The 56,710-nt window shown below is 60.7% G+C and carries 50 protein-coding genes, 1 tRNA gene and 1 pseudogene (1 of these 52 running past the window's edge); 37 read left to right on the forward strand and 15 right to left on the reverse strand.

Annotated elements, in window-relative coordinates:
• The 19 genes from FJD34_RS19770 to FJD34_RS19860 form a co-directional block, all read left to right on the forward strand.
• Positions 1-593, forward strand: partial view of an efflux RND transporter periplasmic adaptor subunit gene (locus tag FJD34_RS19770; RefSeq protein ID WP_090292647.1) — the 3' portion only. Its footprint begins 298 nt before the window's first position; only the last 593 of its 891 coding nucleotides appear in the window; its start codon lies off the left edge, out of view; its stop codon occupies positions 591-593.
• Complete coding sequence (locus FJD34_RS19775) at positions 590-2,032, forward strand: efflux transporter outer membrane subunit (protein ID WP_090292649.1); 1,443 nt, start codon at positions 590-592, stop codon at positions 2,030-2,032. The genes FJD34_RS19770 and FJD34_RS19775 overlap by 4 nt, the downstream gene beginning before the upstream one ends.
• A gap of 81 nt (positions 2,033-2,113) precedes the next feature.
• Positions 2,114-2,755, forward strand: a complete 642-nt coding sequence (locus tag FJD34_RS19780) for a hypothetical protein (RefSeq protein WP_032856495.1) — start codon at positions 2,114-2,116, stop codon at positions 2,753-2,755.
• A 146-nt stretch (positions 2,756-2,901) separates the two neighbouring features.
• Complete coding sequence (locus tag FJD34_RS19785) at positions 2,902-4,398, forward strand: YdgA family protein (protein WP_090292651.1); 1,497 nt, start codon at positions 2,902-2,904, stop codon at positions 4,396-4,398.
• A 298-nt stretch (positions 4,399-4,696) separates the two neighbouring features.
• Complete coding sequence (gene pgaA, locus FJD34_RS19790; RefSeq protein ID WP_090292653.1) at positions 4,697-7,147, forward strand: poly-beta-1,6 N-acetyl-D-glucosamine export porin PgaA; 2,451 nt, start codon at positions 4,697-4,699, stop codon at positions 7,145-7,147.
• A 12-nt stretch (positions 7,148-7,159) separates the two neighbouring features.
• The gene (gene pgaB / locus FJD34_RS19795; protein ID WP_090292655.1) at positions 7,160-9,160 is read left to right on the forward strand and encodes a poly-beta-1,6-N-acetyl-D-glucosamine N-deacetylase PgaB; all 2,001 of its coding nucleotides are present in this window, start codon (positions 7,160-7,162) and stop codon (positions 9,158-9,160) included.
• Between the two features lie 3 nt (positions 9,161-9,163).
• Complete coding sequence (gene pgaC / locus FJD34_RS19800; RefSeq protein ID WP_065943951.1) at positions 9,164-10,510, forward strand: poly-beta-1,6-N-acetyl-D-glucosamine synthase; 1,347 nt, start codon at positions 9,164-9,166, stop codon at positions 10,508-10,510.
• Complete coding sequence (gene pgaD, locus FJD34_RS19805) at positions 10,507-10,974, forward strand: poly-beta-1,6-N-acetyl-D-glucosamine biosynthesis protein PgaD (RefSeq protein WP_032856499.1); 468 nt, start codon at positions 10,507-10,509, stop codon at positions 10,972-10,974. Before pgaC ends, pgaD begins: the two co-directional genes overlap by 4 nt.
• A gap of 352 nt (positions 10,975-11,326) precedes the next feature.
• On the forward strand, positions 11,327-13,915 hold the full coding sequence (locus FJD34_RS19810) for an autotransporter family protein (protein WP_090292657.1): 2,589 nt from the start codon (positions 11,327-11,329) through the stop codon (positions 13,913-13,915).
• Positions 13,916-14,048: 133 nt separating this feature from the next.
• The gene (locus FJD34_RS19815) at positions 14,049-14,627 is read left to right on the forward strand and encodes a hypothetical protein (protein WP_229752216.1); all 579 of its coding nucleotides are present in this window, start codon (positions 14,049-14,051) and stop codon (positions 14,625-14,627) included.
• 2 nt (positions 14,628-14,629) lie between these two features.
• On the forward strand, positions 14,630-15,217 hold the full coding sequence (locus FJD34_RS19820; RefSeq protein ID WP_032856502.1) for a hypothetical protein: 588 nt from the start codon (positions 14,630-14,632) through the stop codon (positions 15,215-15,217).
• A gap of 115 nt (positions 15,218-15,332) precedes the next feature.
• On the forward strand, positions 15,333-15,578 hold the full coding sequence (locus tag FJD34_RS19825; protein WP_050593281.1) for a hypothetical protein: 246 nt from the start codon (positions 15,333-15,335) through the stop codon (positions 15,576-15,578).
• Between the two features lie 178 nt (positions 15,579-15,756).
• A complete protein-coding gene (locus tag FJD34_RS19830) occupies positions 15,757-16,338 on the forward strand; it encodes a hypothetical protein (protein ID WP_032856503.1) in 582 nt (193 codons plus the stop codon).
• 39 nt (positions 16,339-16,377) lie between these two features.
• Complete coding sequence (locus FJD34_RS19835) at positions 16,378-17,058, forward strand: CsgG/HfaB family protein (protein WP_090292659.1); 681 nt, start codon at positions 16,378-16,380, stop codon at positions 17,056-17,058.
• A 29-nt stretch (positions 17,059-17,087) separates the two neighbouring features.
• On the forward strand, positions 17,088-17,450 hold the full coding sequence (locus FJD34_RS19840; RefSeq protein WP_065943954.1) for a DUF4810 domain-containing protein: 363 nt from the start codon (positions 17,088-17,090) through the stop codon (positions 17,448-17,450).
• Positions 17,447-18,097, forward strand: a complete 651-nt coding sequence (locus FJD34_RS19845; RefSeq protein ID WP_032856506.1) for a DUF799 domain-containing protein — start codon at positions 17,447-17,449, stop codon at positions 18,095-18,097. The genes FJD34_RS19840 and FJD34_RS19845 overlap by 4 nt, the downstream gene beginning before the upstream one ends.
• A gap of 130 nt (positions 18,098-18,227) precedes the next feature.
• Positions 18,228-19,859, forward strand: a complete 1,632-nt coding sequence (locus tag FJD34_RS19850; protein WP_090292661.1) for a vWA domain-containing protein — start codon at positions 18,228-18,230, stop codon at positions 19,857-19,859.
• Positions 19,860-19,958: 99 nt separating this feature from the next.
• Positions 19,959-20,531, forward strand: a complete 573-nt coding sequence (locus FJD34_RS19855; RefSeq protein ID WP_032856508.1) for an RNA polymerase sigma factor — start codon at positions 19,959-19,961, stop codon at positions 20,529-20,531.
• Positions 20,528-21,124 carry a hypothetical protein gene (locus FJD34_RS19860; protein WP_090292663.1) on the forward strand — a complete coding sequence of 199 codons (597 nt, stop codon included), beginning with the start codon at positions 20,528-20,530 and terminating at the stop codon, positions 21,122-21,124. Before FJD34_RS19855 ends, FJD34_RS19860 begins: the two co-directional genes overlap by 4 nt.
• A gap of 101 nt (positions 21,125-21,225) precedes the next feature.
• Here FJD34_RS19860 and FJD34_RS19865 read toward each other — a convergent pair whose 3' ends face one another.
• Positions 21,226-22,110 carry a LysR substrate-binding domain-containing protein gene (locus FJD34_RS19865; RefSeq protein WP_090292664.1) on the reverse strand — a complete coding sequence of 295 codons (885 nt, stop codon included), beginning with the start codon at positions 22,108-22,110 and terminating at the stop codon, positions 21,226-21,228.
• Positions 22,111-22,236: 126 nt separating this feature from the next.
• On the opposite strand from FJD34_RS19865, the gene FJD34_RS19870 reads away from it, so the two are divergent.
• Entirely contained in the window at positions 22,237-22,611 is a 375-nt protein-coding gene (locus FJD34_RS19870) for a nuclear transport factor 2 family protein (RefSeq protein WP_032856511.1), read from the forward strand.
• A 284-nt stretch (positions 22,612-22,895) separates the two neighbouring features.
• Here the strand turns inward: FJD34_RS19870 and FJD34_RS19875 are convergent.
• Positions 22,896-22,972, reverse strand: a tRNA-Arg gene (locus FJD34_RS19875).
• A gap of 360 nt (positions 22,973-23,332) precedes the next feature.
• Between FJD34_RS19875 and gabD the strand changes: the two genes are divergently transcribed.
• The 3 genes from gabD to FJD34_RS19890 all read left to right on the forward strand — a co-directional run bounded on the left by gabD (position 23,333) and on the right by FJD34_RS19890 (position 27,616).
• Positions 23,333-24,775, forward strand: coding sequence for an NADP-dependent succinate-semialdehyde dehydrogenase (gene gabD, locus FJD34_RS19880; RefSeq protein ID WP_032856525.1), 1,443 nt, complete (start codon positions 23,333-23,335; stop codon positions 24,773-24,775).
• A 183-nt stretch (positions 24,776-24,958) separates the two neighbouring features.
• Positions 24,959-26,239 carry a 4-aminobutyrate--2-oxoglutarate transaminase gene (gene gabT / locus FJD34_RS19885; protein ID WP_032856526.1) on the forward strand — a complete coding sequence of 427 codons (1,281 nt, stop codon included), beginning with the start codon at positions 24,959-24,961 and terminating at the stop codon, positions 26,237-26,239.
• Between the two features lie 165 nt (positions 26,240-26,404).
• Positions 26,405-27,616, forward strand: coding sequence for an HDOD domain-containing protein (locus FJD34_RS19890; RefSeq protein ID WP_090292666.1), 1,212 nt, complete (start codon positions 26,405-26,407; stop codon positions 27,614-27,616).
• Positions 27,617-27,643: 27 nt separating this feature from the next.
• Here FJD34_RS19890 and FJD34_RS19895 read toward each other — a convergent pair whose 3' ends face one another.
• Both FJD34_RS19895 and desA read right to left on the reverse strand, forming a co-directional pair.
• Entirely contained in the window at positions 27,644-28,651 is a 1,008-nt protein-coding gene (locus FJD34_RS19895; RefSeq protein ID WP_032856528.1) for a GGDEF domain-containing protein, read from the reverse strand.
• A 278-nt stretch (positions 28,652-28,929) separates the two neighbouring features.
• Positions 28,930-30,111, reverse strand: coding sequence for a delta-9 fatty acid desaturase DesA (gene desA, locus FJD34_RS19900; protein WP_032856529.1), 1,182 nt, complete (start codon positions 30,109-30,111; stop codon positions 28,930-28,932).
• Positions 30,112-30,276: 165 nt separating this feature from the next.
• Here desA and dibA point away from each other — a divergent pair, with 165 nt between their 5' ends.
• From dibA to FJD34_RS19945, 8 genes are all read left to right on the forward strand, one after another.
• Positions 30,277-32,187 carry a phosphodiesterase DibA gene (gene dibA / locus FJD34_RS19905; protein WP_032856530.1) on the forward strand — a complete coding sequence of 637 codons (1,911 nt, stop codon included), beginning with the start codon at positions 30,277-30,279 and terminating at the stop codon, positions 32,185-32,187.
• Between the two features lie 285 nt (positions 32,188-32,472).
• On the forward strand, positions 32,473-32,655 hold the full coding sequence (oscA, locus tag FJD34_RS19910) for a sulfur starvation response protein OscA (RefSeq protein ID WP_029299482.1): 183 nt from the start codon (positions 32,473-32,475) through the stop codon (positions 32,653-32,655).
• A 75-nt stretch (positions 32,656-32,730) separates the two neighbouring features.
• Positions 32,731-33,741: a sulfate ABC transporter substrate-binding protein gene (locus FJD34_RS19915; RefSeq protein WP_032856531.1), complete on the forward strand. Its 1,011-nt coding sequence runs from the start codon at positions 32,731-32,733 to the stop codon at positions 33,739-33,741.
• 167 nt (positions 33,742-33,908) lie between these two features.
• Positions 33,909-34,727 (forward strand): sulfate ABC transporter permease subunit CysT, encoded by an 819-nt coding sequence (gene cysT / locus FJD34_RS19925; protein WP_032856532.1) that lies wholly within the window; start codon positions 33,909-33,911, stop codon positions 34,725-34,727.
• A 13-nt stretch (positions 34,728-34,740) separates the two neighbouring features.
• A complete protein-coding gene (cysW, locus tag FJD34_RS19930) occupies positions 34,741-35,613 on the forward strand; it encodes a sulfate ABC transporter permease subunit CysW (RefSeq protein ID WP_029299486.1) in 873 nt (290 codons plus the stop codon).
• A 3-nt stretch (positions 35,614-35,616) separates the two neighbouring features.
• On the forward strand, positions 35,617-36,597 hold the full coding sequence (locus FJD34_RS19935) for a sulfate/molybdate ABC transporter ATP-binding protein (protein ID WP_032856533.1): 981 nt from the start codon (positions 35,617-35,619) through the stop codon (positions 36,595-36,597).
• A 298-nt stretch (positions 36,598-36,895) separates the two neighbouring features.
• Positions 36,896-37,864 (forward strand): hypothetical protein, encoded by a 969-nt coding sequence (locus FJD34_RS19940; RefSeq protein WP_090292668.1) that lies wholly within the window; start codon positions 36,896-36,898, stop codon positions 37,862-37,864.
• Positions 37,865-37,866: 2 nt separating this feature from the next.
• Positions 37,867-38,232 carry a hypothetical protein gene (locus FJD34_RS19945; protein WP_090293244.1) on the forward strand — a complete coding sequence of 122 codons (366 nt, stop codon included), beginning with the start codon at positions 37,867-37,869 and terminating at the stop codon, positions 38,230-38,232.
• Between the two features lie 10 nt (positions 38,233-38,242).
• Here the strand turns inward: FJD34_RS19945 and FJD34_RS19950 are convergent, their stop codons facing one another.
• Positions 38,243-38,767 carry an Mpo1 family 2-hydroxy fatty acid dioxygenase gene (locus FJD34_RS19950; RefSeq protein WP_090292669.1) on the reverse strand — a complete coding sequence of 175 codons (525 nt, stop codon included), beginning with the start codon at positions 38,765-38,767 and terminating at the stop codon, positions 38,243-38,245.
• A gap of 83 nt (positions 38,768-38,850) precedes the next feature.
• On the opposite strand from FJD34_RS19950, the gene FJD34_RS19955 reads away from it, so the two are divergent.
• On the forward strand, positions 38,851-39,537 hold the full coding sequence (locus FJD34_RS19955; protein ID WP_090292671.1) for a Crp/Fnr family transcriptional regulator: 687 nt from the start codon (positions 38,851-38,853) through the stop codon (positions 39,535-39,537).
• 89 nt (positions 39,538-39,626) lie between these two features.
• Here FJD34_RS19955 and FJD34_RS19960 read toward each other — a convergent pair whose 3' ends face one another.
• From FJD34_RS19960 to FJD34_RS19975, 4 genes are all read right to left on the reverse strand, one after another.
• Complete coding sequence (locus FJD34_RS19960; RefSeq protein ID WP_139115755.1) at positions 39,627-39,983, reverse strand: hypothetical protein; 357 nt, start codon at positions 39,981-39,983, stop codon at positions 39,627-39,629.
• A 17-nt stretch (positions 39,984-40,000) separates the two neighbouring features.
• Positions 40,001-41,056 (reverse strand): hypothetical protein, encoded by a 1,056-nt coding sequence (locus FJD34_RS19965; protein ID WP_032856538.1) that lies wholly within the window; start codon positions 41,054-41,056, stop codon positions 40,001-40,003.
• 222 nt (positions 41,057-41,278) lie between these two features.
• The gene (locus tag FJD34_RS19970) at positions 41,279-42,094 is read right to left on the reverse strand and encodes an ABC transporter ATP-binding protein (protein WP_032856539.1); all 816 of its coding nucleotides are present in this window, start codon (positions 42,092-42,094) and stop codon (positions 41,279-41,281) included.
• Positions 42,091-43,689 carry an ABC transporter permease gene (locus tag FJD34_RS19975; protein WP_065944454.1) on the reverse strand — a complete coding sequence of 533 codons (1,599 nt, stop codon included), beginning with the start codon at positions 43,687-43,689 and terminating at the stop codon, positions 42,091-42,093. The genes FJD34_RS19970 and FJD34_RS19975 overlap by 4 nt, the downstream gene beginning before the upstream one ends.
• Before the next feature lie 287 nt (positions 43,690-43,976).
• Here FJD34_RS19975 and FJD34_RS19980 point away from each other — a divergent pair, with 287 nt between their 5' ends.
• The gene (locus tag FJD34_RS19980; RefSeq protein ID WP_090292673.1) at positions 43,977-44,978 is read left to right on the forward strand and encodes an ABC transporter substrate-binding protein; all 1,002 of its coding nucleotides are present in this window, start codon (positions 43,977-43,979) and stop codon (positions 44,976-44,978) included.
• Positions 44,979-45,031: 53 nt separating this feature from the next.
• On the opposite strand, the gene FJD34_RS19985 is transcribed toward FJD34_RS19980, so the two are convergent.
• Entirely contained in the window at positions 45,032-45,952 is a 921-nt protein-coding gene (locus FJD34_RS19985; protein WP_032856542.1) for a LysR family transcriptional regulator, read from the reverse strand.
• A gap of 181 nt (positions 45,953-46,133) precedes the next feature.
• Between FJD34_RS19985 and FJD34_RS19990 the strand changes: the two genes are divergently transcribed.
• Positions 46,134-47,039: a TauD/TfdA dioxygenase family protein gene (locus FJD34_RS19990; protein ID WP_065944456.1), complete on the forward strand. Its 906-nt coding sequence runs from the start codon at positions 46,134-46,136 to the stop codon at positions 47,037-47,039.
• 75 nt (positions 47,040-47,114) lie between these two features.
• Here FJD34_RS19990 and FJD34_RS19995 read toward each other — a convergent pair whose 3' ends face one another.
• On the reverse strand, positions 47,115-48,719 hold the full coding sequence (locus FJD34_RS19995; protein WP_065944457.1) for an alkaline phosphatase family protein: 1,605 nt from the start codon (positions 48,717-48,719) through the stop codon (positions 47,115-47,117).
• A gap of 119 nt (positions 48,720-48,838) precedes the next feature.
• Positions 48,839-49,783 carry a LysR family transcriptional regulator gene (locus FJD34_RS20000; protein WP_032856545.1) on the reverse strand — a complete coding sequence of 315 codons (945 nt, stop codon included), beginning with the start codon at positions 49,781-49,783 and terminating at the stop codon, positions 48,839-48,841.
• 155 nt (positions 49,784-49,938) lie between these two features.
• Between FJD34_RS20000 and FJD34_RS20005 the strand changes: the two genes are divergently transcribed.
• A complete protein-coding gene (locus FJD34_RS20005; RefSeq protein WP_065944458.1) occupies positions 49,939-52,287 on the forward strand; it encodes a TonB-dependent receptor in 2,349 nt (782 codons plus the stop codon).
• A 132-nt stretch (positions 52,288-52,419) separates the two neighbouring features.
• On the opposite strand, the gene FJD34_RS20010 is transcribed toward FJD34_RS20005, so the two are convergent.
• From FJD34_RS20010 to FJD34_RS20020, 3 genes are read right to left on the reverse strand one after another with little or no spacing between them, the layout of a single operon-like run.
• The gene (locus tag FJD34_RS20010; protein ID WP_090292675.1) at positions 52,420-53,592 is read right to left on the reverse strand and encodes a CynX/NimT family MFS transporter; all 1,173 of its coding nucleotides are present in this window, start codon (positions 53,590-53,592) and stop codon (positions 52,420-52,422) included.
• Positions 53,579-54,046 (reverse strand): nucleoside deaminase, encoded by a 468-nt coding sequence (locus FJD34_RS20015; RefSeq protein WP_065944460.1) that lies wholly within the window; start codon positions 54,044-54,046, stop codon positions 53,579-53,581. Before FJD34_RS20015 ends, FJD34_RS20010 begins: the two co-directional genes overlap by 14 nt.
• Complete coding sequence (locus FJD34_RS20020) at positions 54,043-54,639, reverse strand: ankyrin repeat domain-containing protein (RefSeq protein ID WP_223232736.1); 597 nt, start codon at positions 54,637-54,639, stop codon at positions 54,043-54,045. The genes FJD34_RS20015 and FJD34_RS20020 overlap by 4 nt, the downstream gene beginning before the upstream one ends.
• A gap of 172 nt (positions 54,640-54,811) precedes the next feature.
• Here FJD34_RS20020 and FJD34_RS20025 point away from each other — a divergent pair.
• Positions 54,812-55,662 (forward strand): annotated as a pseudogene (locus FJD34_RS20025) (LysR family transcriptional regulator).
• 239 nt (positions 55,663-55,901) lie between these two features.
• Positions 55,902-56,696, forward strand: a complete 795-nt coding sequence (locus tag FJD34_RS20030) for an energy transducer TonB (protein WP_090292676.1) — start codon at positions 55,902-55,904, stop codon at positions 56,694-56,696.
• Positions 56,697-56,710 lie beyond the last annotated feature (14 nt).

Genomic DNA, 56,710 nt, shown 5'->3' on the forward strand with positions numbered 1-56,710 from the left:
CCCTGGCCCAGGCCCAACGCGAAGCCAAGCGCAACCGTGGCCTGGGCAACCTGGTAGCCAGCGAGCAATTGGAAGAAAGCCAGTCCCGCGTGGCTCGCGCCCAGTCGGCCCTGGCCGAAGCGCTGGTGACGGTGGACAGCGCCCAGCTCAACCTCGACCGCTCGGTGATCCGCAGCCCGGTGGACGGCTACGTCAACGACCGCGCGCCCCGGGCCCAGGAATTTGTCACCGCCGGGCGCCCGGTGCTGTCGGTGGTGGACAGTAATTCCTTCCATATCGACGGCTATTTTGAAGAGACCAAGCTGGACGGCATTCATGTCGGCCAGAGCGTGGATATCCGCGTGGTCGGTGATAACGCGCGCTTGCGCGGCCATGTGCAGAGCATCGTCGCCGGGATCGAAGACCGCGACCGCACCAGCGGCGCCAACCTGCTGCCCAACGTCAACCCGGCATTCAGTTGGGTGCGCCTGGCCCAGCGGATCCCGGTGCGCATTGCCTTTGACGATGTGCCGGCAGACTTCCGCATGATTGCCGGGCGCACCGCCACCGTGTCGATCATCGCGGACCAGCCCAAGCCCGGAGACCGGCCATGAAGCGACTGCTGGCGACCGCTGGGCTGGGGTTGTTGCTGTCTGCCTGCCAGGTGGTCGGCCCGGACTATCACCTGCCGGACGAAGCCGCCGTGAACCGTGGCGACCTGCAAGGCCAACTGGCCGGGCAGGGCAGCACTGTAGTCTCGGCCCCGGTGCCCGCCGACTGGTGGAAGTTGTACCAGGACCCGCGCCTGGATGAGCTGGTGCGTCAGGCCATGGCCTCCAACACCGACTTGCGCGTGGCGGCGGCCAACCTGCAACGGGCGCGTTTCCAGGTACAGGAAGCGCAATCGGCGGGCGGTTGGAGCGGCGGGGTCAAGCTCGGCGCCCAGCGTTTGCAGGAGTCCGGCGAAGCCTTTTTGCTGGCGGACAAGGTACCGGTGGCCAATGTCGGTGATATCGGCATCACCACCTCTTATCAGTTCGACCTGTTTGGCACCTTGCAGCGCGGCATCGAAGGCGCCCAGGCCAATGCCGATGCGACCCAGGCCGCCGTCGATACCGCGCGCATCACCCTGGTGGCGGACGTGGTGCGCTCCTACACCCAGGTCTGCGCGGCCAACGAAGAGCTGGACATTGCCCGCCATTCCCTCGACCTGCAAGCCCAAGGCACGCGCCTGACCCAGCGCCTGCGTGACGCTGGGCGCGGTGATGAAACCCAGGTCACCCGTTCGCAAACCCAGTTCAAGTCGCTGCGTGCCGAACTGCCGCGCTTTGAGGCCGCGCGCCAGGCCGGGTTGTTCCGCCTGTCGATGCTGCTGGCCAAGCCCGTGGACCAACTGCCCGCCGGCACCCGTGAGTGCGCCGAGCTGCCGCATATTGCCCAATTGCTGCCGGTGGGCGATGGTGCGGCGCTGCTCAAGCGCAGGCCGGATGTACGCCAGGCCGAGCGCCGGCTGGCGGCCTCGACGGCGGGAATTGGTGTGGCCACCGGCGAGTTGTACCCGGACATCAGCATCGGTGCCTCCATCGGCACCGTCGGCATTATCGACAACCTTGGCAAACCGGCCACCAACCGTTGGGGCTTCGGCCCGCTGTTGAGCTGGACGGTGCCGTCCAACGGCTCACGCGCGCGCATCCATGAAGCCGAAGCCGCGGCCCAGGGCGCCCTGGCGCATTTTGACGGTGTGGTGCTCAACGCTATCCGCGAGACCCAGACCGGCCTGGCGCAATACACCGCGCAACTGCAGCGCCGCGATGCGCTGGCCGAGGCCGAGCAGTCGGCGCAACAGGCCGCCGACCAGACGCACCGCTTTTTCCAGGCGGGGCGTGAGTCGTTCCTCGCCGATTTGCAAGCCACCCGCACCTACACCGACATGCGCGCCCAACTGGCGCAGGCCAACACCCAAGTGGCGATGAGCCAGATCGACTTGTTCCTGGCCCTGGGCGGTGGCTGGGAAAGCGGACGAACGCACGGTGCAGAACCCGGCAAACCCTGAGGCGATTGCTATGCTTTGATCAGACGGGCTTTCGTGATGGCCCGCTGATCACTGCCTGCGTTGTTCATGGGGATTCCAATAATGAAAAACCCTTATGCTCCCGCTTTCTGGTGCGTGCTTTTCGCCCTGGTGTTGTTATCGGCGACGTACTTCTATGGCGTCATGCTGGCCCATCAACTCGACAAGGCCATGGTGTTCCTCGACAGCGCCTGTGCGCTGATCGCCGCGTTATCCGTGGGCGTGGTGGCCTGGGCGTCCTACCAGAGCCAGCGCACCCAGAAAAAACTCCTCGACCAAGGCAAGACACGGGTAGCGATCTGGGATACCAAGGTCGCCCTGCGCCGGGTCGAGACTGTGTTCGACCGCTATTTCTGGGGCAGCTACTGGCAACCTGGGCGCACGTTCCAGGAAGTCATGGGCGAGCTGACCGGCACACCGCTGGAAAAAAGCCTCGAAGCCTTGAAAAAACAATGCGTGGTACTCGACCGGCAAGTGGCCGAAGGGCGGCATTGGCTGAACAACGCCCGGGAGCTGTCCGACGTCGCCACCGCCATGGCTCGCGAGCGTTACCAGTTGGATTTCTACGATCCCAAGGCCGACACGCCGGGCAATGCGGTGATCCATCGCGAATTTGAAGTGCTGGTGTACACCTGGACCGCACGGCTCAAAAGCTTCGACCACCAACTCGATGAGATCGAGACCGAATACCTGGAGCGCCCGTAGCCGGGTGGTCGGCCAGTCAAGGGCATTGCGTCATGCCCCCCTGCCAGTGCTAACCTTGCCCGGTTTCCGGCGGGCTTGAGCCGACACTCCACTTCGGAGGTCAGGGAAGACAGCCCACATCGCACAGGATTGGATCAGGTCACTTCATGAATAAATCAGCCGTTGTACTCTTGGGTTTTGTTGCCGCCGTCGGCGTGGTCAGTGCCGGTGGTGCCTGGTACACCGGCAGCCAGTTGGAAGGGGTGTTGAAAACCTCGATCGAAGACGCGAACAAGGAAATGGAACGCTCCCTGGCCGGCGTCGATGGCCGCATGACCCTGGAGATGGTCTCCCTGGATCGTGGCTGGTTCAGCAGCACCGGCCACTTCCGCCTCAAGGCGCAAGGCGCGGTGTTCGGTGAGCAGTTCAAAGACAGTGAGTTGCTGTTTGTCGACAATATCGAGCACGGCCCGCTGCCGTTTTCGCGCCTGATGAGCCTCAAGTTGTGGCCGGTGCTGGCTTCCAGCCATCTGGCCCTTGAGAAAAACCCGACCACCGAAAAATGGTTCGCTGCCACTAAAGACGTGTCGCCTATCAAAGGTGTGGCCAACATCGGCTTCAACCGTTCGGTGAACGGCACGCTGGAACTGCTGCCCCTGGAGTTCAAGGACGCCACCAACAGCGTCAACTTCTCCGGCATGAAGCTCGACTTCTTCAACACTGCCAAAGGCGAAGAGATCAAGGTTGACGGCTATATGGACGCCTTCAAGATCTCCCTGGTCGACCCCAAAGGTGCACCGTTCCAGGCCGAGCTCAATGGCCTGACGCTGGCGAGCAACCTGTCCAAGACCAACTTCGGGTTCTACATCGGCAAGAACACCGTCGGGCTGAGCAACAGCAAGTTCACTTTTGGCCCGCAGCAAGCTGTGCTGAACATCAAGGGCTTCGAGCAGAAAGACAGCAGCGACACCCAAGACAACAACATGCAGGGTCGCGTTGATTACAAAATCACCGAGATCACTTACCAGGGCAAACCCGTGGGTTCGGCAGCCATGGCGATCAGCATGAAAAACATCGACGTGCCGGCGGCGATGGTGCTGACCAAGCTGTATCAGGACAAGATGCAACCGGTGCAGGCCGCTCAAGCGGCTGGGCAGCCGATTCCTGAGCTGCAACTGAGCGAAGCCGAGCAAGCGCTGGCCCAGGCCAACGTTGAACAACTGTTGGCCGCCAAGCCACAAGTGGCCCTGGAAAACCTGTCCCTCAAGACCGCCAATGGCGAAAGCCGCTTCAGCCTGGTGGTGGACATGACCAAACCGTCCACCATGGAACTGCCACCTGTTGAGCTGGGCAAGCAGATCATCACGCTGCTCGATGCCAACCTGACCCTGTCCAAGCCGATGATTGGCGATGTTGCCGCCCTGCAAGCGCAGATCGATGGCGTGACCGATCCGAAAGCCATTGAGCAGCAGTCCCAGATGGCCAGCGAGATGCTCAGCGGCATGGCCGTTGGCACACAACTGGCGACCCTGGAAGGCAACGACATCCTGGCCAAGCTGCACTACGCCAACAATGAAGTGACCTTCAACGGCCAGAAAATGACCGTCGAGCAGTTCATCGGCGGCGTACTGGGCAAACTGGGTGCGGTCAGCGGCGCGCAGTAAGCCTCTGTAGGCCGGCACCGACCCAAAATGTGGGAGCGGGCTTGCTCGCGAATGCGGTGGGTCAGTCATGGATATGTTGACTGATACACCGCATTCGCGAGCAAGCCCGCTCCCACATCTGATCTCCATTGGCTTGTAGGGCGATTCTGAACAATTGTCCTGATTTGTCCTATTCCGTACCCTTCTCAGGGATATTGCGCACAGGAAAGCTTGGCCGGGTCATCAGACACCGGCGGCCTGATGCGTGTTGTACAGGCGAACCTATCGCTACAGCTTTCCAAGTAAGGAAGCTGACGACATGCTGCGTAACCTCTCACCCACCGGCCCTGGCCGATTGCGTCTACTGATCGGCGCTGCCTTGCTGCTGCCGACCCTGGCCGTGGCCGATCCTGCCTATGATTCGCTGATTCGCCAGGCCCGTACCGGCAACTACACCCCGGCACTCAACCTGCTGCGCCAATTGCCTGCCGAACGCCAGACTTCCGGCCAGGTCAGCGACCACCTGCTGATCGCCAGTTGGGCGCGCCAGGATGACGAAGTACTCAAGGTCTATGAGACCCAGGGGCGCCAGCGCCAACTGACCACCCAAGCGTTGACCGCCGTGGCCCGCACCTACCGCGATCAACAGCGTTGGGCGCCTGCCGAGGCCGTGTATCGGCAGGCGTTGCTGCGTGAACCGAACAACCCGGACCTGCAACTGGGCCTGGCCCTGACCCTGGCCGATAGTGGCAAAGCCGCCGAAGCCGTACAGCGTGCCCGCACCTTGGTAGCGGCCAAGCCCGAGGATGTGGAACGGCGCATGGCGCTGGGCTACGCGTTGTCCCGGGCCGGGCAGACCTTCGACTCATTGTTCGAATTCGACCAAGCCTTTATCCGCGCCGGCAACCGGCCTGACGTGGTGCGCGAATACCTGATCGCCCTGCAACGTGCACGTATGCCGGAGCCGGCCTTGCGCCTGAGTGCCCGTCACCCCGGCCTGCTGGACCCGGTGACCCAGCGCCGCCTGGAAGGTGACCTGGCGGCCGAACGTGTGCGCCTGGCTGAATTCCCGACGCGCAGTGAAAGCGAACGTTTTGTGATCGCCGACCGCGCCCTCAAGGATTACGACCGACTGATCGCCACCTGGACCCCGGATGCCAGTGCCCATGACGATGTGGTGCGCTGGCGTATCGACCGGATGGGCGCGCTCAAGGCCCGTGCACGTACTGCCGAGGTGATCCACGACTACGAAGCCTTGCAAGCTCAAGGCGTGCAACTGCCCGGCTACGCCCTGCGCTGGGTGGCCGCCGCCTACCTCGATCAACGCTTGCCGGAAAAGGCTGCGCCGCTGTTTCGCCAAGCGGTGGCAGCGCCAGACGCCGACCCCAGCAACCAAGTGGTAGACAGCACCGCGCTGTACTACTCCCTGCTGGAAAACGATCAGACCGGCGAGGCCCGCGCCGTCGCAAACGACCTGGCGAGCACGCAAAAGCCTCGGGTTGAACTCAAGGGGCTGCCCCTCGGCAACCCCAACGACGCGTGGCTGGCCGCCCAGCAACTGGCGGCCCAGGCCGCGACCTACGGCGCCGATCTGCCCACCAGTGAAAAAAGCCTGGAGAACCTGGTGCGCACCTCGCCCGGCAATGTCGGCATGCGTGTGGCCCAGGCGGACATGTTCCGCGCCCGCGCCTGGCCACGGCGTGCCGAGATTGCCCTCAAGGACGCGGAAAACCAGAACCCTCGCCATATCGACCTGGAAGTCTCCCAAGGCTACAACGCGCTGGGGCTGCAGGAGTGGCGCCAGCTTGATGTGCTCGCCGATGATGTGGTCGACCGCGCCCCGGAAAATCGCCAGGTCCAACGCCTCCAGCGCCTGCGCAAGGTGCATGAAATGGCTGAACTGCGCATCGAAGCCGAGACCGGTAAAAGTCATGGCGGCGGGGCGGTGTCGGGTAGCCGCGACTGGGGCATCGAAACCCTGCTCTACAGCCCGCCCATCGATGAAGACTGGCGGATATTCGGCGGTATCGGCTACGCCACCGCCGACTTTGAAGAAGGCACTGGCCACCACCGCTGGCAGCGCCTGGGTGTGGAGCGGCGCACCCGCGACATGACCCTGGAGGCCGAAGTCTCCAATCACTCCTACGGCAAAGGCACCAAGCAGGGCGCACGCCTGGCGATTGCGCGTGACATCAACGACCACTGGCAGTACGGGGGCAGTCTTGACTACCTGGCCGCCAGCACACCGTTGCGTGCGCTCAATGCCAACGTCACGGCCAATGGCGGCAGCGGGTTTATCCGCTGGCGCGCCAACGAGAGCCGTGAGTGGAGACTGGCGCTGAGCCCGTCCCACTTCAGCGACGGCAACGACCGTGTCGAGGCGCTGCTCAGCGGCCGTGAGGGCGTCTACCGCTCGCCGGGCGTGCAAGTGGACCTTGGCCTGGAAGTCGCCGCCAGCCGCAACAGCAAGGAAGAAGCCGCGTATTTCAACCCGCGTTCAGACTTCAGCGTGCTCCCCACGGTGAGCGTCAACCATGTGCTCTATCACCGCTACGAAACCCAGTGGAGTCAGCAGTTCCAGGCCGGTGCGGGCACCTACAGCCAGCGCGATTACTCAACCGGCGCCATTGGTTTGCTCAGTTACGGCCAGCGTTATCGCTGGAACGACGTACTGGAAACCGGCGCCAACCTGAGCTGGATCAACCGACCTTATGACGGTCAGCGCGAAAGCGATGTGCGCCTGCTCGTCGACCTCACTTACCGTTTCTAGAAGAGTCCGATCATGACCCTTGTTTCCCGTTGCCTGCTGGCCCTGGGTTTTTTGCTGAGCAGTGCCTGTGCCCAGTCCCCCGCGCCTTTTACGCCACCTGCCGAACGACTCAAACCGGTCAACGAAGCGCCGTGGCCGAAAAACCATTTCCTGGGCATTGCCTACCACGATGTCAACGACCGTGATCCCGACCAGAGAGTGGTGGCGGTGCGTACCGAACGCCTGATCGAACAGTTGTCCTGGCTGCGCGAGAACGGCTACCAGGCGGTCAGCGTCGATCAGGTCCTTGCCGCCCGCGCCGGCGGGCCACAGTTGCCGCCCAAAGCCGTCATGCTCAGCTTTGACGACGGCTATTCGAGCTTCTACACCCGCGTGATGCCGATCCTGCGTGCCTACCAGTGGCCTGCGGTGCTGGCGCCGGTGGGCAGTTGGGTCGACACGCCGTTGAAGCAACCGGTGGATTTTGCCGGTGTGCCGCGTGACCGCGGGGAGTTTTTGACCTGGCAACAAGTGCGCGAAGTGGCGCAATCGGGGCTGGTGGAAATCGCCGCGCATACCGACGCCCTTCACAAAGGTGTGCTGGCCAATCCCCAGGGCAACATGGAGCCGGCCGCCGCCACTCGGCGCTATGACCCGGTCACCCGCAGCTATGAGCCCGAAGCGCAGTTCCAGGCGCGGATGCGCGCCGACGTCGCGGCGATTTCCAATAAGATCCGCGCCGTTACCGGCAAGGCCCCGCGTGTGTGGGTCTGGCCATACGGGGCGGCGGACGGCACCTCCCTGGCGGTGGTGGGCGAGCAGGGTTACCAGATGGCCCTGACCCTGGAGGACGGCCTCGACAACCTCGGCAACTTGATGAGCAGCCCGCGCTTTCTAGTGGACAACGACCCGTACGGCGAGGACTTCGCCAACAGCATGGTCTCGGCGCAGGTCAAAGCGCCGATGCGCGTGCTGCATGTGGACCTGGATCAGGTCTACGACCCGGACAAGGCGCAAGAAGTGCGCAACCTCGACGCATTGGTCCAGCGCGTGCTGGACATGGGCGTCGACACCGTGTTCCTCCAGGCGTTCGCCGATCCCAAGGGCGATGGCCTGGCGCGTTCGCTGTACTTCCCCAACCGCCATTTGCCGATGCGTGCCGACCTGTTCAACCGTGTCAGCTGGCAGTTGCACACCCGTGGCGGCCTGGTCAAAGTCTACGCATGGATGCCCGTGCTCAGCTTTGCCCTGGACCCCAAGCTGCCCCGCGTCAGCCGTTGGGACCCGGCCACCGGCAAGGTGGCCGTCGACCCGAAGCAGTACCAGCGGCTGTCGCCGTTCGATCCCAAGGTGCGCAAAATCATCGGTGAGATCTACGAAGACCTCGCCCGTACCAGCGCTATCCACGGCGTGTTGTTCCACGACGACGCCGTGCTTTCGGACTTTGAAGACGCCAGCCCCCAAGCCCTGAAAACCTACGCAGCCAATGGCCTGCCGGGCAGCATCCAGGCACTGCGCGCCGACCCTGAGGTGATGCAGCGCTGGACCCGTTTCAAGAGCCGCTACCTGATCGACTTCACCCATGAGTTGACCGCCAAGGTCCGCACCCTGCGCGGCCCGGAAGTGCTCACCGCGCGCAACATCTTCGCCGAACCGATGCTCAACCCGGCCAGCGAAGCCTGGTTTGCGCAGAACCTCGACGACTTCCTCCAGCACTACGACTGGACCGCGCCGATGGCGATGCCATTGATGGAAGGCCAGTCGCTGAAAAACTCCAACGCGTGGCTGGAAAAACTCGTGGCCACGGTCAAGGCCCGGCCCGGTGCGATGCAGCGCACAGTCTTCGAATTGCAGGCCAAGGATTGGCGCACCCCGGCCGCACCGGATCTTTCCGGTGCGCAAATGGCCGAGTGGATAGGCGTGCTCAAGCGCCAGGGCGCCAGCAGTTTTGGCTACTACCCCGACAACTTCCTGGAGAATTCGCCGGATCTGAACACCGTGCGTCCGGCCCTTTCCAACAAATGGAATCCTTGACTCATGTTCGACAGAATCCTAGCTCTTCTCGTTTTGGCGTTGGTGTTGGGTGTGCCCCTGGGCCTGATCTTCCTGGTCACCGGGCAGTTCCTGATGGAGTTCGTGTTTTTCTACCCGTTGTTCATGTCCGGGCTGTGGATCGCCGGCGGCCTGTACTTCTGGCTGCACTGGGAACGCCACTGGCCATGGGCCGATGACACCCCGGCGCCGGTGCTCAAGGGCGAACCGCTGATCTCGATCCTGATCCCTTGCTACAACGAAGGCGACAACGCCGCCGAGACCATTGGCGCGGCGCTGGCCCAGCAGTACCGCAACATCGAAGTGATCGCGATCAATGACGGCTCCAGCGACAACACCGCTGCCGTACTCGACGCCCTGGCGTTGAATGAGCCGCGCTTGCGCGTGCTGCATCTGGCGCAAAACCAGGGCAAGGCGGTGGCACTGCGCATGGGCGCCGTTGCGGCCCATAGCGAATACCTGGTGTGCATCGACGGCGACGCCTTGCTCGACCGCAACGCGGCGGCTTACCTGGTGGCGCCGATGCTCGACAACCCACGGCTTGGCGCGGTGACCGGCAACCCTCGGATCCGCACGCGCTCGACCTTGATCGGCCGGGTGCAGGTGGGCGAGTTCTCTTCGATCATCGGCTTGATCAAGCGTACCCAGCGAGTGTTCGGGCGGATCTTCACCGTCTCCGGCGTGGTGGTGGCGTTTCGGCGGGCGGCCCTGGACCGGGTCGACTACTGGAGCACCGACATGATCACCGAAGACATCGACGTGAGCTGGAAGCTGCAACTGGACCACTGGAGCATCTTCTACGAGCCGCGTGCGCTGTGCTGGATCTTGATGCCGGAAACCCTCGGCGGCCTGTGGAAACAGCGCCTGCGCTGGGCCCAGGGCGGCGCCGAAGTGCTGTTCAAGAACATTCGCGGGATCTGGCAATGGCGCCACCGCTACCTGTGGCCGTTGCTGTTCGAATACTGCCTGTCCACGGGCTGGGCCTTCACCTTCCTGTTGTCGGTGATCTTCTGGGGCGTGGGCAAAGTCGTGCCGTTGCCCGAGGCGATTGCCGTCGGCTCGCTGATGCCACCGGCCTTCACCGGCTTGCTGCTGGCGGTGGTGTGCCTGGTGCAATTTGCCGTGAGCATCATGATCGACCGGCGCTACGAGCGCGGCCTGTGGAAAACCCTGTTCTGGACCGTCTGGTACCCGCTGGTGTTCTGGCTGGTGAGCCTGTTCACCACCCTGGTCAGCTTCCCCAAAGTCCTGTTCCGCCAACATCAGAAACGCGCGCGCTGGGTCAGCCCGGATCGCGGCATCAAGGCACCTGCCAAGGAAGTGAACCCATGAACCTGATCCGCACCCCACAGCGGCCTGTGATGCAGGCCATCGATATTTTCCTGACCCTGATGGCTTGGGCCGGCCTGGTGCTCCTGCTGGTGCGCGGGCTGGTGCCGATGCTCGATAGCAACGGCGGCCCACGTATCGATGCACCGATCTTCGCCGCGCTGAACACCTTGCAGATCTACCTGTGGATCGCCCTGTTCAATGCGGTGCTGCTGATCAGTTGGGCGCGCTACCAACAACGGCGCGGCAAGCAATTTGCCCAGCGCCGTACGGCGACCAAGGCGCTGAGTGACCACGGCTTGAGCGAGAGCTTCCGCCTGGCGGCTGGCGAGCTTGAGCAACTGCGCCGACCGGGGGTGTTGGTGATTCATAACGATCAGGAGGGCGGGGTGCAGGCGGTGACGTCGCATGATTCCCGTGAGGTGCGGCGGCCAGAGTTGAAACTGGTGGTAGGGCAAGATAGCTAGGTGAAGTGGGGAAAACTATTTAGCTGTAGGGGGAGTCTGTAAATTTTTAGGAGGTTTCCTATTTGGTTCGTTCGGCGGCTCCATGATAATCACGGTGTTAACCCGACTTAAAGCGGTTTTTGCTTAACGTCTAATGAGTAATTGGTTGTTATTAATCAATTAATCGCCTATCCAGATGAGTACTTCGCTCAACTAAAAAGCTGGGTGCAGACAATCTGTTCGCCACTGATCACTGGCCTGCTCAATACATGGCTCACCGGTCAGGGGCAGGTGCTCGAATAGGCCGTTGCGGTTTTATACCTGGCGTCGCCGAGATAGTGGGTGGATTTGCCCGTCATACATGGAGTTTTATATGAAGCCAAAGCCGTTTAAAAAAAGCCTGCTGGCTTTGATCGTTGGGGCAATCAGTACCCAAGTGCTGGCCGTTGAAGTGGATATCGGCCAAGGCAAAAATCTATGGATCGGCGAGACGCTTAATGAATCATTGATCTTTACCGGGGTGCTGGTCCCAACGGCCAATCAAAATACAGGCCCGGTCGAGGCCGATTTGCAGAAGGTGAATATTTCCGATACCAGGATTCAGGGCTCTCTGATCAACCGTGCCGACATTATAGTGAGCCCTGAAGACCGTTCTATACGCGGATTTGCCGTGGATCCATTTGGGACGACGGTAGGCCATCTGGCTGCCAGTACGATTACCGGCGATGTGATTCAAGCCGGTAACATCACCATGAACAATGCTTCTGGCTATGAAGCCTTCGAGGTCGGTGCCGCCACGATTGGTGGAAGTATCATCAACTCCGGCACTATTAAATCAACACCGGGGCCTGCCGATGGTGATGCCGAAAGCGGTGACGGTATCTTCCTGCATAACGCCCAAGTAGCAGGCGACGTCTCCAATACGGGTGTGGTCGCGGTGGAAGGTAGAAACGTAGTGGGTTTGGCCATCGACGGCCCGATCAATTTTCCGATCAGTATCGGCGGGAAAATTCTCAACTCCGGGAGCATTACTGCAACGGGTGAGCGCGCCTGGGCCTTTGAGGTGGAAACCACCACCAGTCCTTTACGCATCGAGAACAGCGGGCTGCTCTCGGCAAATGGTGCAGGTGCATCCAGCGTGGTGTTTTATGAAGGCACCGTCGACTACATCCTGAACACGGGCACCCTTGAGGCTAAAGGCTCCGATGCCAATGCCTTCGATTTCCATGGCGCAACCTTCGCCCAAAACAGCCCCACCGGTTCTCGTGGCATCGTCAACCGTGGCCTTGTCAGTGCCGATGGCATTGCTATCAAGGTGCATGCCGACGAGCAAACCTCCCCCTTCGAAATCAACCAGCAAGCCGGTGAAATTCGCAGCAATTCCGGCACGGCCATCGATGCTGCCAACCTGGCAAGCCTGAACTGGAGTGGCGGCAAAATCGTCGGTGATGTGCTCGGTGTCACGGGTGTGAATATCACCGGTCAGGCGGACTTTACCGGCAAGAGCATTGCCAGCCCGGTGTCGATCAATGCAGGTTCGTTGAACCTGTCTGACGCCGGCACCGCGATCACTGGCGACCTGAATGTAGCCAGCGGCGCCGGGGTTGATATGCGCCTGTCCAACAGTGTCGTGCCGACCACGCCGTACCTGACAGTCAACGGCGCAGCGAATTTCGCCCAGGGCTCCAACGTGACCTTGAGCGCCAAGCCCGGTGATTTCACCGCCGTGCCTAGCGGTATTGAATACACCCTGCTGCAAGCCTCCAGCGTGCAAAACAATGGCCTGACGGTCGCCAGTAGCTCGTCGTTGCTGGATGTATTCAGCTACTCGGCCGATGCGCAAACCGTCAAGGCGGTGGTGGGCTTGAAGAGCGATGAGCAGGTGCAGGAGGATCTGGGCGGCGTAGGTGCTGGCGCGGCGTCGGTCACTGCACTCAACGAGCTGAAGAACGAGGTGTTGGGGCAACTGAGCGAGGACGACGCGGTGTTCCAGGCCGTGGCCAACGCCGGCACTGCCCAGCAATTGGCGCAGATTGGCGAACAGCTCAAGCCGGACGTGAACCGTGGCGCGCTGGACGTGGCCCTGTCTGGGCAGACCGTGATCAACGGCGCGATCCTCAATCGCTTGGCCGGTCAGCGCGATGGCAGTGAGCGTGGCGGTGTATGGGTGCAAGGCCTGAGCAGCAACATGGACCAGGACGGTCGCGGTGGCGACAACGGCTACTCGGCCAACAGCAGCGGTATGGCGGTAGGTGTGGACGGTCGCTTGAACGACACCACCACTGTGGGTGCGGCGTACAGTTACCTCAACTCCAACATCCACTCGGACCTGGGCAACAAGACCGAAGTGCAGGGCAATGCCCTGTCGCTGTACGGCAACTGGTCGCTGCAAAACTGGTTTGTCGATGGCAGCCTGAGCTACGGCTTCAACGACAACGACAGTAAGCGCCACGTTGCTGGCACCACGGCCAAGGGCAGCTACGACAGCCGGGCGTTGTCGGCCAGCGTGTTGGGCGGCTACAGCTTCAAGCCGTCGGACAGCGTGCTGATCGAACCGCGTGTAGCGGCGCGTTATTCCAGCGTGCGTATGGATGGTTTCAATGAGAAGGGCTCTTCGGCAGCGCTCAGCACGGGTTCGCAGCGCTATGAAGTGGGCGAGTTGGGGGCGGGCGTGCGCTTGGCGGGCAACCTGCCGTTGGGCGCCGGTACCCTGCAACCGGAAGCGACCTTGATGGCCTATCACGACCTGATGGGTGATCGCGTGGCGCAGACGTCGAGCTTTGTAAACGGTGGCTCGACGTTCAGCGTGACCGGCGCATCGGTAGCGCGTGACAGCTATGAAGCCAGCGTGGGCGTGAACTATCAGGTCTCGGCGTTCAGCGTCGGCGCCAGCTACACCCGTCAGGCCCGCAGCGGGTTTGATGCCGATGGGGTGATGATTAAAGCGCGCTACGCGTTCTAAGTAAAAATGGGGTCAGACGATGATTGAACTTTTAATCGTGGTCTGATCCCATTCCGCGCAAGATTTTCATCAATAAGGACGTTCCGTGCTCAAAATCTTCATCAAGGTCGCCGCCCTCATCGCAACATTATCGATGACTGGCTGCGTCTCCTATACCGTCACCGGCCCGTTGGGCGCTCCGCTTCATCCTGCGTCAGTCAGCAACCCCCGCGCGGCGCAGGTTGCCGATGTCACGGTTGCCATCCCTGGCGCTGACGAGGCAACCCGTACAGCCATCAGCCGCTCGCTTACGATGCAGCTCAACCAGTACGTCAAGGCGGGTGGGTACTTCAAGCAGGTCACCGAGTACCCCGTGCGCCTGGGGGAGAACGATGTGGTGCTCAAGTTCAACATGACGTCCCTCAAGGGCCATCGCGCTCCGCATCCTGCCTATATCCCCGGCGCGTTGTTGACCCTGACGATCTGGATCTGGGTGAACGGGCCGATTTATGTGGACAGCTTCGATGTGGCGGGGGACCTGGTGATCGTCGACCGTGACGGCAAAGAGCTGGCGGCGGCTAAGGAACAGATCAAGTTTGAGCATAACGTCGGCCTGTACGGACGCGAGTACTGGTCACCGGTCATGGGCGCCAAGCAACTGAATGAACTGGTTTCAAAACTGCTCGCTACCGCCACCGCGAAGTTGGCAACACCTCAGCTCAAGGGAGAATGAACATGATGGGTTTGCTCAAGCGCAGTTGGGTGCTCGCCGCTGTTTTGCTGACGGGGTGCGTGTCCTATTCGCAGCACGAATTGCCGCCGGTCCAGGCCTGGCCGCCAACGGCCAATGCCCCACAGCAAAAGCCAACGGTGTACGTGCGTACCACGGCCATGAACCAGGTCAACGGTGGCCCGGCCAATACCGCGACGGGTGCAGCGGCGGCGGTTGCGGAAACGACGGTTGCCGAGGGTTTTCGTCAGTCTGGGCGTTTTGCGCGGGTCAGTACGGATAAGGTCGAGTCGGACCTCTATGTCGAAGCCTCGTTGTACAACAATGAACAGTTCAGCATGGCTTCGGCCATCATCACCGGTGTGACGTTCTTCATCATCCCCTCAACGGCTAAGAATACCTTCACCCTGGAGACTGTATTCAAGGACAAGGACGGCAAAGAGCTGGGCCGTGTACGCAAGAGCGAATCGGTGCGCACCTGGATGCAATTGTTGTTGATCGTCGCCGTTCCTTTCCGGCAGGACACGCGTGAGATCGTAGAGGCGTTGACCCGCAGTACGCTGGATGAAGCGGTGCAGCGCCGCTTGTTGTAAGGCGAATGGGGCGGTACTGGAGCGCCCCTTTTTTATTTATGAACGCTGCGGACTCAACTGTCGCTCAATCACATCCATCAAGTCGCAGCCATCGGACAGGCCAAAGGTGGGTAACATGGTCGCGAACTTATACAAATATCGGCACGGCATTGGCCTGGTCTTACTCCTGGCTGCGCTACTCAATGGCTTTCTACGATTTGACGGTAGCTGGAAGCGCTTTTTCCTCATGGTGCTGGTGCAGCTGTGGTTTGGCCAGGCGGTCTACAACTATGCGCGAGGCGCCAGGGTGGCCATCGCGCCGGGCGGCATGAGTAAGGATGCCGACCCTGCGCAGCGCATTCCCGTCCCCGCAACCCTGTAGGAGCGAGCTTGCTCGCGAAGCACGTAAACGATAACGCTCACTTGTCGAATGAACGCGTCGCCTGGACGTTTTTCGCGAGCAAGCTCGCTCCTACAGGAACCTGCCAGGACGAAACAACTTGAGAACCGCTCTCAACTCCGTAAAATGCCGCAGCACTTAATCAGGGATGAATTCGAAGATGCGTGTTTTTGCCTTACTGCTGGCACTGTCCTTCCTGGCCGGCTGTGCTTCCAAGCCCCCGTACTACATCTCTCCAGCGCCCGTGACCATTCCCAAGAACGCCACGTATTGGCTCGATACCTTCGACGTTGAGGTGGTGGGCAAGAACGAACGCTTCCTGTCGGATGACAAGGTTCGCCAGCAACTGGGTATCGACCTGGTCGACCGCTTGCTCAAGGCCAAGCGCTACGCCACGAGCAAGGAAAAGGCCGACTACCTGTTGGATGTGAGCGTTATCTATACGCGGCGTATTCAAGATACGAAGGGCGGTTTCATGACGACCATCGTCGATGACAACACCATCCTGGCCAGTGTCGATTTCAACTATCAGGTCAAGGTCAAGAAGGCCGATGCCCAGGTGCTGCATTTTTCCCAGGCTCGCCAAGGGCTGATGCCATCTGGGTACAAGGGCGACTGGCAGAACATGAAAACCATGGCCGGGGTGCTGACCAACAGCGGCAACTCTAATGTAGAGACCTTCTACACCGGCGCGCTTAGCCGTTTTATCGTTGACGATCTGCGCGGTATTCCATCGCGATAGCGTTACCTGCGGTCTCGATTTACCACTTAGGAGCACTACGTGAAACCACTCTCAAAAATCCTGCTGTCAGGCTTTGCCGGCGCAGCGCTGCTGGCGCTGGCCGGTTGTGCCACCGAAAGCTCTCGCGCACTGCCGATCGAAAAAGTCGCCAGCGCCAACGTCGCCTACTCCGGCGTACGTGTGCCGATCGCCGTGGGCAAGTTCGATAACCGCTCCAGCTACATGCGCGGGATCTTCTCCGACGGCGTGGACCGCCTCGGTGGCCAGGCCAAGACCATCCTGATCACCCACTTGCAGCAGACCAACCGCTTCAGCGTGCTGGACCGCGACAACATGGGCGAAATCTCCCAGGAAGCGAAAATCAAAGGCACTGCGCAGAAGCTCAAGGGCGCTGACTTCGTCGTGACCGGCGATGTGACCGAGTTCGGCCGCAAAGAAACCGGCGACCGCCAACTGTTCGGCATCCTCGGCCGTGGCAAGACCCAGGTGGCCTACGCCAAGATCAACCTGAACATCGTCAACATCAGCACCTCCGAAGTGGTGTACTCCACCCAGGGCGCCGGTGAATACGCGCTGTCGAACCGTGAAGTAGTGGGCTTTGGCGGCACCGCCAGCTACGACTCCACCCTCAATGGCAAGGTCCTGGACCTGGCCATGCGCGAAGCGATCAATCGCCTGGTCGACGGCATCAACGCCGGCGCCTGGAACCCGCGTAACTGATTCACGTGTTTTCAAGGAGCAGTACACGGATGAGCAAGGCAGTGAAGTTATCGCTGATGCTGACAGCAACCGCGCTGGTTGTAGGGTGCCAGACGGCACCCAAGCCCCTGTATCAATGGGAAAGCTATCAGCCGCAGGTTTATGAGTATTTCAAGGGTGAGCCCAAGGAAGCCCAGGTCGAAGCGCTGGAGCGCGACCTGCAAAAGATCAACGCCAGTGGCCGCCAGGCCCCGCCGGGCTACCACGCCCACTTGGGCATGCTGTACCTGAGCATGGGCAAGGATGACCAGATGGTGCAGCAGTTCCGCACCGAGAAGGCGTTGTTCCCCGAGTCCGCTGCCTACATGGACTTTTTGCTGAGAAACGCCAAGGCCCCGGAGGTGAAGAAATGAGCCTGTTGAAACTCACCGGTGCCTTGCTGGCCCTGGCGTTGCTGGGCGGCTGCGCGGCACCCAAGACTTTTGATTACGCGGCGTACAAGCAGGCGCGACCGAAGTCGATCCTGGTCTTGCCACCGATCAATGAATCCCCTGAAGTGCAGGCGTCCTACAGCCTGGTATCGCAGGTGACCTACCCATTGGCGGAAGCCGGCTACTACGTGATGCCGATTGCCCTGGTGGACGAAACCTTCCGCCAGAACGGCCTGACCACCGCCAACGATATCCAGGCCGTGGCACCGGGCAAGCTGCATGAGATCTTCGGCGCGGACGCGGCGTTGTACATCACTGTCAGCGAGTACGGCACCAAGTACATGCTGGTCACCAGCGACACCTCGGTGACGGCCTCGGCCAAACTGGTCGACCTGCGTACCGGCACCACCTTGTGGACCGGTTCTGCACGGGCTTCCAGCGAGGAGGGTAACAACAACGGTGGCGGCCTGGTGGGCATGCTGATCACGGCGGCGGTCAAGCAAGTGATCAACAGCTCCACCGACGCAGCGCACCCGATTGCCGGCATCACCAGCGCACGCCTGCTGTCGGCCGGGCAACGCACCGGCATCCTCTACGGCCCGCGCTCGCCCAAATACGGCTCGGACTGATCCGCGCAAATCCAATGTGGGAGCGGGCTTGCCCGCTCCCACCTGGATCGACTGACCGCACGCTAACCCGAATCCCGACGCTCTTACGTCTGACCTTGTGAACGCATCATTCACTCACGAGGTTCAGCCCATGTCCCGTCCTCTTCTCTTCCTACGCCCCGCTGCCCAGGGCTTTGCCGTGACCTTGCTGGTGGCGCTTGCCGGGTGTGGGCTGTCGTCCCGTGACGAGGCCAAGGCGCCCGAAGCGGTGGCTATCCCCGAACTGCAAAGTGCGCCCGTCCAGGCTCAGGGGGCCATGCTCAAACGAATGGCGATGCCGGCACCGATGGCCATGCATGACGCGGTGGCCATGGAATATCGCGCCGAGCCGCGCGAGCAGTATCAGAACCTGCCGGACAACCCGGTACACAGCGTTGCCCAAACCCCGGTCTCGACCTTCAGCGTCGATGTCGACACGGGCAGCTACGCCAACGTCAGACGCTTCCTCAATCAAGGTCGCCTGCCGCCCGAAGGTGCTGTGCGACTTGAGGAAATGGTCAATTACTTCCCCTACGACTACGCGCTGCCGACCGATGGCTCTCCCTTCGGCGTGACCACTGAAGTCGCCTCGACCCCCTGGAACCCCAGCACGCGCCTGCTGCGCATTGGCATCAAGGCATCCGAGCGTGCCGTGGCCGAGTTGGCGCCGGCCAACCTGGTGTTTCTGGTGGACGTTTCCGGCTCCATGGACCGTCGCGAAGGTTTGCCGTTGGTCAAAAGCACCCTCAAGCTGCTGGTGGACCAACTGCGTGATCAGGACCGCGTGTCTCTGGTGGTGTATGCCGGCGAATCGCGGGTAGTGCTCAAGCCCACATCCGGGCGCGACAAGGCAAAAATCCGCAACGCCATCGACCAGTTGACCGCCGGCGGCTCGACAGCCGGCGCATCGGGCATCGAACTGGCCTATCAAATGGCCCGCGAAGGGTTTATCGACCAGGGTATCAACCGCATCCTGCTGGCCACCGATGGTGACTTCAACGTCGGCATCAGCGACTTCGACAGCCTCAAGCAAATGGCCGCGGATCAGCGCAAAAGTGGGGTATCCCTGACCACCCTGGGGTTTGGCGTGGATAACTACAACGAACACCTGATGGAGCAACTGGCCGACGCGGGCGATGGCAACTACGCCTATATCGACAACCTGCGCGAAGCTCGCAAGGTGTTGGTGGAGCAACTCAGCTCGACCCTGGCCGTGGTGGCGCGGGATGTGAAGCTGCAGGTGGAATTCAACCCGGCCCAAGTCAGCGAATATCGCCTGCTGGGCTACGAAAACCGTGCCTTGAAACGTGAGGATTTCAATAACGACAAGGTAGACGCCGGCGAGATCGGTGCCGGGCATACCGTGACGGCGCTGTATGAAATTGTACCGAAGGGTACAAAAGGCTGGCTGGAACCGCTGCGCTATACGTCGGCACCTGCTGCCGAGGGCAATGCCGCAGAGCTGGCCATGTTGCGGGTACGCTACAAGCCGGCTGCGGGCGGCAGCAGTCGCTTGATCGAACACCCGATCAATAGCGCCCGGCACGCGGCCAGCGACGACCTGCGCTTCGCCTCTGCCGTGGCCGCTTTCGCCCAACAGCTCAAGGGCGATGGCCGCTACACTGGCAGCATGAGCCTGAAGGACACCGCCACCCTGGCCCGCTCGGCCCGTGGTGGTGATCCCTACGGCCTGCGCAATGAATTCGTACAACTGGTGGAGCTGGCCCAAAGCCTCAAACACTGATCTTGCCCATGACCGAGATCCCTGTGGGAGCTGGCATTAGTTCAGCCCGGCTCCCACAGGTAATCTGCATTGATCCATCGAAAGGAGTTCGCCACCCACATGCCCGCTCCAAATGATCCACCCAGCGACGAATCGCTGCTGGCCCGCTACCGCACCGGCGATGCCGCTGCGTTCGAGATCCTGTACGCCCGGCACCGCCAGGGCCTCTACCGGTTTCTCGTGGGCTTGAGCAACAAGGCCGAACTGGCTGAGGAAATCTACCAGGACACCTGGCTCAGCCTGATCCGCAGCACCACCCAGCCACAGGGACGGGCGAGTTTTCGTACCTGGTTGTTCCAGATTGCCCGCAACCGTCTGATCGATCACTGGCGCAAGCACGGCATCCTCAACCCGTTGCACGACAGCTACGACGAACAGCTTCATGCCCAACTCGACGACCGCGCCGGCCCCGAGCAGCAACTGAGCCTGAGCCGTGACCAGGGCCGCCTGGAGGCTGCTCTGCAAGACCTGCCTGAAGACCAGCGCGAAGTGTTCATGCTGCGTCTGCACGGCGACCTGGAACTGCCACAAATTGCCGCCCTGACCGGCAGCCCACTGGAAACGGTAAAAAGCCGCTTGCGTTACGCCCAGCAGAAACTGCGTCGGCTGCTGGCCGAGGAGGTACCCGTATGACTGACTCCCGACACTCCCAGGATCCGATTGACGAAGGGCTGATCCAGCACTTTCGCCAACACAGCGCCAGCGAGCCGCCCGCGTCCCTCGACGCCTTCATCCTCGCCGCCGCCCGCCGCGAAGCCCCAGCGCCCGCGCCGAGCCTGTGGCAACGCTGGCTGCAAGCCTGTCAACGGCCACGCTGGCAGATGGCCTTTGCTACCGTCGCCGGGGTCGCGCTATTGATTGGCGTGGTGATGCGCTCGCCAGTGCCGGACATCAACCTGCCTGAAACCGCTCAGTACGCAGCCGCGCCACCGCCACAGGCACTGTCTGCCCCGGCTGCTCCTGCGCCGATGGCTCGTCTGGCGATGGCACCGCAGGCAGATAGCGCACCAATCCAGGCCGAGATGGCGATGGCCGATGAGCCCGTGGCAAGAATGAGCAAGCAGATGGCCGTCAAACCGCAGTCCCTGGAACAAGGGCTTGAGGAGATTGTGCGTCTGCGCCAGGCGGGAGAGAACAGGGCGGCGGATGAGAAACTGCTGGCCTTGTACAAGCGCTTTCCCGACGAAAACCTGCCCGCCCGGTTGGAAGCCCTGCAAAAGCGTTGACCAAGCGCCCACAAAAAAGCCCCAGGTCTTGCGACCTGGGGCTTTTCGTCTGTATCTACTGTCCCCGGCCTGGTTTGAACTGAGACCTACAGGCACCAGTTTTATAGGCTGTCTTGATACGTCATGACTTGGTCTTTGAGCCAGCTGTGCAGGGAGGTTAATTGCGCCGAACGTTTAATCCCCAGTGGCCAGACCAGGTAGTAGCTCGAAGAATGCGCCGGTTCGATGTCGGTGAGTTTGACCAGCTCCCCACGCTGAATCAGTGAGTGGGCTATCGAGCGGCGCGTCAATGCGACGCCGTGCCCGAGCCGTACCGCTTCGAGCAGCAATGTTGAATCGGTGAACTCCAGCGAGGCGTGAGGGCGTTGCCCCTCCACGCCCGCTGCGCATAGCCAGGTTGCCCAGCTTTCACTGGCGTGCAGCAGTGGCTGCTCCAGGATGGCGTGCGGCGTGTCTGGCAGTACACCGTGGTTGAAGTCGCGAGCAGCGACCACCAGCAATGAGTCGGTCATCAGTGTTTCGCAATGCATATCGGGCCATTGGCCGTGGCCGAAGCGGATTGCGCAATTGACCAGGCCCTGTTCTAAACCGGCGAACGCCATGGTCGATTCCAATTTCAGGCGCAGCCCGGGATGGGCACTCATGAAACCGTGCAAGCGTGGCAATAACCAGTGCATGGCATAGGAGGGCAGCACCGACAGGGTCAGTTGCGGGAAATTGGTTCTCGTCAGAAATTTCTCTGTGACCCCGGCTATTTCACCCAGCGCCTGCCTGATCTGGTAGGCATAAATGCGGCCCTCTTCCGTCAACACCAGGGAACGTCCGCTGCGCATCACCAAGGCAATACCCAAATACTCTTCAAGAGAGCCAATCTGATGGCTGACGGCACTGTGGGTGACGTGCAGCTCAATGGCCGCCAAATTCACCTTGCCCAGCCGGGCCAAAGCCTCGAAGGCGCGCAATGCGGCGAGTGGAGGGAGCTTCAATAGGTGAATTCCTTTCACGGAAAAGTCTAATAATAGCCGCTATACGTGAAGTGAGCGAGATGCCGATAATAGCGACGATTTAATTATTTAAATAACGTCGTGCTTATAAAGCGGGAGTTGTTCGCCATGATCAATGAAATCCAGTCGTTTCTGAAAAACTACTTTGATGTGCTGCAAACCCAGGATTTGAATCTGTTCGATCGGGTCTTTCATCGGGGTTGCGTGTTATATAGCGCGCAAGACTCGACCGTGATCGTCCGGTCTTTTGATGAGTACAGGGCCATGGTTCAAAGCCGTCAGTCGCCAAAAGAAGGTGGTTTTCCACAACTTGATGAAGTGTTGATGATTGATGTGATGTCTGCGGAAATGGCCATCGTTAAAGTGCGTTTGCGCCTATTCAATAACGTCATGGTCGATTACTTGAATTTGATGAAAGTCGATGGCCACTGGATGATCTTCGCCAAACTCTTTCACAAGGCCGGTGAAGTGACAACTCGGTAAGCTAACCGCCAAATGCAAAATAAGAGCAATTTTATGTAGTGCAATCTTCGCGTCGCCAGTTTATTCATTCCCACTTACAACGGGAAAGCGCTTTGCCTAGTTGGATATGGCCGTCAGAAGAGTCTTTGTGATGGAAGCGAAACCAACTTCCTCGCCTTCCCACCACTATCTGAAACCATTGCTCCCTCCTGAAGATAGGTCAGAAGGTGTAAACCTTATTCAGGACGGGACAGCGCCCACAAAAAAGCCCCAGGTCTTGCGACCAGGGGCTTTTTGTCTGTATCTGGTGCACCCGGCGGGATTCGAACCCACGACCCCTGCCTTCGGAGGGCAGTACTCTATCCAGCTGAGCTACGGATGCTTGTGCGGGCGCCATCATACCCATGTCGACCTTGGGCGTCCATGCTGGTTTTTGGCCGGCTGGCGGTGGGATTCTGGAGCAGGGAGGCTCTGTACCGGGCGGTGTGTGCCATGGGCGTTGGGTGTGGCGCCGATACGCTTGTCAGAATAATCCGGCTAATGCGCCGTTTTCGTTCTTTTTTTCGAACAGACTATTGCCCTGAACCCCCATTGATCCTAGGATTCGTTTGAGATTTCAAACGCTCTGTCTCCCGTGCGCGATTGCGCCCAGTGACTGATTTCCCTGACGGCAGCCTTCGAGGCGCCTTTCAACAACTCTAATTTGCCCCGCGCGCGCGCGGTGCTGTTAAGGAAAGCCGACATGCAGCTTAAAGATACCCAGTTGTTTCGCCAGCAAGCCTTTATTGATGGCGCTTGGGTCGATGCGGACAACGGTCAAACGATCAAGGTCAACAACCCCGCGACTGGCGAGATCCTGGGCACCGTGCCGAAGATGGGCGCTGCCGAAACCCGTCGCGCCATCGAAGCCGCCGACAAGGCCTTGCCGGCCTGGCGCGCACTGACGGCCAAGGATCGCGCGAACAAGCTGCGTCGTTGGTTCGAGCTGATCATCGAGAACCAGGATGACCTCGCACGCCTGATGACCCTGGAGCAGGGCAAGCCGCTGGCCGAAGCCAAGGGCGAAATCGTCTATGCCGCTTCGTTCATCGAGTGGTTCGCCGAAGAGGCCAAGCGTATCTATGGTGACGTGATCCCTGGCCACCAGCCGGACAAGCGCCTGATCGTGATCAAGCAACCGATCGGCGTCACCGCCGCCATCACGCCGTGGAACTTCCCGGCGGCGATGATCACCCGTAAAGCCGGCCCGGCCCTGGCCGCCGGTTGCACCATGGTGCTCAAGCCTGCATCGCAAACCCCGTTCTCCGCGTTCGCCCTGGCGGAACTGGCGCAGCGTGCCGGTATCCCCAAAGGTGTGTTCAGCGTGGTCTCCGGCAGCGCTGGCGATATCGGCAGTGAGCTGACCAGCAACCCTACCGTGCGTAAATTGTCCTTCACCGGCTCGACCGAAATCGGTCGCCAGTTGATGGCCGAATGCGCCAAGGACATCAAGAAAGTGTCCCTGGAACTGGGCGGCAACGCGCCGTTCATTGTGTTTGACGACGCCGACCTGGATAAGGCTGTCGAAGGCGCGATCATTTCCAAATACCGCAACAACGGCCAGACCTGCGTCTGCGCCAACCGCTTGTATATCCAGGACTCGGTGTACGACGCGTTCGCTGAAAAACTGAAAGCGGCCGTGGCCAAGTTGAAGATCGGCAACGGTCTGGAAGAAGGCACCACCACCGGTCCCCTGATCGACGAAAAAGCCGTGGCCAAGGTTCAGGAACACATCGCCGACGCCCTGAGCAAAGGCGCGACCCTGCTGGCTGGCGGCAAGGTCATGGAAGGTAACTTCTTCGAACCGACTATCCTCACCAACGTGCCGAAAAACGCCGCTGTGGCCAAGGAAGAAACCTTCGGCCCACTGGCGCCGCTGTTCCGCTTCAAAGACGAAGCCGAAGTGATCGCCATGTCCAACGACACCGAGTTCGGCCTGGCGTCCTACTTCTATGCCCGCGACCTGGGCCGTGTGTTCCGTGTGGCCGAAGCCCTGGAATACGGTATGGTCGGCGTCAACACCGGGCTGATCTCCAACGAAGTGGCACCGTTCGGCGGTATCAAGGCTTCGGGCCTGGGCCGTGAAGGCTCCAAGTACGGGATCGAGGACTACCTGGAAATCAAATACCTCTGCCTGGGCATCTAAACCCGGCAAGGCATTGCGTGAAACGCAAAGGGCACGAGAGCGCTGACCCTTTGCGTGTTTTGAATGTTATTTCGCAAGTGGCCGGGAAAGCTGTGGCAGTCGATCATCGCATGCTGCCGTAGTTGCCTCCCCGCCACGTATTCCTTGGACCACGCCGCCCGATGAGCGGCGAATGAGGACTTTATGAGCAACAAGACCAACGCATCCCTGATGAAACGCCGCGAAGCCGCTGTACCACGCGGTGTGGGCCAGATTCACCCGATCTTCGCCGAATCCGCGAAGAACGCCACGGTAACCGACGTTGAAGGTCGCGAGTTCATCGACTTCGCCGGCGGTATCGCCGTGCTGAACACCGGTCACTTGCACCCGAAAATCATCGCGGCCGTGACCGAGCAACTGAACAAGCTGACCCACACCTGCTTCCAGGTCCTGGCCTACGAGCCTTACGTGGAGCTGTGCGAGAAAGTCAACGCCAAGGTCCCGGGTGATTTCGCCAAGAAAACCCTGCTGGTCACCACCGGTTCCGAAGCCGTGGAAAACGCCGTGAAAATTGCCCGTGCCGCCACTGGCCGTGCCGGTGTGATCGCCTTCACCGGCGCCTACCATGGCCGCACCATGATGACCCTGGGCCTGACCGGCAAAGTCGTGCCGTACTCGGCCGGCATGGGCCTGATGCCAGGCGGTGTGTTCCGCGCGCTGTACCCGAACGAGCTGCACGGTGTGAGTGTCGACGACTCCATCGCCAGCATCGAACGCATCTTCAAAAACGATGCCGAGCCGCGTGACATCGCTGCGATCATCATCGAGCCGGTACAGGGCGAGGGCGGTTTCTACGTCGCGCCGAAAGCCTTCATGAAGCGCCTGCGCGAACTGTGCGACAAGCACGGCATCCTGCTGATCGCCGACGAAGTGCAAACCGGCGCCGGTCGTACCGGTACCTTCTTCGCCATGGAACAGATGGGCGTTGCCGCCGACCTGACCACCTTCGCCAAATCCATCGCTGGCGGCTTCCCGCTGGCCGGCGTGTGTGGCAAGGCCGAATACATGGACGCCATTGCTCCAGGCGGCCTGGGCGGCACCTATGCTGGTAGCCCGATCGCTTGCGCCGCTGCGCTGGCGGTCATGGACGTGTTCGAAGAAGAGCACCTGCTGGACCGTTGCAAGGCTGTCGGCGAGCGTCTGGTCACTGGCCTGAAAGCTATCCAGGCCAAGTACCCGGTGATCGGCGAAGTGCGTGCCCTGGGCGCGATGATCGCGGTCGAGCTGTTCGAAGATGGCGACAGCCACAAGCCGAACGCTGCTGCCGTGGCTGCTGTGGTCGCCAAGGCGCGCGACAAGGGCCTGATCCTGCTGTCCTGCGGCACCTACGGCAACGTGTTGCGCGTACTGGTTCCGCTGACCTCGCCGGACGCGCAGTTGGATAAAGGCCTGGCGATTATCGAAGAGTGCTTCGCAGAGCTTTGAGCGGCAAGCTATAAGCTGCAAGTGATGTAACGCTTGTAGCTTGTAGCTTAAAACTTGCCGCTCAAAGAAGCCGCCCGTGAACAAAAAAACCGCGTATGCGGTTTTTTTTTGCCCACGGGCGGCTTCTTTGTCTAATGTGCAAGGATTGCCGATGGAGCGTGCTGCATGACTGCTGTTGATTTACCTGCTGTACCCCGTGTGTTGATTGCCGAGGCCGATCCCTGGTCGCGGGATCTGCTCAAGCAGGTGTTGTTGAATGTGCGCTGCGACGCGCGGCTGGATGTGTGCGCCGATGGGCAGCAGGCCGCCGGCTTGCTGCGAGACAAACCCTACGATTTGATCATTGCCGATTGGGAACTGCCGGGCGTCGATGGCTTGAGCCTGCTGCGCAACGTACGCCAGCAGCGGCGGGTGCCGGCGTTGCCGTTTATCCTGTTGAGTACGCGTAATGACAGCGCCAGTGTGCGCGAAGCCCTGCCCCTGGCTCCCACCGCTTACTTGACCAAACCCCTGGACATGGAAGGTCTCACGCAACGCCTGCAGGACCTGCTGCTTAACGAAGGCGAAACGGTGTATTGCGAAATCCCGGCCTTGGCGGCGGGCATGACCTTGTCGGTGTTCCTGGAGCGACGCCGTGAGTTGTCGGACGGCGCGCCGCTACGGGTTGACGTCAAAGCTGCCGTGCAACGCAGCCTGGCGCCGGAGGGGCTGGATCTCAAGCAGTTGGAAGAGCAGGTGAAAACAGACCCGCAGATCACCGCCGTGCTGATCGCCGCCGCCAACAGCGCTGGTCATCACGGCACGCCGGTGCAGACCCTGTCCATGGCCCTGCACAAGCTGGCAGCAGGGCAGAGCATGAACCTGATTCTCGGCCTGGCCCTCAAGCACAACGTGATCCTCAGCGATGCCGGACTGAAGGAGTACGCCGAGCGCCATTGGCAACTGTCCCAGCAAACCGCGCAATATGCCCGCTCATTGGCGCGCATGCTCGACCTTGACCACGAGCGCTGCTACAGCGCCGGCATTCTCCATCGCCTGGGCGACCTGGCCCTGCTACGCAGTTTGCAGGAGTGGCGCCAGGGCGGTGGCGAACTGGATGATGAGTTGATTGGTGAGTCGTTGGTCACCTATGGCGCCAGCTACGGCTCGGCGTTGCGCACGCGCTGGCGTTTGCCCCTTGAGCTGCGCCAACTGATCGCGGCGATCTACTCCCTGGAAGGTGGGGTGTATTCCCGTGAGGCGTTGGTGATGAACATAGCTGCGCAACTGGCGGGGCTGACCGAGCATGAAGGTATCGAGGCGCTGGCCAAGGGCAAGACGGCGCGGCTGCTCAAGGTCGGGCTTTCAGAGTTGATGCGCATCCGCAAGCCTGCGTAGGCACTGTGTCAGGCACCCTACGGACATTCAACCGACAATTACCCGGTTCTTGCCCTGGCGCTTGGCTTCATACATCGCCGCATCGGCCCGGGCGAACAGGCTGTCGAGGGTTGTGTCTTCGGCGCTCAGGCTGGCCAGGCCCTGGCTGACAGTCACCACATAGGGTTGGCCTTCGTGACTGAACCCCAGTTGCTGGATTTCCTGTCCCAGGCGCTCGGCGACCTGTATGGCTGTTTCCGGCGCGCATCCAGGCAGCACGGCGGCAAACTCTTCGCCGCCAATGCGTCCGAACAGGTCGCCACGGCGCAATATGCCTCGCCCGCTCTCGGCGATACGCAACAGCACCTGATCGCCCTCCAGGTGGCCGTAGGTGTCGTTGATGGCCTTGAAATCATCGATGTCTAACAGCAGGAACGCCAGGGGCAGGCCCTGGGCGCTGGCCCGTTCGAATTCGTGATGGGCGCATTCAAAGAAGTGCCGGCGGTTGCTGCTGCGGGTCAGCACATCGGTGGTGGCCAGGCGTTGCAGTTCGAGTTCCAGGTGCTTTTTTTCGGTGATGTCTTCAGCGATGCCCACCACAATCAGCGGTTTTCCCGGGGTGGCCTGCTGGTTGGTAAAGCACTTGTCGCTGAGCCAGCGGATCTGCCCGTCAGCGGTGATGATGCGGTACTGGCGATCCTCGACCGCCCCCAGTTCCAGTACTTGGGCCAGGCTTCGCTCTGCGTATTCCTGGTCTTCGGGGTGGATGCTGTCGCGCCAGCCACGGTGGTCGGCCAGCAGCAGGCCTGCCGAAAGACCAAAGATGCGCTCATACGCGGGGCTCACGTACAGCACGCGCCGGGTTTCCCACTCGATGGCCCAGAGCACTGCGTTGACGCTCACCAGCAGTGAACTCAACAGTTGCTCACGCTCGCTCAGGCGCTCCACTTCGCCTTGGGCGTGCATCAACGCCAGCAAGGTGGCAGCAGCGGCCGGGCGCGACGTATCCGCCGAGTCGGGGGTGGTGGGGGTCGGGGAGTCCTTTTCGTGGACCATCGGCACAATTCTCTCTGGACATGCCGCAGCATCGAACAGCAGTCAAAACAAAGCCCGCCAGGATGGCGAAGTGTTGTTTGAGAGAGGGGAATTGCAGCTAAGTTCCGTTATCAGTCGCGATTGAGACGGAATGTTCGGTGACTGTGAAATGGCGCCAAAAAACTGGAGGTCGGCTTGGAATGTACCTGGGCCTTGTAGGAACTGGCTTGCCAGCGATGGGGCCTTGAATGTGGAGTGCAGTTCAAGGCCTCATCGCCGGCAAACCGGCTTCTGCAATGTCAGGCGGTGGGGCGCAGGGAGTAGGTTTTCAGCTGGTGGGCAAAGTCGCGCAGGGACTGGATCCCGCTGGCTTCGGCTTCGTGGACCCATTCCTTGATCGCCGCGAGCATGTCATGCCCGTTGCTGCTGGTCTTGAGCCAGATCTGCTGCAGCGCCAGGCGCTTTTCGTAGATCACTTTCAAGGCCTGGCTGTGCTCCAGCATGTTCTGGATGCGCACGTGATGGCGGTCATCCAGCAGGCTGGTCTCGCGCGACAGCAGGCGTTTGGCACGGTGGAACTGGTGGCGTACCGAATGATCGACCTTCTCCAGCTCCTGCTTGACCAGCGGCGCAATGACCAACTTGCGGTACTGGGCCATGATCTGGAAGCGGTTGTTGAGGATCGCCATGGCGGTGTCCATGTCCAGGTGACCCTTGCCTTCGACCCGGTGGGCGATAGGTGCAACCCGTTGCACCTTGGCCAGGCGCAGGAAGCTGAACACCTGGATCCAGGCCCAGCCCAGGTCGAATTCCCACTTCTTCACCGACAACTTGGCGGAATTGGGATAGGTGTGATGGTTGTTATGCAGCTCTTCGCCACCGACGATGATGCCCCACGGCACCAGGTTGGTCGCCGCGTCGCGGCATTCGAAGTTGCGGTAGCCGATGGCATGGCCCAGGCCGTTGATCACGCCGGCAGCCCAGACCGGGATCCACATCATCTGGATCGCCCAGATGGTGATACCGATGGTGCCGAACAGCAGCAGGTCGATGACCCCCATGATCGCCACGCCCAGCAGCGGGTAGCGGGTATAGACATTGCGCTCGATCCAGTCGTCCGGGCAGTTCTTGCCGTAGATGCGCAGGGTCTCGGGGTTTTCGGCCTCGGCGCGGTACAGCTCGGCGCCTTTGCGCAGGACTGTGGACAGGCCCTTGATCACCGGGCTGTGGGGATCGTCGACGGTTTCGCACTTGGCGTGGTGCTTGCGGTGGATGGCGGTCCACTCGCGGGTGTTCTGCGCTGTGGTCAGCCACAGCCAGAAGCGGAAGAAGTGTTTCAGGCCAGCATTGAGCTCCAGGGAGCGATGGGCTGAATAGCGGTGCAGATAGACCGTGACCCCGATAATGGTCACGTGGGTCATCAACAGAGTGACTGCCACCAGTTGCCAGGCTGACAAGTCAAGAAAACCGTTGTACCACATAGGCTGTATGGCCCTCAGATAAAGAAAAGAACAGCTCACGCATTATCACTAAGCCTACAGATAAAACCAGTCACCCTTTTGAATAGGAGTGACGAGATGTTACTTATCCTATAATCCGCAACCTTTGTAGGGCGATTCTGTTTTTTAGTAAGGATTACTAGTCATATGCTGCTTTCATACCGAGGTGCCCTACGCGCAGGGCTGGTGTACTTGCTGATTTCCATCTTGTGGATCCAGCTCAGTCAGCAGGTTTTTATCACATTCCTCGATGAACCCAGCGAGGTGGTGCACTGGCAGATGCTGCGCGGTTATCTGTGGGTGACCCTCAGTGCCCTGTTTATTTTCCTGTTGTGTGCCCGCTGCGTGCGTGCCCATCGTATCCAGCAACCCTTGAAGGAAAACCGCGAGCGCCTGCGCCAGGCGGCGGCAGTGTTCGATTGCACCCGCGAAGGGGTGCTGGTCACTGACGCCCGGGGGCGGATTGTCCACGTCAACCGCGCCTTTATCGAAATCACCGGTTACCAGGTGGAAGACGTGATGGGCCGCCAACCGAGCCTGTTCAAGTCGGGGCGGCATTCGCCGGCTTTTTATGAGCAGATGTTTCGCACCCTCAACCAAGATGGGGAGTGGAGCGGCGAGATCTGGAACCGGCGTAAAAGCGGGGAAATTTATCCACAGTGGCAAACCATCCGTGTCATCCATGATGACCAGGGCCAGATCAGCCATTACGTAGCGGTGTTCTCCGATATCAGCGCGATCAAGCATTCCGAGCGCGAACTGGCCCATCTGGCTCACCACGACCCGTTGACCGACCTGCCCAACCGCCTGCTGTTCACCGACCGCGCCGAGCAGGCGCTGGCTTCGGCACAGATCCACAAGCGTGGCTGCGCGTTGCTGCTGCTGGACCTGGACCACTTCAAGATCATCAACGACAGCCTTGGCCACAATGTCGGTGACCAGTTACTCAAGGCCGTAGGCGAGCGCCTGCAGGGCCTTTTTGGCCCCGGCGTGACCCTGGCACGCCTGGGCGGTGATGAGTTCGCAGTGCTGGCGGAAAGTTGTCCACAGGTGGTCCAGGCTGCCGCGCTGGCCCAGCGCATCATCGACAGCATGAAACAGCCGTTCATGTTCGACGGTCATCAATTGTTCATCAGCGCCAGCATCGGCATCAGCCTGTTTCCCAGTGATGCCTTGAGTGCCGAACAGTTGCTGCGTAACGCTGACTCCGCGCTGTTCAAGGCCAAGAGCACCGGGCGCGAAGGCTATGCCTTGTACACCGAAGAACTCACCGCCCATGCCCAGAACCGCATCGAGATCGGTAATGAACTGCGCCGCGCTCTGGATCAGCAGGAGTTGCGGGTCTACTACCAGCCGGTCCATGACCTGCAAACCAGTAAGATGATGGGGGTAGAAGCCCTGGTGCGCTGGCAGCACCCGCAGCGCGGCCTGGTGCCGCCGGCGGAATTTATCCCGATTGCCGAACGCACCGGGCTGATCGCCGAAATCGACGCCTGGGTCATGGACCAGGCTTGTCGCCAGATGTGCCAGTGGCTGGCAGAGGGCAGGGACCTGTCCTTCCTGGCGGTGAATATTTCCAGTCGCCTGTTTGCCCGTCATGAACTGTATGAGCAGGTGGCCAAGGTGCTGCATGACACCGGCCTGGATCCGTCGAAACTGGAGCTGGAAGTCACCGAAAGCGCGGTGATGGATGACCCGGAAGTGGCCCTGGAGCAAATGCATCGCTTGCGCGAGCTGGGCTTGAGCCTGGCCATCGATGACTTCGGCACCGGCTATTCGTCACTGCTGCGCCTCAAGCGCTTGCCGGTACAGAAGCTGAAAATCGACCAAGGCTTCGTTGCCGGGTTGCCGTGGGATGAAGACGATGCGGCGATTGTGCGGGTGGTCATCGCCCTGGCGCAAAGCATGGGCATGCTGGTACATGCCGAAGGTATCGAGCAGAAGGAACAGGCGCAGTTCCTGCTCGACCATCAATGCGACATGGGCCAGGGCTACTGGTTTGCAAGGCCGATGCTGGCGGCTGAGATTGATTGGGCCAGGGCCCCGGCTATCCGCTGACCTCTATCCGGGGTTGGAATACAGTAAATGTGGGAGCGGGCTTGCTCGCGAATGCGGTGTGTCAGTCACCGAATTTGCTAGCTGATACACCGCATTCGCGAGCAAGCCCGCTCCCACATTTGGATCTCCACTCTGTGTAACGTCGTGTCCTGCCTGAAAATTCTTTCTGGTTATATAAACATTCTTAAATAGTATTTTTAAGAATATCCGCGCTTATCTACTATCGCCCTCACGCCGCAAGCAGTGCCGCCACTGCCAGGCACTTCTCATTTCAGGAGCACGACCATGAGCGCATCTCTACGCAGCGTTGACGGCCAGGACGAAGCAGCCATTTTGCGCGAGATCCAGAGCGCATTGCGTGACCTGCGCTTTGGCGCAGTGGAAATCACCGTACACAACGCCCAAGTGGTGCAGATCGAACGCAAAGAGAAATTCCGCTTGCAGAGCCCGGGCAACAAACCGAGCTGAGGCAACACGGCGCTTCGATTGCGGGACCCGTACTTATAAGAAAAGCCAACACCCCAGAATTTCAGGAGCTTGTCTATGTCGTCGATTCGCCGTTATGCCCTGGCCGCCCTGGCCAGCGCCGTGTTTGCCGGTTCTGCTGTCGCCAAGGATTACGAGCTGCTCAACGTTTCCTACGATCCGACCCGTGAGCTGTACCAGGACTACAACGCCGAATTCACCAGCTTCTGGAAAAAGGCGCACCCTGGCGACAACGTGAAGATCCAGCAGTCCCACGGTGGTTCGGGCAAGCAAGGCCGGGCGGTGATCGACGGCCTGCGCGCCGACGTGGTGACCCTGGCCCTGGCCGGCGACATCGACGAAATTGCCAAGCTGGGCAAGACCCTGCCGCAGAACTGGCAGACCCGTCTGCCTGAGGCCAGCACACCGTACACCTCGACCATCGTGTTCCTGGTACGCAAGGGCAACCCCAAAGGCATCAAGGACTGGGGCGACCTGATCAAGAACGACGTGTCGGTGATCACGCCGAACCCGAAAACCTCCGGCGGTGCCCGCTGGAACTTCCTCGCCGCCTGGGCCTATGGCCTGAAGGCCGGTGGCAGCGAAGCCAAGGCCCAGGAATACGTGAAAGAACTGTTCAAGCACGTGCCGATCCTCGACACCGGCGCGCGTGGCTCGACCATCACCTTCGTCAACAACGGTCAGGGTGACGTGTTGCTGGCCTGGGAAAACGAAGCGTTCCTGGCACTCAAGGAAGATGGTGGCGCCGACAAGTTCGACATCATCGTGCCGTCCCTGTCGATCCTCGCCGAGCCACCCGTGGCCGTGGTCGACAAGAACGCCGAGAAAAAGGGCAACACCGAAATCGCCACGGCGTACCTCAACCACCTGTACAGCCCGGCTGGCCAGGAGATCGCGGCAAAGAACTTCTACCGCCCGCGTGACAAGGATGTGGCCGCCAAATACGCCCAGCAGTTCCCGAAACTGGAGCTGGTGACTATCGACAAAGACTTCGGCGGCTGGAAAACTGCCCAACCGAAATTCTTCAATGACGGTGGCGTGTTCGACCAGATCTACACGGCCCAATAACCAACACGGCCTCCCTGTGGAATGCGGCTTGTGTGGGAGCGGGCTTGCTCGCGAAAGCGGTGTGCCAGTCAACGCATTTAGTGACTGACACGCCGCTTTCGCGAGCAAGCCCGCTCCCACAAAAACTCATTCCTGCAGTGGTATCTACCTGTTAACCAAGGACTTTTATGTCGCGTCGTATCTCCCCCGTCATACCCGGCTTCGGGCTGACGCTGGGCTACACCTTGGTGTACCTCAGCCTGATTGTGCTCATACCACTGGCGGCCATGTTCGTCCACGCCGCCCAACTCACCTGGGATCAGTTCTGGGCCATCATCTCGGCGCCGCGAGTGTGGGCGGCGTTGAAGTTGAGCTTCAGTACGGCCCTGTACGCCGCGCTGATCAACGGCGTGATCGGTACGCTGCTGGCCTGGGTACTGGTGCGCTACACCTTCCCCGGGCGCAAGATTATCGACGCGATGATCGACCTGCCGTTCGCCCTGCCCACTGCCGTGGCCGGTATCGCGCTGACCGCGCTGTACGCGCCGTCCGGCCTGGTTGGCCAGTTCGCCACGGACATGGGCTTCAAGATCGCCTACACCCCATTGGGCATCACCCTGGCCCTGACTTTCGTCACTCTGCCCTTTGTGGTGCGTACCGTGCAGCCGGTCTTGGCCGATATCCCCCGGGAAATCGAAGAAGCCGCCGCCTGCCTCGGCGCCAAGCCCTTGCAAGTGTTCCGCTACATCCTCGTGCCGGCGCTGCTGCCAGCGTGGCTGACCGGGTTTGCCCTGGCGTTTGCCCGAGGTGTGGGTGAGTACGGCTCAGTGATTTTTATCGCCGGCAACATGCCGATGAAAACCGAGATCCTGCCGTTGCTGATCATGGTCAAGCTCGACCAATACGACTACACCGGCGCTACCTCCATCGGCGTGCTGATGCTGGTGGTTTCCTTTGTCTTGCTGCTGCTGATCAACTTGCTGCAGCGGCGCATCGAACGTCCATAAGGAGGCGCGGAACATGTCCCAATCGTCTATTTCCGCCGCGTCCTCGGCCAACGCTGCCCGTCGTGGCAGTGCGGTTTCGCGACGTATCCTGATCGGCCTTGGCTGGCTGATCTTCGCCCTGTTCTTGCTGTTGCCACTGTTTATCGTGGTATCCCAGGGCCTCAAGCTCGGCCTCGGCGCATTCTTTGCCGCGATCTTCGAGCCGGACGCGCTGTCGGCATTGAAGCTGACGGTGATTGCGGTGCTGATCTCGGTGCCGCTCAACCTGGTATTCGGGGTCAGTGCGGCCTGGTGCGTGAGCAAGTACTCGTTCCGTGGCAAGAGCATGCTGGTGACCCTGATCGACCTGCCGTTCTCGGTCTCGCCGGTGATCGCCGGTCTGGTCTATGTGCTGATGTTCGGCGCCCAGGGCTTCTTCGGGCCGTGGTTGCAGGATCACGATATCCAGATCGTCTTTGCCTTGCCGGGCATCGTGCTGGCGACCATCTTCGTCACCGTGCCATTCGTGGCCCGCGAGTTGATCCCGCTGATGCAGGAGCAGGGCACCCAGGAAGAAGAAGCCGCGCGTCTGCTGGGCGCCAATGGCTGGCAGATGTTCTGGCATGTCACCGTGCCGAACATCAAGTGGGGCTTGATCTACGGCGTGGTGCTGTGTACTGCGCGGGCAATGGGTGAGTTCGGCGCGGTGTCGGTGGTGTCCGGCCACATTCGCGGCGTGACCAACACTTTGCCGCTGCACGTCGAGATTCTCTACAACGAATACAACCACGTCGCTGCGTTTGCGGTGGCGAGTCTGTTGCTGATCCTGGCGCTCTTCATCCTGCTGCTCAAGCAGTGGAGCGAGAACCGAATTAACCGCCTGCGCGCCGGTGCGGCTGAGGAATAAGTCATGTCGATCGAAGTCCGTAACGTCAGCAAGAACTTCAACGCCTTCAAGGCCCTGGACAGCATCAATCTGGATATCCAGAGTGGCGAGCTGGTGGCCTTGCTGGGCCCCTCCGGCTGCGGCAAGACCACCTTGCTGCGCATCATCGCCGGCCTGGAAACCCCGGACGCCGGCAGTATCGTGTTCCATGGCGAGGACGTGTCCGGCCATGATGTGCGTGATCGCAACGTCGGGTTTGTGTTCCAGCACTACGCGCTGTTCCGCCACATGACCGTATTCGACAACGTCGCATTCGGCCTGCGCATGAAGCCCAAGAACCAGCGCCCGAATGAAACCCAGATCGCGGCCAAGGTCCATGAGTTGCTGAACATGGTGCAACTCGATTGGCTGTCGGACCGCTACCCGGAACAACTCTCCGGCGGTCAGCGCCAGCGTATCGCCCTGGCCCGCGCCCTGGCGGTGGAGCCCAAGGTGCTGCTGCTCGACGAACCCTTCGGCGCCCTGGATGCCAAGGTGCGCAAGGAGCTGCGCCGCTGGTTGGCACGCCTGCACGAGGACATCAACCTGACCTCGGTGTTCGTGACCCACGACCAGGAAGAAGCCATGGAAGTCGCCGACCGCATCGTGGTGATGAACAAGGGCGTGATCGAGCAGATCGGCTCACCGGGCGACGTCTACGAAAACCCGGCCAGCGATTTCGTCTACCACTTCCTGGGCGACTCCAACCGCCTGCACCTGGGCGAAGACCAGCACGTGTTGTTCCGCCCGCACGAAGTGTCGCTGTCACGCCATGAACTGGAAGATCACCATGCCGCGCAAGTGCGTGACATCCGCCCGCTGGGCGCTACCACGCGGATCACGCTGAAGGTCGAAGGCCAGAGCGAACTGATCGAAGCCGAAGTGGTGAAGGACCACGACAGCCTCACCGGGCTGACGCGGGGCGCGACGTTGTTCTTCAAGCCCAAGGTCTGGCAAAAAGCCTGAGTTTTTGGCCAGCCCCGATCAACTGTGGGGGTGGCTTGTGGGGGAGCTGGCTTGTTGGTGCTGGTGAAAAGGATGTTCCAACCCGTCTGGGACATGTCCGAAGCCATCACCGCCGCCAGTGGCCTGAGTGCTCTTGGTCGGGAGTCTTTAGGGGAGATTTGTAGGTACTTTTTCTTCGCTGTGTGGGCAGCTTCCGAAACTTAAATTCCTCCCGGTTTTATGCCCCGCCAGCTTGTGCGATACGCCTTTTAGTTACTTATATTCCGACGCCATATTCATTACATCAAGGATGTAGGAGATGACGCAGGCGTATATCAATGAGCGCACCATTGATTATCACAGTTTGAAAACCCAGCTTTTGCGCCTCACCAGTCAGCAGTCGGCGGAGCAGTTCGATGCGCTGAACCTGCACCTGCGTCATAGCTTGGTAACGCCCGGGCAAATGGTGATTGTGCCTGACGAATACACTGTTGCCTGCACCTTCAATGACGCGTGGTTGATGCGCCATGCACAGGAAATCCGTCGTGCCCTGGAGTTGAATTCCGCGGCAGGGATTGCCGTCATCAATAACTACGATTTATTGCAGAGCCTGTTGGGGTATACCTCGCTGGGTGTGGGGGCCGGCAGTTCGGGTTGGGCGCGGCATCTGGATGAGGTCCGGCATACGCTGGAGGAAGTCGAGCGCCTGCATCAGCAACTCAAGAGTGGGGCCCTGGATCGGGAGGCGTTCATTCGTCAGCGCCAGGGGTTGTTCCAGCGCCTGGACACTCAACTGAAGGGCGCAGCTCGGTTTGGTACGAGCTTGCAGGGCAATAAGTCGTTAAAAAAAGTGCTGGGGATATCGACCAAAAGCTATCTGCACAAGAGTGAGATAGCGGGCTATGCGCAGCGAATCCGGAGCATTGCGCAGACGTCGCGGTTCTTGGGCAAGGGCACGTATGTGGGGTTAGCGCTGGATGTGGGCGTGGCGGGGTTGGCGATCAAGGAGGGGTGCATGACGGGGCGAGAGGCGCAGTGTCGGCGGGCGCAGTATGTGGAGGGCGGGCGGTTGGTGGGGGGTGTTGGTGGTGCTGCGATAGTTGGGGCTGGGGGCGCGCGCTTAGGACGTTATCTTTGCACCACTGTTTTGGGGGTTGTAACGAGGGGGAAAGGGGATCTTGTTTGTGGCGTTATTGGTGCCGCTCTGGGTGGGGCGGCAGGAGGGGAGGCGGGAGGTAATGCGGTCGCTAAATACGGCGATGTTCTATATGAAAAAACCGGTCAATGATTATGGACAGTGAGCTCTTTTTTGCAGGCTTGACGGTATTTGAAATAGTAGTTCTTGCAGGCATTTTATTATTTGTTGATTACACAAAGCTGGATGAGCTGGAAAGTTATTTCAGCGAAAATGAGGTTGTTCAGAGAAGTAAGCGTTTCTGGTCGAGAAGTCGCCGAATCGACAAGATGATGCGTATGAGCGTGATTGCCTGCTTCCTGGCTCATCCCTCGGTTTATATCAAAAAGGGCGACGTCACCCGTGAAGAGCTTGCCGCCATCCCATTAGGGCTTAAACGCTGGGTTGTATGGCCGACTTATTGGAGTGTTTTTTGGGTGTTTCGTGTTGTGGCGATGCTCCTGTGGGACCCATTCCACTGACGTCACGGACTCAAACCACCAAATCCTTACGCTTCACCCGCACCGGCCCCGACCGCTCCTCGATCTGCCGCTTGAGGTCATGCCGCAACCCCGCCAGGAACGCCAGTTCCGCCACCACAAACAGTGGCCCCACGATCAGCCCGGACACGTCATCGACAAAGGCCGGCTTGCGCCCCTCGTAGTAATGGCCGACAAACTGGATCACCCAACCCACCACAAACAGGCCGATACCACTGCTGAGCCACACCAGGGTGCTTTGCGCCGCCAGTACATGCCCGGCCCATACCGACAGGCCCATCAGTACGCTCATCAACATGCCAAGCGCCAGTTCCAGGCGCAGGTAGAACCCGGCGGCAAACAACGCCAGCAACACTGCAGGCGACAGCCACAGGCCGGCCACTTGCGATTCGGGGCGCGACAGCAGTACGGCGACGGCGACGACGATCATGGGGATGCCGATAAAGTGGCTGACGATGTTGCGCGGGTCGCGGTGGTAGGCGGCGTATTGGCTGAGGTGATCGACGAGGCTTTTCATTGTTATTCCTCCTGTAGGATGCTTGATCATGCCCTGTAGGACTGCGACAAACTGTCAACTGGGCGACAATCTTTGGAGTTCTCATGGACGCAGAGTCTTGGCATGCACGGTTGTCCAGCGGCCACTGGTACCGTCATCTGCCTGCTCCCTTGCAGCATAGCTTGCTGGCCCACGCCCGCGTGCGGCAGTTGGCGGCGGGGCAGGTGCTGTTCAAGCGTGGCGACCCGCCGTGCGGCCTGTACGCGGTGCTGGAGGGCAGCCTGCGCATCAGCGCGGTGAACGAGCAGGGCAAGGAGGCGTTGTTGAGTCTGGCGCAAGCGCCTTTCTGGTTTGGCGAAATCGCCGTGTTCGACGGCCTGCCGCGTACCCACGATGCGTGTGCGGTCGGGCCTTGCACCCTGTTGCAGGTGCCGCAGTCGGCGATGCTGCACTTGCTTGCGCAAAGCCCGGCCTATTGGCGGGACATGGCCTTGCTGATGAGCCAGAAGTTGCGGCTGAGCTTTATCAATATCGAGCAGTTGAGCCTTGCACCCGCGTCGGTGCGGTTGGCCCATCGGTTGTGGATGATTGCCGAGGGGTATGGCGAGATCGATGGCTCGCGGCGTGTGGTGCAGTTGGCGCAGGAGGACTTGGCGGCGATGCTGGGGGTGTCGCGCCAGACGACCAATATGCTGCTCAAGGAACTGCAAGGGCAGGGGGTTGTGCGATTGGGGTATGGCGAAATTGAAATACTTGATGCACCGCGGTTGCGGGAGATGGCGCAGGGTTGACGCGGCGTCTTAAAGGTCGCCTCGCCACAAGTCATTGTTCGCTCTTCGAGTATGGCTGAGCTTTCAAGGATGTTAAAAGGGCGGAACCCTTAGGGTTTATAAATTGCTCTGGCTTCGCCATTTTTATCAACCACGCCTGTAAGTTCGCGAACGATGCTATAGCTCCCTCCATCATCATTGGTTTCTTGATCCGCAATCCGGACTGAAAGTGATTCTCCGGGTGCGTAGCCTACTGTTTTAATAAGAATCCCCACCGCTCCTCCATTACTGGACGTTGTGATTTCGCTGCTGAAATCGCTCGTCATCCACGTGGCAGAGATAATTTTTTTGTTGTCGTTATCAAGTGAAGCCTCCGTGGGTTTCGTGCTTTTTATTGGGTCAGCTGCAGACGCGTTGCTAAAAATGATGATTAATGTGGCTAATAGGCAGCGGGTGATTGTTTGCATAAGTCGGGTCATGGGATTTATTTATGTTTTATCAGGTAGAGTTCTTCGTTTGCTGAAAACAACGAATACGTTAATGCCGGCATTGTGTAATAGGCGAAATTATTGAGGAGGGTTTCTTTGGGCGGGAACGCTGTACCTTTAAAATCAGAACGTGACAAACTGCCTTTGTTTTTGAATTTAAAAATAACGTCGGCTATTGTGACTTGGTAATACCCTATGCCCTCCCAGGTATAATTCATGCTGCAACCACTGCTGCCAGCATTTTGGGCGCAATATTTGCTGTAAGTCTGCTTTTCAAAGTAGGGAATAGTGATGTTGGAGGGTGGTGTATATCGTCCAAAGCCACGTTCGACGTCTGTGAAGTCTTTAAATAGCGTATTGAAACCGGATAATCGTTTGCCGCTGAAGTCGCTCGTCAGTGAGTTGCCGTAGAGGACATACCATTTGCCGGTAGTGTTAAGGTAGTATACTTTTCGGATACGCCTTTTATTTTCGTGGGCGCTGATTTTTTCATAGGTTTCAACATCGTCCAGGCGTGCGCTTTTTTTTGTGATTTCTTTGTAGTACGCATCGACCTGTTCTGTACTCCAAGCCAAGTCCTGGTTGATGGGAGTAAATGGTCTTTTTGTTTTGTCGCCATTTAACGGCCAGGTAGAGTAATAGCTGTTTTCTTTGTTGACCAAAAAAGTGCCGCCAACCAATTGCTCGTCCCCGGTTTTTTTTGCTATCAGGAAGCTTCTTGAAAATTGATGGCTATCAATGATATTGCCAGAGGTATTCAGTTTGTAGAAAGTGTGCTGGCGAGTGTGGTCGTCAACATCTGTGGCAATTTCAATAATGATGTTGTTTGTTGTTTTGTTGAGGCTGTGTTCCACTGTGGAACGTGGTGGGACTTTAAACTTTTCGACGGTATAGTTTTCAAATTCGGTAATTTCATCGATATACTTGTAGTCTGAAAATTCAGTAGGTAATTTTTCTTCGGGAGATAACCGGCCGGACTCGTGGACGCCACAGCTTGTTGTCAGTAGAGCGAAGAATATAGACGTGGCGCCGAGTGAGAGGGTGAAGTTCATAATACGTCCGCCCTGCGTGAAGGGTCTTCTCATTTACAGTGTCCAGCACCTATACCATTACTCAGCTTACTCTGCCAGTTGACTGTTGATCGTAAAATAAAATGTAGGGTTTTCCTGATGACTGTTTCTAGCTGTGTCGAAAGACACCGTTAAGTAGAGACCTGACGACCCTTAGGTCAACGCGCTAAAAAGCAGGACTTTGCGCGATCAAGGTATTTCTCATTAGCAAGCAATAAACGCCAGGGGCAGGTCACGGATCTGTTCACGCAGCGGCGGCTGGTAGTGGTCGTCGCTGATCAGTTCGTGCAGCAGTTCTTCGCGCAGTTGGTGGAAATCAAAGCTGCTGCGCTGGCGCGGATGGGGCAGGGCGATATCCACCACCTGCTTGATCCGTCCGGGCCGGGGCTCCATCACCACCACGCGGTCGGCGAGGAAAATCGCTTCCTCCACATCGTGGGTCACTAGCACTGTGGTGATCTTCGCGCGAGCACGGATCGCCAGCAGCTCATCCTGCATCTGTTGGCGGGTCAGGGCATCGAGAGCGCCGAAGGGCTCGTCCAGCAGCAGGATGCGTGGGCTGGCCACCAGGCCACGGGCAATCGCCACCCGCTGCGCCATGCCGCCAGACAATTGGTGCGGGTAGGCGCGGGTGAAATCGGTAAGGCCCACCAATTCGATAAAGTCCGTGATGCGCTGTTGGCGCTGGGCCTCGCTCAAGGGCTCGTTGACCAGGCCCAGGCCGATGTTTTGCGCGACCGTCAGCCACGGGAACAAACGGTGTTCCTGGAACACGATGCCGCGCTCGCCGCCGATGCCTTCCACGGCCTTGCCATCGACGCGGATCTCGCCACGGAACTGCGTGTCCAGGCCGATCAGCAGGCGCAGCAGCGTGGATTTTCCGCAACCGCTGGAGCCGACAATCGCGACGAACTCGCCTTCGGCGATATCCAGGTTGAATTCGCGAATGGCTTCCAGCTCGAAGCCATCGACGTCGAAGGTCTTGCCCACATGGTTGAAGCTGACAATAGGTGCAGTCATGCGTGTCTCCAGCGCGTGGCGCGGGTTTCGATGCGTTGGCCGATAAGGTTGAGTGCTGCGCCGGTGAGGCCGACCAGGAGCATGCCGCTCATGATCAGGTCCATGCGCAGCAACTGTTGGGCGCCGATCATCAAACTGCCGATGCCACCGTTGGACGGCATGAAATACTCGGCGCCGATGGTGCCCAGCCAGGCGTAGATCAGGCTCAGGCGCAGCCCGGCGAAAATCCCCGCTGCCGCCCCTGGCAATACCAGGCGACGCAGGCGCAAGGCCAGGCTCAGGCGCAGCACCTGGGCGGCTTCATTGAGCTGTGGCGAGAGGTTCAGCACACTGCGTTGGGTGGCGATAAACAGCGGGAAGAACGCGGCCAGGGCGATAAACACCGACTTGGCCAACTCGCCCAGGCCGAACCAGGCGGTGAGCAGCGGCACCCAGGCAAAAATGGCGATCTGACGCAGGGCCGCCAGGGTCGGGCCGAGCACTCGCTCACTGCGGCGTGACAGGCCCAGCCACAGGCCAAGGGCAAAGCCCAGGCCGCCGCCCAGGAGCAACCCGCTCAAGGTGCGTCCCAGGCTTTTGCCCAGGGCGCTGAGCAGGCTGCCATCGAATACGCCGCTGGCGGTGGTGTGCAACACGGTCCAGGGGCTGACGAGGATATTGGGATCGACCCAGTCCAGGGCGGTCGCCGACTGCCACAGCGCCAACAGGCTCAAGGGCAGCAACCACGGTTGCAGGCGTTGCCAGCCTTGGTAGCGTGGGCCGCGACGGATCTGCGCGGTAGCGGGATGGGGCCAATGCACCCACTTGCGATCCAGCCAGCCAATGCCGCGATCCATCACCACGCCCAGCACCCCAATGACCACGATGCACACAAACACGATATCGAGCATGAACAACTGCCGCGCCCAGACCATCAGGTAACCAATACCTTCGCTGGAGGCCAGCAGCTCCACCGCCAGCAGTGAGGTCCAGCCGGCGGCCAGGGCCAGGCGTACCCCGGCCATGAACGCGGGCAATGCAGCGGGCAGGATCAGGCGGTGGATCAACAGATGGCTGGGCAAGCGCAGCACGCGTGCAGCCTCACGCAAACCGGGCTGGGCATCGCGCACGCCGACCAGGGTGTGCAGGGTCACGGGCACCACAATGGCCTTGACCAGCACCACCAGCTTGAGGGTTTCGCCAATCCCGAAAAACACCATGAACAGCGGGATCCAGGCCAGGGTCGGGACTTGCGACAGGGCGCTGAAGGTCGGGAACACCAGGCGCTCGGCACGGGCACTGAAGCCCAGCAGCGCGCCCAGCAACGCCCCGGCCCCGACGCCCGCCAACAGCCCCCAGAACAGACGTTGCAGGCTGATCGCCAAGTGGCTCCACAACTCGCCGCCGGCCAGTTCCACGGCACTGCTCCAGACCAGCGAAGGCGCCGGCAGGATCTGCTCGCTCATCCAGTGATTGCGGCTGGCCAGCCACCACAGGGCAAACAGCGTGAGTGGCAGCAGCCATGGCAGCAGGCGTTCACTCAGGTTCGGCCAATGTGCCCGCCCACCCTTGGCAGGGGCGGCGAGCGGCAGGCTCAACAGTGAAATTCGGGCCATGGAAGACCTCCGGTGTCGGCGAGTGCGTTATGTGATTTTGATCTTATAAACAAACAATCAAGATTATTTAGGGATAAGAAAAACCATTTAAAGCCTCTGCCCGACACGCATCCAATGCATTTGGAGAATATTTTCCATGCTGTTGATGCATAACCCTCTGGCGCCGGGGCCGCAGTGCGCATAGATCAAAAAGCTATTAAATTGTGAATTTATAGTATTTAAAGTTTTGACCGCGTTGTGCGTACTTTCTGCTCCCCAGGCCACCGTCGCCCACAGGAGCACACTCTATGAAATTGCCCTTCAAACGCTTGATCACCCTGGTCGCAGGCACAGCGCTCGCCGGGCTGGTACACGCCGCCGACCTCAAGGAAATCCGTATTGCCGTGCCCGACCTGAGTGCCGGCACCCAGAACAGCGGTGGTGGTCTGACGGATGTCCTGAGGAGCCAGCAGATCTTTGAAAAAGCCTTCGCCGATCAGGGCATCAAGATCCAGTGGAATTACTTCAAGGGCGCCGGCCCCGTGATCAATGAAGCCTTCGCCAACGGCCAGGTAGACCTGGCTTACCTGGGCGATCTGGCAGCGATCATCGGCCGTTCCAATGGCCTCGATACCCGTCTGCTGAGCGCCACCGCTCGCGGGGTTAAACAATACCTGGGCGTGGTACCGGGCTCCGGGATCACAACCTTGCAGGACCTGAAGGGCAAGCGCGTGGCGGTGTTTCGCGGCACGGCCACCCAACTGTCCCTCGACGGCGCCCTGGCCAGCCAGGGTTTGAGTGAAAAGGACCTGAAAATCATCAACCTGGACTTCAACGCGGCCGTGGCCGCCCTGGCCGCCAAGCAGATCGATGCGACCTGGGGCGGGTCGAACCTGAGTTCACTACAGGCCAAGGGCCTGGCCGAAATCCCCCTGACCACCAAGGACCTGGACGGCGCGGGCAGCGTGCAGGCGGTGCTGGTGGGCAGTGGCAAATTTGTCGACGCCCATCCCGAGGTGGTGGCCAAGCTGCTCAAGGCCCAGCAGCAGGCGGTGCAGTGGTTGACCGATGACAACAACAAGCAGGCGTATATCGAACTGGTGTCGGGGCTGGCGAGTTATCCGCCGGTGATTTTGACCAATGATTTGAAGGATCAGAAACTTAGCGAGATTTTCCCGTCGACCCTGGATCCGGTGTTTCTGGGCAAGCTGCAGGATGCGGTGGATCTGGCGTCGAAGGAGCGGCTGATTCGCAAGCCGTTCCAGGTCAGTGATTGGGTGGTGCCGGGGTTGGCGGCGGCTGGGATCTGAAATCTACAGTGCATGAACTGGCCTCATCGTAGGCAAGCCCGCGATGGCGCCTGCTAGACCGCCACATCCACCTCCTGCCGATCCACCGCCACCAACGTCTCGATCATCGCCTTGGCCGCCGGCGACAAACGCGAACCGGTGCGGCTGACTATCCCGCACCGCGCACTCATGGTCTCCATGTTCTGTGGCAGGTTGCGCCAGTGCAGCAGCACCAGTGCGCCCCGGGCGATGTCCTCGGCAAAAGCCTCCTCGGTGCCCACGCCAATGGCGTTGGACTGCAACACGATCTTCACCAGCGCTGGAAAGTGCTCGGTCTGGATGCTCGGTGAGAAATCCATGCGCCCGCTCAGGTTCGCCAGCAGTTTGCGAATGCCCTGGGAGATCAGCGGCGACGCCAGCGGGTAATCGAACATGTCGTTGGTCGAGAGGCTGTCCTTGGCCAGCAGCGGATGCCCCGGCCTGCAGAAGAATACCCCGCGCTTGGCCGTCAGCGCCTGGGTCTGGAAATTCGGATCGGCTTCGAACTGGCGGATGTCGGCGATAAAGAATTCGATCTCTTCCCGGCTCAAGCTGCGGCTCAGCGTTTCCCAGTTATCCACCTGGAAGCGCGTACGGATTTTCGGGTGTGCGTTGACGAATCTCGCCACGGCATCCGGTACCAGTTTCACGGCTGGCGCCGGGCCGCAACCGAAGCGCAGCTCGCCTGCATCGAGCTTGGTCATGCGCGTGACTTCACTGCTCAACAGGGCGGCGCCATGCACCAGGCTCAAGGCATGTTGCAGCACCACCTGGCCTTCCGGGGTGGGGCGCAGATCCTTGTGGCCACGGTCCACCAGCACGCAGCCGAACTCCTGTTCCAGGCCCTGGATGCTGCGGCTGAACGCCGGTTGCGTGATGCCCATGGCGTCGGCCGCGCGGACAAAACTGCGGTGTTCGTTAAGGGCGATGAAGTAGCGCAGTTGGCGAAGATCCATATGCTTTCCCGGCATTTTAAAAATAGGTCGAAGGCATTTGCGACCAGGGGAGCTGAGGTTTTAAATGCAAGCTCTTATTCCGTCAACGAAGCATTTGTTCATTTGCTAGACCTAAATTGCATATGAATAGAGCGTTGGCGCAGCGTCACCCCACCGTAAGCAGACACATGAGGGTCATCCAATGAGCAATGCCGCACTCGCTGTTCAACCCGTCGCCCTGGCGCTGGATATTCACCCGGTTGCTGGGCGTATCGGCGCCGAGATCCGGGGCATCAAACTGTCCGGCGATCTGGATGCCGCCACGGTCGAAGCCATCCAGCACGCGCTGGTGCAGTACAAGGTGATCTTCTTCCGCCAGCAGACCCACCTCGATGACCAGAGCCAGGAAGCCTTCGCCCACTTGCTCGGCGAGCCGATTGCTCACCCCACGGTGCCGGTGCGCGATGGCACGCGTTTTCTGATGGAACTGGACGGCGGGCGCGGCCAGCGTGCCAACTCCTGGCACACCGACGTGACCTTCGTCGATGCGTACCCCAAGGCCTCGATCCTGCGTTCGGTGCTGGCGCCGGCATCGGGTGGCGACACGGTCTGGGCCAACACCGCCAGCGCCTACAACGACTTGACCGCCGAGGTGCGTGCCCTGGCCGACACCCTGTGGGCGGTGCACAGCAACGAATACGACTACGCCGCGCGCAAGCCGGATGTGGCGCCGGAAAAGCTTGAGGAGTACCGCAAGATCTTCACCTCGACGGTATACGAGACCGAGCACCCGGTGGTGCGCGTGCATCCGGTCAGCGGCGAAAAAACCTTGCTGCTGGGGCACTTTGTCAAACGCCTGAAGGGCTATTCGCAGGCCGATTCCGCGCACCTGTTCAACCTGCTGCAAAGCCACGTCACCCGCCTGGAAAACACCGTGCGCTGGCGCTGGAACACCGGTGACGTGGCGATCTGGGACAACCGCGCCACCCAGCATTACGCAGTGGATGACTACGGCACCCAGGAACGCATCGTGCGCCGCGTGACCCTCAAGGGCGATGTGCCGGTGAGCGTGCAGGGGCAGCGCAGCCAGACCACCAAAGGCCTGTAGCCCACCGCAGATCAAATGTGGGAGCGAGCAAGCCCGCTCCCACACAAGCCCGCGTCCCACAGGGGATTTGGGTGTTTACCAGACGCCGATCTGCACCACCTTCTCTGCCTCTGGCTCTCCATAGCGAAACTGTTGACCACGCAGATCAATCTCGGTGTGGCTGATGGTGGTGCGCCGCTTCAAACCCCGCAGCCATTCGAACAGATAGCCCTGATGCATTTCGCGTACCTGGGTATACGCCGGGTCTGCGCCCAAGTCGTGCAATTCCTGCGGGTCGTTTTCCAGGTCGAACAGCTGGGCGCGAAAGCCGTCATACGCCAGGTATTTCCAGCGCTCGCTGCGCACCATGGTCATGCGGCAACGGTCGATGGGTTGCGCCAGGCGCTCGCGGGCCGGGGCCTGGAACGCATAGTCGTATTCAGCGATGGCGTAGCGGCGCCAATCCGTTTCTACGCCATGCAGCAGGGGGATCAATGAACGGCCTTCCAGACGATGCTCGGCGCTCGGCAAGCCCAGGGCCTCAAGGAAGGTCGGCAGGGCGTCGATGGTTTCCACCAGGCGCCTATCCGTCGTGCCCCGGCTGATATCGGCCGCGGCGCGTGGGTCGCGCACGATCAGCGGAATGCCCACTGCCGGCTCCAGCAGAAACTCTTTTTCGCCCAAGTGGTGATCGCCGAGGAAGTCGCCATGGTCGCTGGTAAACACAATCAGCGTGTCATCCCAGCGGCCATTGCTTTGCAGCACATCGAACAGGCGGCCGAGCTGGTCATCGACCTGCTTGATCAGGCCCATATAGGTGGGAATCACCCGCAGCCGCACTTCGTCGCGGGAGAAATTCACGCTCTCCTGGTGTTGGCGAAACGCCTGGTACACCGGGTGATCGCTGGCCTGCCCGGGCTTGGCGCGAATCGGTGCCTGCACCTGATCGACGCCATACAGCGCGTGATACGGCGCGGGCGCGATATAGGGCCAGTGCGGCTTGATGTAGGACAGGTGCAGGCACCAGGGTTGCTCGCCTTGCTCGTGGATAAAGTCGATGGCGCGGTCGGTGGTGTAGACCGTTTCCGAATGCGCCTCGGCTACTCGTGCCGGCAAGTGGGCGTTGCGCATGTGCCAGCCGCTCAGGACTTCCCCGGCTTCGCCGGCTGCGGCGTTGGCCCATTCATGCCAGGGGTTGCTCCCGGCATATCCTTGCTCGCGCAGGTAATGGGTGTAGGACGCGGACTCGCGTTTGTCTGCGAACAGCGGGCTGTCTGGGAAGATCCCGTCATGGCGCAAATACGCCTCGAAACCGACCTCATTGAGGGGTTGCGCTTGTGCGCTGTCGGGGTCGATATCCAGGCGTTGCAAGGCGTCGAGATTGGGTGTGGCGTGGGTCTTGCCCACCAGCGCGGTACGGATGCCATGGGGGCGCAGGTAGTCACCAATCGTCAACTCTTCGAGTGGCAACGGCACCGCGTTCCACGCTACCTGATGGCTGCTGACGTAGCGCCCGGTATAGGCCGACATCCGCGACGGCCCGCAAATCGTGCCCTGGGTGTAGGCGCGGCTGAAACGCACGCCAGAAGCGGCCAAGCGGTCGATATTGGGCGTGTGCAGGTGGGCGTGGCCGTAGCAGGAGAGGTAATCGCGACGCAGTTGGTCGCACATGATGTAGAGCACATTGCGTACGTGGGGCATGAGGGTCACCGGATGAGGGGCAGGTGAGGGTTTTCGCTGGTTGCAGGGGGTTGAGGCAAGTGCATTTGGGGAATGGGGTTTATGCAGTGGGTGCATGGCTTGCCTGCGATAGCGGTGGCTCAGACCGCAAAGTTCTCCAGCGAGCACACCTCGTCATCCTGCTCATCCACCTGCTTGATCTGCTCGATCATTGCCTCGGCCAACGGTGACAATCGATACCCGGCGCGGCTGACGATGCCATAGCGGGTGTAGCGCTCCTCCAGGTCTTCGGCCAGCCCCTCGATCGTCAACCGCACAAGCTCGCCCCGGGTCAGGTGCAGCGCATCGCTGTTGGCGCTGACGATGCCGATGGCGTCGGAACGCAGCACCACGCCCAGCAGGCTGTAGCCGTTCTCGCACTCGACATTGGGCGTGTAGTCGGGGCGGCCGCTGAGGTCGACGATGACCTTGCGCAGGTTCGGCGGGCGGATGGTCACGGCCAGGGGATAACTCATCAGCTCGGCAGCGCTGACAGTTTCCTGCTGGGCCAACGGGTGGCCGCTGCGGCAGCAGAAGTGCCACTTTCGCGGGCGCAGGCGGTAGGTCTGGTAGTCCGGGTTGGCTTCGAAGTGGCGGGTGTCGGCGACGAAAAACTCGAACTCTTCACTGAGCAGGCGCTTGCCCAGGCTTTGCCAGTCGTCCACCTGGAACTGCACCCGTGCCTTGGGGTAGCGCCCGATAAAACTGCCGATGGCCCGTGGCACCAACCCGGAGGCCGGTGCGGGGCCGCAACCAAAGCGCAGCTCGCCGGCTTCCAGGCCATTGAACTGGCTGATCTCGTTGGCCAACTGCTGGGCACCGCTGACCAGCCGCCGCGCATGTTCAAGCAGCACCTGGCCTTGTTTGGTCGGGGCCAGGTCCTTGCGCCCGCGATCCACCAACTGGCACCCGGCGCTGTGTTCCAGGGCCTGGATGCTGCGGCTGAAGGCCGATTGCGACAGGTTCACCGTGGCCGCGGCGGCGACAAAGCTGCGTTGTTCGGCGAGGGCGATGAAGTGGCGGAGTTGGCGCAGATCGATATGCATTTTTCACATTAAAAATATCGGGGAAATGCATTGGCTATGCATTAGGTCGACTCCTTATAAAGGCTATCTCTTATGCAGTAAAAGTTTGTAAAAACATAAATAAATAACTTTAAAGAATATGTGATTGTGCATATTCCTCGATTCCGGAGCCGCTCATGAGTGTGTCGAAGCCTGCTGTACCATCCTCTGCCTGGCGGCTCAAGCGCCTACCCCTGGCGTTATTGCTGGCGGGCAGTGCCAGTTGGTCACCGAGCCAGGCGGCTGAAGCGCCAGCACCCGCGAGTAAGGGCGAGAGCGCCAGTGGGCAATTGGAAACGGTCACCGTGACTGCACGCCGACGCACCGAAAGCGCCCAGGACGTGCCCACGCCCATGAGTGTGGTGGGTGGGCAGGCCCTGGAGAGTCAGCGAATTTATCGGATCCAGGATCTGCAACAGCTGGTGCCCAGCGTCAACGTCGCCTACATGCATGCGCGTCAATCCAGCGTGTCGATTCGCGGGCTGGGCAATAACCCGGCCAGTGACGGCCTGGAGGGTAGCGTCGGCCTGTACATCGACAACGTGTACCTCGGGCGCCCGGGCATGGCGGTGTTTGACCTGATGGACATCGAGCAGCTTGAGGTGTTGCGCGGCCCGCAAGGTACGTTGTTCGGCAAGAACACCACGGCCGGGGTCATCAATATCAGCACCCGCGCGCCAAGTTTTACCCCGGAGCGCAGCATCGAAACCTCAGTGGGCGAGGACGGTTATTTCCAGACCAAGGGCACGATTTCCGGTCCGCTCAACGATGAACTGGCCGGGCGTTTTTCCGCCTATCGCACGCGCAGCGATGGCGATATCAAGAACGAATACAACGGTCACGATCTCAATGGTGGTTCACGCCAGGGCTTTCGCGGGCAGTTGCTGTACAAGCCCAACGAGGCATTCAACCTACGCTGGATCGGCGACTACAACGAAGAAGCTTCCAGCGCCGGCACCCGTGTGTTGTACAGCACCGGGCCGACCATCAATGGCGTCAACCAATATGAGTCCAGGGCGCGGGCGGCCGGGGCGACCCTGGTCAACGGTTCCCACCGCAAGGTCAACCTGGACAACGACCAACGTGTCACGGTGTTCCAGGGCGGGACGTCCCTTGAGGCCAATTGGACCCTGCCCAGCGACTTCACCCTGACGTCGGTCAGTGCCTATCGCTGGTGGAATTTCACCCCGCGCAACGACGACGGCCTCAACGTGCCGGCGTCCTATAACGCTGGCGTGTCGGTGGAAGATAAGCAGTGGTCCCAGGAGTTCCGGCTGGCGTCACCGACCGGTGGCTTCTTCGATTACGTGCTCGGGGCCTACTACTTCGGCTCTGACCTGGACAATAAATCCTTCGCCTATTACGGGCCCCAGGCTGATATCTGGAACGGCACGCCGACAGGGGCCTTGAGCAATGTCACCAGCATTGGCAATGGGCATATCCGCACCGACAGTTTTGCCTTGTTCGCCCAAGGGACTTGGCACCTGACCGAACGCCTGGATTTCACTGCTGGCCTGCGCGGTACCTATGAAGAAAAAAGCGCCTGGGTCAGCCGCAACGCGCCAGAGGGTGGTGCAACGGTAGCCGGCGCGGCGGCTACCGCACGCCGTGGTCGTGCCGGTGCCTACGATTCCGGTGATCTCAGCCAGTACAGCACCAGCCCCTCCGGTTTACTGAACCTCAGCTACCGTTTCAGCGATGACCTGCTGGGCTATGCGACCTTGTCCCATGGCGAGAAGTCCGGCGGGGTCAACCTGGTGGTGGGCTCTGCACCGACCGCTGGTGCGGACTCACTGTTGATTGGTACCGAGCGTGCCAACAACGCCGAACTGGGTTTTAAAAGCACGCTGTGGGACCGCCGCCTGCAACTCAATGCCAACCTGTTCTGGACCCAGGTCAACGGATATCAGACCAACGCCTACGATGCCGGCAACCGCGTGCAGTACCTGACCAACGCCGGTTCCGTACGCTCCCGTGGGGTCGAGTTGGAAAGCACCCTGGTGCCGATCCGGGGGCTGACGCTGAATATCAATGGCTCGTTCAACGACGTGCGTTACCTGTCGTACAAAGATGCGCCATGCCCACCGGAAGTCAGCCTGCGCCCAGGCGCACCGGCCTCGTGCGACCTCAGCGGGCATCAAGTGGTAGGCGCCTCGAAGTGGATTGCCAACGCCAACGGTGAGTACAAGTGGAACCTGGACAACGGCTTCGAACCCTATGTCACCGCCAGCTATGCCTATCGCTCGAAGGCGGTGGGCACGGTCGAGGATTCGGACTATGGGCAGATTCCCGGTTATGGGCTGGTCAACCTGTCCACGGGTTTGCGTGGCGACTTCCAGCAGGGCCAGTGGGATGTGTCGTTGTGGCTGAAAAACGCCTTCGACAAAACCTACTACACCACCCTGTGGACAGGCGGCAACGGTGGCTATGAAGGGCTGCTGGGCACCCCGCGCACTCTGGGCGTGACCGGGCGCTACGACTTCTAGCCACCGATCCCCTGTAGGAGCGAGCTTGCTCGCGAAGAACGCCCAGACAACACGGTTAACCTGATTCTGCGCGTTATCGTTAACGTTTTTCGCGAGCAAGCTCGCTCCTACAAAAAATCAGCAAGCCGCTTTCTAGGTGGGGACTGCGGCGCTGCGGTAGGTGGCCGGGCTGAACACCCGGGTGACCACCAGCATCGCAATCACCGTCACGGTCAGCACCACCCAGGCGCTGACAAAACTGCCGGTGAGTTCGCGCAGCCAGCCGGTCATCCATGGTGACACGGCATTGATCAAGAAGCCCACGCCTTGTACGAATGCCGCCAGTTGCCCGGCTTCGCGCGGGTCGCGGCGATGGTCCAGGGTCAGCAGCAGGCTCAGGGCAAAGCACGCCCCCAGGCCGAAGCCGACCAGCGCCACCCACAGGTGTGGGTATTGCAGCGGCGCCAACAGCAGGCCGAGGTAACCCACGGTCTGAGCCAGCAAGCTGATGGTCAGCAAGGGCCGGCGATCGATGCCGCGTTGCGCCAGCGCCGGCATCAACAGCGCGGCAATCACCTGGAAAATCGTCATGAACGCCAGCAGCGAGCCGCTGGGCAGCACGCCCCAACCCAGTTGCTGGTAGTACGCCGGCAGCCACGCCACCATGCTCATATACCCGCAGTTCACCAGGCCGAAATACAGCGCCAGTAACCAGGCGCGGCGATTGCGCAGGCCTTGGAGCGGCGCCGTCACCTGTAGGTTTTTCGCCGCGCCTAACGGCAGCCATGCCCACAGCAACAAAGCGCCGAGCGCCGGCAGCAGCCAGATGCCCAGGCCGGCCTGCCAGTGCTGGAAATGGCTGGCGACCAGCGGGCTGAGCAGCGCCGCCAAACCACCGCCACCCATCAACGAGGCCGAATACACCCCCATCGCCAGCGGCACCCGCTGGTGAAACTGACGCTTGATCATCGCCGGCACCAGCGCCTGGATCAGCGCCACGCCAGCCCCGCCCAGCAGCGCCGTGGCCAGCAATGCGGGCGCCTGTGCCAGCAGCCAGCGCGCCAGGCACGCCAGCAGAATCATCATCAAACCCAGGGCGATCCCGCGTCGTTCGCCCAACTGCGCTTCGACCCGGATGCCCACCAGCGCCACCAACCCCATGCACACCACCGGTAGGCTGGTGAGCAAGGCACTGCTCTGGAAACTCAGGCCGGTAGCCAGGCGGATTTCCCCGAGCAATGGGCTGATCGAGCTGAGAATCGGCCGCAGGTTCAGGCCCAGCACCACCAGCAGGCCCCAGCCGGCGAGGGATTTATTGAGCGTCATGCAAAGCCTTCCAGTGCGCATAAAGCGTTTGCATTGCCGCTTGTGGCAGGTGCTGTACGGGCAGTTTCTGCGCGGCCAGCGGTAGCGCCACTTGCTGGTAAATCGCCGCAGTCGACAGACCGAAAGGCGCCGCCATTTCATTGCTCGCGGCAAACACCACGCGGGACACACCACACAAGTACATTGCCCCCAGGCACATCGGGCACGGTTGGCCGCTGGCGTAGATCACGCAGCCCTCAAGGCTGGTGCCGAGGGTTTGGCTGGCCGTGCGAATGGCGAGCATCTCGGCGTGGGCGGTAGGGTCCTGGCTGAGGTGAATCTCGTTGACCGCTTCCGCCCGCACTTCACCCTCCTTGACCAGGACTGCGCCAAACGGCCGTCCGCCGCGGGCCACGTTGCCCTGCGCCAGGGCGACGGCACGTTGCAGCCAGGTTTGATCGTGCTGTGGGCTCATTGGGCACCTGCTTCTTTCAGAAGTTTGGCGATGGCAACCTGGCCACGTTTTTGCGCCTGTTGCAGCGGGCTGACGCCGTTGCGATCAGGCAGGTTCACGTCGGCGCCCGCGGCGATCAACAGGGCGACGATCTGCTGGTGCGGCGGCCCGCCGTCCGAAAGCACGATGGCCTCCATCAGGCCGGTCCAGCCCAGGCGGTTGACATGGTTGACGTCGACGCCGGCATCGATCAACAGGCGCACAGTCTGCACGTGCCCACGTTCACATGCTGGAATAAGGGCGGTGCCGCCGTAGCGATTGGTGCTCTTGAGGTCGGCGCCATGGGCCAGGGTCATGGCCAGGATTTCAGTGTGGCCGCTGGCACCGGCCAGCAGGTAAGGGCTGTCTTGCATCAGGTTCTTGCGGTTCACGTCGGCCCCGGCCTCGATCAGGACGCGGGCGATATCGACGCGATTGGCCTCGGTGGCCAGTAACAATGGAGTGCTGCCGTCGATGGCGCGGGCATCCCGATCGGCGCCCTTGGCCAGCAGTTGCTCGACCTGGGGCAACTGCCCGGCGCGTACGGCATCGAGCAGGCTTTTTTCGGCAGCCATAGTGCTACTTGCCACTATCAAACCCAGCGTCAGAACGGCCGTTTTGAAAGGAATACGCCATGCCATGAGAACCTCGTTTCAGTGCAATGAGCAGGAAGTATGGCCACCGGCTGGGGTATTCTGAAATTAAATATAACCATGCCAACCAGTGGATAATGCGATGGTGATGCCCATGTTCGATCCCGTGCTGTTGCGCAGTTTTATCGCCGTCGTCGATTGCGCGAACTTCACTCGTGCGGCCGAGCGGTTGCACCTGACTCAATCCACGGTCAGCCAGCAGATCCGCCGTCTGGAAGACAGCACCGGATGCCAGTTGCTTGACCGCGACCAGCGCCGGGTGGTGGCGACGGTCGAGGGTGAGCGCTTGCTGGCCTATGCGCGGCGCATCCTGGCGCTCAATGAAGAAGCCGCCGACGTGCTGATCAACCAGCAGAGCGATGGCGTGCTGCGCCTGGGCGTGCCTGAAGACTTCGCCGCCGAGCGCTTGATGCCGTTGCTTTCGGCGTTTGTCGTGGCCTATCCACGGGTGCGCCTGGAGGTCACCAGCGGCCTGGGGCCGGCGCTGCTGCGCCAGTATCGCGGCGGTGAGTTCGATGTGTTGCTGGTCAAGCAGATGGGCGATAGCGACGACTGCCTGGCCTCCTGGCCGGAGCCATTGTGCTGGGTCGACAGCCGCCGCATGCCAGCCCGGGCCGCGACCCATTGCCGTTGGTGGCGTTCCCGGTGGGCGGCCTGTACCGCAATGAAATGCTCCAGCACCTGGAGGTGGGTGGCTGGCGTTGGCGCATTGGCTATTCCAGTGCGAGCCTGGCCAGTGTGTGTTCGGCGGTGGCGGCGGGGTTGGGCATCAGCCTGTTGCCGGAGCGGGTGGTGCAGGCCGGGCATGTGGTGCTCGGCGCCGACAGCGGTTTACCCGCAGTGCAGGGCGTGCGGCTGGCGCTGTATGGGCGCAATGGGATGGGGGCGGCGGGGCAGAGCCTGCAGCGTCAATTGTGGGATTTATGCGAGGCCAACCCGCGCTGAGGCCATGCCCTTGAGGAATATTTTGCATGCCTGCAAGGCATCATGATTTTGCCTCTCGCCGCCAGGCCACGTGGGGCGTGGCTTTAGCGGATCCGATGATTTTTCATATTCCCGTTTGGTCTATGTATAACTTTAAAGATTACTTTAAGAGATAAGCGTCTGCCCCCGATGATTCAGCTCTCGACGGTTGCCCCGCAGGCCCGTCGGTTTTTTCGCTGAAGAAAGCAGGGAGTTAATCAATGGGCAATGTCCAGACCGCCGTCAGTGCACATGAGGCGCAGTGGCGCCAGGCACCGAGTGGTGAGTTGGTCGACCTTGGCCGGCCGCACCGCGCGCCCTTGGGGCAGTTGCGTTTGCAGAAACCCCCCAAGGGGATCTTGAGCCGGCGTGAAGGCATTTTGTTGGGCCTGCTGGCGCTGGCGCTGCATGGCGCGGTGATCTATTGGGTCAGCCAGAAACCGCTGCCGGTGCTGCCGATTGTGCCGCCGGAAATTCCACCGATGACCATCGAGTTTTCCCAGCCGGCGCCGCCGGTGGTGGAGCCGCCACCGCCTGTACCGCCGCCTGCGGTCGTGGAACCACCGCCACCTGTGGTGGATGAGTTGGCGGCCAAGCCGGCGCCACCCAAGCCGATTCCAAAGCCCAAGCCCAAACCGGTGCCCAAGCCCGAACCCAAGCCGGTCGAACAGCCACCTGCGCCGCCTGTGCCTGCACCGCCCGCACCCAAGCCGGCACCCCCTGCGCCCGCGCCGGTAACCCCAGCTTCGGCCAACGCCGCGTACCTGAAGAACCCGGCGCCCGAGTATCCCTCACTGGCCCAGCGCCGTGGTTGGGAAGGCACGGTGTTGCTGCGGGTGCATGTATTGGCCAGCGGCAAGCCCGGTGAAATCCAGGTGCACAAGAGCAGCGGTCGCCAGCAACTCGACGACGCCGCACTGACCGCCGTGAAGCGCTGGAGCTTCGTCCCGGCCAAGCAGGGCGACGTGGCGCAAGACGGCTGGGTCAGCGTGCCCATCGATTTCAAGATTCATTGAGCCTGTGCTCGACA

This window comes from Pseudomonas brenneri, from assembly GCF_007858285.1.
In the GTDB taxonomy this organism is placed as follows: Bacteria; Pseudomonadota; Gammaproteobacteria; order Pseudomonadales; family Pseudomonadaceae; genus Aquipseudomonas; species Aquipseudomonas brenneri.

Excerpts from the sequence above, each read along its gene's own strand:
- FJD34_RS19775 (WP_090292649.1), top strand. The coding sequence starts at position 590 with ATGAAGCGACTGCTGGCGACCGCTGGGCTGGGGTTGTTGCTGTCTGCC.
- FJD34_RS19780 (WP_032856495.1), top strand. The coding sequence starts at position 2,114 with ATGAAAAACCCTTATGCTCCCGCTTTCTGGTGCGTGCTTTTCGCCCTG.
- FJD34_RS19785 (WP_090292651.1), top strand. The coding sequence starts at position 2,902 with ATGAATAAATCAGCCGTTGTACTCTTGGGTTTTGTTGCCGCCGTCGGC.
- pgaA (WP_090292653.1), top strand. The coding sequence starts at position 4,697 with ATGCTGCGTAACCTCTCACCCACCGGCCCTGGCCGATTGCGTCTACTG.
- pgaB (WP_090292655.1), top strand. The coding sequence starts at position 7,160 with ATGACCCTTGTTTCCCGTTGCCTGCTGGCCCTGGGTTTTTTGCTGAGC.
- pgaC (WP_065943951.1), top strand. The coding sequence starts at position 9,164 with ATGTTCGACAGAATCCTAGCTCTTCTCGTTTTGGCGTTGGTGTTGGGT.
- pgaD (WP_032856499.1), top strand. The coding sequence starts at position 10,507 with ATGAACCTGATCCGCACCCCACAGCGGCCTGTGATGCAGGCCATCGAT.
- FJD34_RS19810 (WP_090292657.1), top strand. The coding sequence starts at position 11,327 with ATGAAGCCAAAGCCGTTTAAAAAAAGCCTGCTGGCTTTGATCGTTGGG.
- FJD34_RS19815 (WP_229752216.1), top strand. The coding sequence starts at position 14,049 with ATGACTGGCTGCGTCTCCTATACCGTCACCGGCCCGTTGGGCGCTCCG.
- FJD34_RS19820 (WP_032856502.1), top strand. The coding sequence starts at position 14,630 with ATGATGGGTTTGCTCAAGCGCAGTTGGGTGCTCGCCGCTGTTTTGCTG.
- FJD34_RS19825 (WP_050593281.1), top strand. The coding sequence starts at position 15,333 with ATGGTCGCGAACTTATACAAATATCGGCACGGCATTGGCCTGGTCTTA.
- FJD34_RS19830 (WP_032856503.1), top strand. The coding sequence starts at position 15,757 with ATGCGTGTTTTTGCCTTACTGCTGGCACTGTCCTTCCTGGCCGGCTGT.
- FJD34_RS19840 (WP_065943954.1), top strand. The coding sequence starts at position 17,088 with ATGAGCAAGGCAGTGAAGTTATCGCTGATGCTGACAGCAACCGCGCTG.
- FJD34_RS19845 (WP_032856506.1), top strand. The coding sequence starts at position 17,447 with ATGAGCCTGTTGAAACTCACCGGTGCCTTGCTGGCCCTGGCGTTGCTG.
- FJD34_RS19850 (WP_090292661.1), top strand. The coding sequence starts at position 18,228 with ATGTCCCGTCCTCTTCTCTTCCTACGCCCCGCTGCCCAGGGCTTTGCC.
- FJD34_RS19855 (WP_032856508.1), top strand. The coding sequence starts at position 19,959 with ATGCCCGCTCCAAATGATCCACCCAGCGACGAATCGCTGCTGGCCCGC.
- FJD34_RS19860 (WP_090292663.1), top strand. The coding sequence starts at position 20,528 with ATGACTGACTCCCGACACTCCCAGGATCCGATTGACGAAGGGCTGATC.
- FJD34_RS19870 (WP_032856511.1), top strand. The coding sequence starts at position 22,237 with ATGATCAATGAAATCCAGTCGTTTCTGAAAAACTACTTTGATGTGCTG.
- gabD (WP_032856525.1), top strand. The coding sequence starts at position 23,333 with ATGCAGCTTAAAGATACCCAGTTGTTTCGCCAGCAAGCCTTTATTGAT.
- gabT (WP_032856526.1), top strand. The coding sequence starts at position 24,959 with ATGAGCAACAAGACCAACGCATCCCTGATGAAACGCCGCGAAGCCGCT.
- FJD34_RS19890 (WP_090292666.1), top strand. The coding sequence starts at position 26,405 with ATGACTGCTGTTGATTTACCTGCTGTACCCCGTGTGTTGATTGCCGAG.
- FJD34_RS19895 (WP_032856528.1), bottom strand. The coding sequence starts at position 28,651 with ATGGTCCACGAAAAGGACTCCCCGACCCCCACCACCCCCGACTCGGCG.
- desA (WP_032856529.1), bottom strand. The coding sequence starts at position 30,111 with ATGTGGTACAACGGTTTTCTTGACTTGTCAGCCTGGCAACTGGTGGCA.
- dibA (WP_032856530.1), top strand. The coding sequence starts at position 30,277 with ATGCTGCTTTCATACCGAGGTGCCCTACGCGCAGGGCTGGTGTACTTG.
- oscA (WP_029299482.1), top strand. The coding sequence starts at position 32,473 with ATGAGCGCATCTCTACGCAGCGTTGACGGCCAGGACGAAGCAGCCATT.
- FJD34_RS19915 (WP_032856531.1), top strand. The coding sequence starts at position 32,731 with ATGTCGTCGATTCGCCGTTATGCCCTGGCCGCCCTGGCCAGCGCCGTG.
- cysT (WP_032856532.1), top strand. The coding sequence starts at position 33,909 with ATGTCGCGTCGTATCTCCCCCGTCATACCCGGCTTCGGGCTGACGCTG.
- cysW (WP_029299486.1), top strand. The coding sequence starts at position 34,741 with ATGTCCCAATCGTCTATTTCCGCCGCGTCCTCGGCCAACGCTGCCCGT.
- FJD34_RS19935 (WP_032856533.1), top strand. The coding sequence starts at position 35,617 with ATGTCGATCGAAGTCCGTAACGTCAGCAAGAACTTCAACGCCTTCAAG.
- FJD34_RS19940 (WP_090292668.1), top strand. The coding sequence starts at position 36,896 with ATGACGCAGGCGTATATCAATGAGCGCACCATTGATTATCACAGTTTG.
- FJD34_RS19945 (WP_090293244.1), top strand. The coding sequence starts at position 37,867 with ATGGACAGTGAGCTCTTTTTTGCAGGCTTGACGGTATTTGAAATAGTA.
- FJD34_RS19950 (WP_090292669.1), bottom strand. The coding sequence starts at position 38,767 with ATGAAAAGCCTCGTCGATCACCTCAGCCAATACGCCGCCTACCACCGC.
- FJD34_RS19955 (WP_090292671.1), top strand. The coding sequence starts at position 38,851 with ATGGACGCAGAGTCTTGGCATGCACGGTTGTCCAGCGGCCACTGGTAC.
- FJD34_RS19960 (WP_139115755.1), bottom strand. The coding sequence starts at position 39,983 with ATGCAAACAATCACCCGCTGCCTATTAGCCACATTAATCATCATTTTT.
- FJD34_RS19965 (WP_032856538.1), bottom strand. The coding sequence starts at position 41,056 with ATGAACTTCACCCTCTCACTCGGCGCCACGTCTATATTCTTCGCTCTA.
- FJD34_RS19970 (WP_032856539.1), bottom strand. The coding sequence starts at position 42,094 with ATGACTGCACCTATTGTCAGCTTCAACCATGTGGGCAAGACCTTCGAC.
- FJD34_RS19975 (WP_065944454.1), bottom strand. The coding sequence starts at position 43,689 with ATGGCCCGAATTTCACTGTTGAGCCTGCCGCTCGCCGCCCCTGCCAAG.
- FJD34_RS19980 (WP_090292673.1), top strand. The coding sequence starts at position 43,977 with ATGAAATTGCCCTTCAAACGCTTGATCACCCTGGTCGCAGGCACAGCG.
- FJD34_RS19985 (WP_032856542.1), bottom strand. The coding sequence starts at position 45,952 with ATGGATCTTCGCCAACTGCGCTACTTCATCGCCCTTAACGAACACCGC.
- FJD34_RS19990 (WP_065944456.1), top strand. The coding sequence starts at position 46,134 with ATGAGCAATGCCGCACTCGCTGTTCAACCCGTCGCCCTGGCGCTGGAT.
- FJD34_RS19995 (WP_065944457.1), bottom strand. The coding sequence starts at position 48,719 with ATGCCCCACGTACGCAATGTGCTCTACATCATGTGCGACCAACTGCGT.
- FJD34_RS20000 (WP_032856545.1), bottom strand. The coding sequence starts at position 49,783 with ATGCATATCGATCTGCGCCAACTCCGCCACTTCATCGCCCTCGCCGAA.
- FJD34_RS20005 (WP_065944458.1), top strand. The coding sequence starts at position 49,939 with ATGAGTGTGTCGAAGCCTGCTGTACCATCCTCTGCCTGGCGGCTCAAG.
- FJD34_RS20010 (WP_090292675.1), bottom strand. The coding sequence starts at position 53,592 with ATGACGCTCAATAAATCCCTCGCCGGCTGGGGCCTGCTGGTGGTGCTG.
- FJD34_RS20015 (WP_065944460.1), bottom strand. The coding sequence starts at position 54,046 with ATGAGCCCACAGCACGATCAAACCTGGCTGCAACGTGCCGTCGCCCTG.
- FJD34_RS20020 (WP_223232736.1), bottom strand. The coding sequence starts at position 54,639 with ATGGCTGCCGAAAAAAGCCTGCTCGATGCCGTACGCGCCGGGCAGTTG.
- FJD34_RS20030 (WP_090292676.1), top strand. The coding sequence starts at position 55,902 with ATGGGCAATGTCCAGACCGCCGTCAGTGCACATGAGGCGCAGTGGCGC.